General features: G+C 65.8%; 45 protein-coding genes and 2 tRNA genes (1 of these 47 running past the window's edge). 9 read left to right on the top strand and 38 right to left on the bottom strand.

The features are described from left to right. Positions 1-48, top strand: partial view of a hypothetical protein gene (locus Q0K12_RS01070; RefSeq protein WP_297259613.1) — the 3' portion only. It extends 210 nt beyond the left edge of the window; only the last 48 of its 258 coding nucleotides appear in the window; its start codon lies off the left edge, out of view; its stop codon occupies positions 46-48. Positions 49-304: 256 nt separating this feature from the next. Here the strand turns inward: Q0K12_RS01070 and nspC are convergent, their stop codons facing one another. The 5 genes from nspC to Q0K12_RS01045 all read right to left on the bottom strand — a co-directional run bounded on the left by nspC (position 305) and on the right by Q0K12_RS01045 (position 4,667). Beyond that, positions 305-1,516, bottom strand: a complete 1,212-nt coding sequence (gene nspC / locus Q0K12_RS01065) for a carboxynorspermidine decarboxylase (protein WP_297259611.1) — start codon at positions 1,514-1,516, stop codon at positions 305-307. Positions 1,517-1,893: 377 nt separating this feature from the next. Next, positions 1,894-3,096, bottom strand: coding sequence for a saccharopine dehydrogenase family protein (locus Q0K12_RS01060; protein WP_297226772.1), 1,203 nt, complete (start codon positions 3,094-3,096; stop codon positions 1,894-1,896). Between the two features lie 226 nt (positions 3,097-3,322). After that, on the bottom strand, positions 3,323-3,625 hold the full coding sequence (locus tag Q0K12_RS01055; RefSeq protein WP_297259609.1) for a DUF4911 domain-containing protein: 303 nt from the start codon (positions 3,623-3,625) through the stop codon (positions 3,323-3,325). Further along, entirely contained in the window at positions 3,625-3,966 is a 342-nt protein-coding gene (locus Q0K12_RS01050) for an AzlD domain-containing protein (RefSeq protein ID WP_297259607.1), read from the bottom strand. The genes Q0K12_RS01055 and Q0K12_RS01050 overlap by 1 nt, the downstream gene beginning before the upstream one ends. Further along, a complete protein-coding gene (locus Q0K12_RS01045) occupies positions 3,963-4,667 on the bottom strand; it encodes an AzlC family ABC transporter permease (RefSeq protein ID WP_297259605.1) in 705 nt (234 codons plus the stop codon). Before Q0K12_RS01045 ends, Q0K12_RS01050 begins: the two co-directional genes overlap by 4 nt. Positions 4,668-4,777: 110 nt before the next feature. Here Q0K12_RS01045 and Q0K12_RS01040 point away from each other — a divergent pair, with 110 nt between their 5' ends. Continuing rightward, on the top strand, positions 4,778-6,043 hold the full coding sequence (locus tag Q0K12_RS01040; protein ID WP_297259604.1) for an MFS transporter: 1,266 nt from the start codon (positions 4,778-4,780) through the stop codon (positions 6,041-6,043). A 204-nt stretch (positions 6,044-6,247) separates the two neighbouring features. Further along, a complete protein-coding gene (locus Q0K12_RS01035; protein ID WP_297259602.1) occupies positions 6,248-7,264 on the top strand; it encodes a putative metalloprotease CJM1_0395 family protein in 1,017 nt (338 codons plus the stop codon). 378 nt (positions 7,265-7,642) lie between these two features. Here Q0K12_RS01035 and Q0K12_RS01030 read toward each other — a convergent pair whose 3' ends face one another. The 4 genes from Q0K12_RS01030 to Q0K12_RS01015 form a co-directional block, all read right to left on the bottom strand. After that, positions 7,643-8,353, bottom strand: a complete 711-nt coding sequence (locus Q0K12_RS01030; RefSeq protein ID WP_297259601.1) for a flagellar motor protein MotB — start codon at positions 8,351-8,353, stop codon at positions 7,643-7,645. 37 nt (positions 8,354-8,390) lie between these two features. Beyond that, positions 8,391-9,239: a flagellar motor stator protein MotA gene (motA, locus tag Q0K12_RS01025; protein WP_297259599.1), complete on the bottom strand. Its 849-nt coding sequence runs from the start codon at positions 9,237-9,239 to the stop codon at positions 8,391-8,393. A gap of 122 nt (positions 9,240-9,361) precedes the next feature. Then, entirely contained in the window at positions 9,362-11,374 is a 2,013-nt protein-coding gene (locus tag Q0K12_RS01020; RefSeq protein WP_297259598.1) for an AsmA family protein, read from the bottom strand. 117 nt (positions 11,375-11,491) lie between these two features. After that, the gene (locus Q0K12_RS01015) at positions 11,492-12,514 is read right to left on the bottom strand and encodes an SDR family oxidoreductase (RefSeq protein ID WP_297259596.1); all 1,023 of its coding nucleotides are present in this window, start codon (positions 12,512-12,514) and stop codon (positions 11,492-11,494) included. A gap of 181 nt (positions 12,515-12,695) precedes the next feature. On the opposite strand from Q0K12_RS01015, the gene Q0K12_RS01010 reads away from it, so the two are divergent. The 5 genes from Q0K12_RS01010 (at position 12,696) to Q0K12_RS00990 (ending at position 17,358) form a co-directional block, all read left to right on the top strand. Further along, complete coding sequence (locus tag Q0K12_RS01010; RefSeq protein WP_297259594.1) at positions 12,696-13,913, top strand: glycosyltransferase family 4 protein; 1,218 nt, start codon at positions 12,696-12,698, stop codon at positions 13,911-13,913. Between the two features lie 12 nt (positions 13,914-13,925). Then, positions 13,926-15,275 (top strand): sugar transferase, encoded by a 1,350-nt coding sequence (locus Q0K12_RS01005; RefSeq protein WP_297259592.1) that lies wholly within the window; start codon positions 13,926-13,928, stop codon positions 15,273-15,275. A 279-nt stretch (positions 15,276-15,554) separates the two neighbouring features. Further along, positions 15,555-16,418 carry a glutamate racemase gene (gene murI / locus Q0K12_RS01000; protein ID WP_297259590.1) on the top strand — a complete coding sequence of 288 codons (864 nt, stop codon included), beginning with the start codon at positions 15,555-15,557 and terminating at the stop codon, positions 16,416-16,418. 510 nt (positions 16,419-16,928) lie between these two features. Then, positions 16,929-17,204 carry an HU family DNA-binding protein gene (locus Q0K12_RS00995; RefSeq protein ID WP_296304358.1) on the top strand — a complete coding sequence of 92 codons (276 nt, stop codon included), beginning with the start codon at positions 16,929-16,931 and terminating at the stop codon, positions 17,202-17,204. 64 nt (positions 17,205-17,268) lie between these two features. Beyond that, positions 17,269-17,358 (top strand) — tRNA-Ser (locus Q0K12_RS00990). 623 nt (positions 17,359-17,981) lie between these two features. Here Q0K12_RS00990 and Q0K12_RS00985 read toward each other — a convergent pair. The 23 genes from Q0K12_RS00985 to Q0K12_RS00875 form a co-directional block, all read right to left on the bottom strand. Further along, complete coding sequence (locus Q0K12_RS00985; protein WP_297259588.1) at positions 17,982-20,072, bottom strand: methyl-accepting chemotaxis protein; 2,091 nt, start codon at positions 20,070-20,072, stop codon at positions 17,982-17,984. Between the two features lie 500 nt (positions 20,073-20,572). After that, the gene (locus tag Q0K12_RS00980) at positions 20,573-21,052 is read right to left on the bottom strand and encodes an Hcp family type VI secretion system effector (RefSeq protein ID WP_297226792.1); all 480 of its coding nucleotides are present in this window, start codon (positions 21,050-21,052) and stop codon (positions 20,573-20,575) included. A 236-nt stretch (positions 21,053-21,288) separates the two neighbouring features. Further along, entirely contained in the window at positions 21,289-22,764 is a 1,476-nt protein-coding gene (gene tssC, locus Q0K12_RS00975) for a type VI secretion system contractile sheath large subunit (protein ID WP_297259586.1), read from the bottom strand. Positions 22,765-22,772: 8 nt separating this feature from the next. After that, the gene (gene tssB / locus Q0K12_RS00970) at positions 22,773-23,264 is read right to left on the bottom strand and encodes a type VI secretion system contractile sheath small subunit (RefSeq protein ID WP_297259585.1); all 492 of its coding nucleotides are present in this window, start codon (positions 23,262-23,264) and stop codon (positions 22,773-22,775) included. A 69-nt stretch (positions 23,265-23,333) separates the two neighbouring features. Next, on the bottom strand, positions 23,334-24,920 hold the full coding sequence (gene tssA, locus Q0K12_RS00965; protein WP_297259583.1) for a type VI secretion system protein TssA: 1,587 nt from the start codon (positions 24,918-24,920) through the stop codon (positions 23,334-23,336). Between the two features lie 165 nt (positions 24,921-25,085). Further along, entirely contained in the window at positions 25,086-25,502 is a 417-nt protein-coding gene (gene tssE / locus Q0K12_RS00960) for a type VI secretion system baseplate subunit TssE (protein ID WP_297259581.1), read from the bottom strand. Between the two features lie 162 nt (positions 25,503-25,664). Then, the gene (locus Q0K12_RS00955; protein WP_297259579.1) at positions 25,665-26,309 is read right to left on the bottom strand and encodes a hypothetical protein; all 645 of its coding nucleotides are present in this window, start codon (positions 26,307-26,309) and stop codon (positions 25,665-25,667) included. Next, complete coding sequence (locus tag Q0K12_RS00950; protein WP_297259577.1) at positions 26,303-29,596, bottom strand: type VI secretion protein IcmF/TssM N-terminal domain-containing protein; 3,294 nt, start codon at positions 29,594-29,596, stop codon at positions 26,303-26,305. Before Q0K12_RS00950 ends, Q0K12_RS00955 begins: the two co-directional genes overlap by 7 nt. Before the next feature lie 150 nt (positions 29,597-29,746). Beyond that, entirely contained in the window at positions 29,747-30,541 is a 795-nt protein-coding gene (locus tag Q0K12_RS00945) for a DotU family type IV/VI secretion system protein (RefSeq protein WP_297259575.1), read from the bottom strand. 24 nt (positions 30,542-30,565) lie between these two features. Then, positions 30,566-31,951 carry a type VI secretion system baseplate subunit TssK gene (gene tssK / locus Q0K12_RS00940; protein WP_297259574.1) on the bottom strand — a complete coding sequence of 462 codons (1,386 nt, stop codon included), beginning with the start codon at positions 31,949-31,951 and terminating at the stop codon, positions 30,566-30,568. After that, positions 31,941-32,405 (bottom strand): type VI secretion lipoprotein TssJ, encoded by a 465-nt coding sequence (locus Q0K12_RS00935; RefSeq protein WP_297259572.1) that lies wholly within the window; start codon positions 32,403-32,405, stop codon positions 31,941-31,943. Before Q0K12_RS00935 ends, tssK begins: the two co-directional genes overlap by 11 nt. Before the next feature lie 378 nt (positions 32,406-32,783). Beyond that, on the bottom strand, positions 32,784-33,182 hold the full coding sequence (locus tag Q0K12_RS00930; RefSeq protein ID WP_297259570.1) for a DUF4150 domain-containing protein: 399 nt from the start codon (positions 33,180-33,182) through the stop codon (positions 32,784-32,786). Between the two features lie 4 nt (positions 33,183-33,186). Further along, positions 33,187-33,783 carry a DUF3540 domain-containing protein gene (locus Q0K12_RS00925; RefSeq protein ID WP_297259568.1) on the bottom strand — a complete coding sequence of 199 codons (597 nt, stop codon included), beginning with the start codon at positions 33,781-33,783 and terminating at the stop codon, positions 33,187-33,189. Positions 33,784-33,794: 11 nt separating this feature from the next. Beyond that, a complete protein-coding gene (locus tag Q0K12_RS00920; protein WP_297259566.1) occupies positions 33,795-34,697 on the bottom strand; it encodes a pentapeptide repeat-containing protein in 903 nt (300 codons plus the stop codon). Between the two features lie 397 nt (positions 34,698-35,094). Further along, the gene (locus Q0K12_RS00915) at positions 35,095-37,938 is read right to left on the bottom strand and encodes a pentapeptide repeat-containing protein (protein ID WP_297259565.1); all 2,844 of its coding nucleotides are present in this window, start codon (positions 37,936-37,938) and stop codon (positions 35,095-35,097) included. After that, complete coding sequence (tssG, locus tag Q0K12_RS00910) at positions 37,929-38,927, bottom strand: type VI secretion system baseplate subunit TssG (protein ID WP_297259564.1); 999 nt, start codon at positions 38,925-38,927, stop codon at positions 37,929-37,931. Before tssG ends, Q0K12_RS00915 begins: the two co-directional genes overlap by 10 nt. Beyond that, positions 38,891-40,606, bottom strand: a complete 1,716-nt coding sequence (gene tssF / locus Q0K12_RS00905) for a type VI secretion system baseplate subunit TssF (RefSeq protein ID WP_297259562.1) — start codon at positions 40,604-40,606, stop codon at positions 38,891-38,893. Before tssF ends, tssG begins: the two co-directional genes overlap by 37 nt. Before the next feature lie 6 nt (positions 40,607-40,612). Then, a complete protein-coding gene (locus Q0K12_RS00900) occupies positions 40,613-41,206 on the bottom strand; it encodes a hypothetical protein (RefSeq protein WP_297259561.1) in 594 nt (197 codons plus the stop codon). Between the two features lie 2 nt (positions 41,207-41,208). Then, the gene (tssI, locus tag Q0K12_RS00895; protein ID WP_297259559.1) at positions 41,209-44,868 is read right to left on the bottom strand and encodes a type VI secretion system tip protein TssI/VgrG; all 3,660 of its coding nucleotides are present in this window, start codon (positions 44,866-44,868) and stop codon (positions 41,209-41,211) included. 288 nt (positions 44,869-45,156) lie between these two features. Beyond that, positions 45,157-45,936: a hypothetical protein gene (locus tag Q0K12_RS00890; protein ID WP_297259557.1), complete on the bottom strand. Its 780-nt coding sequence runs from the start codon at positions 45,934-45,936 to the stop codon at positions 45,157-45,159. Continuing rightward, positions 45,933-48,632 (bottom strand): type VI secretion system ATPase TssH, encoded by a 2,700-nt coding sequence (gene tssH / locus Q0K12_RS00885; RefSeq protein ID WP_297259555.1) that lies wholly within the window; start codon positions 48,630-48,632, stop codon positions 45,933-45,935. Before tssH ends, Q0K12_RS00890 begins: the two co-directional genes overlap by 4 nt. Before the next feature lie 362 nt (positions 48,633-48,994). Further along, a tRNA-Leu gene (locus Q0K12_RS00880) sits at positions 48,995-49,080 on the bottom strand. A 21-nt stretch (positions 49,081-49,101) separates the two neighbouring features. Further along, positions 49,102-49,605, bottom strand: a complete 504-nt coding sequence (locus Q0K12_RS00875) for a hypothetical protein (RefSeq protein WP_297259553.1) — start codon at positions 49,603-49,605, stop codon at positions 49,102-49,104. Positions 49,606-49,784: 179 nt separating this feature from the next. Between Q0K12_RS00875 and Q0K12_RS00870 the strand changes: the two genes are divergently transcribed. Further along, positions 49,785-50,270 carry a phosphatidylglycerophosphatase A gene (locus tag Q0K12_RS00870; RefSeq protein WP_297259551.1) on the top strand — a complete coding sequence of 162 codons (486 nt, stop codon included), beginning with the start codon at positions 49,785-49,787 and terminating at the stop codon, positions 50,268-50,270. A 305-nt stretch (positions 50,271-50,575) separates the two neighbouring features. On the opposite strand, the gene Q0K12_RS00865 is transcribed toward Q0K12_RS00870, so the two are convergent. The 6 genes from Q0K12_RS00865 to Q0K12_RS00840 form a co-directional block, all read right to left on the bottom strand. Beyond that, positions 50,576-51,745, bottom strand: a complete 1,170-nt coding sequence (locus tag Q0K12_RS00865) for a hypothetical protein (protein ID WP_297259549.1) — start codon at positions 51,743-51,745, stop codon at positions 50,576-50,578. Between the two features lie 79 nt (positions 51,746-51,824). Next, the gene (gene pnp / locus Q0K12_RS00860; RefSeq protein ID WP_297259547.1) at positions 51,825-54,062 is read right to left on the bottom strand and encodes a polyribonucleotide nucleotidyltransferase; all 2,238 of its coding nucleotides are present in this window, start codon (positions 54,060-54,062) and stop codon (positions 51,825-51,827) included. 168 nt (positions 54,063-54,230) lie between these two features. Further along, entirely contained in the window at positions 54,231-54,494 is a 264-nt protein-coding gene (rpsO, locus tag Q0K12_RS00855; protein ID WP_296304391.1) for a 30S ribosomal protein S15, read from the bottom strand. A 32-nt stretch (positions 54,495-54,526) separates the two neighbouring features. Then, positions 54,527-55,435, bottom strand: coding sequence for a tRNA pseudouridine(55) synthase TruB (gene truB / locus Q0K12_RS00850; protein ID WP_297259545.1), 909 nt, complete (start codon positions 55,433-55,435; stop codon positions 54,527-54,529). A 103-nt stretch (positions 55,436-55,538) separates the two neighbouring features. Further along, positions 55,539-56,921, bottom strand: a complete 1,383-nt coding sequence (locus Q0K12_RS00845; RefSeq protein WP_297259543.1) for a PqqD family protein — start codon at positions 56,919-56,921, stop codon at positions 55,539-55,541. A gap of 18 nt (positions 56,922-56,939) precedes the next feature. Further along, on the bottom strand, positions 56,940-57,284 hold the full coding sequence (locus tag Q0K12_RS00840; protein WP_297259541.1) for a hypothetical protein: 345 nt from the start codon (positions 57,282-57,284) through the stop codon (positions 56,940-56,942). Positions 57,285-57,671: the final 387 nt, after the last annotated feature.

Here is a 57,671-nt window from a genome sequence, read left to right as displayed (position 1 = left end):
GCATATATCAAAAATGCGAATAATTTTAGAGCTGTTCTCTTCATTTAATTTCCCAAAAGAATATGTTCAGGTTTTGCCGGATTAAAAAATGCTCTAACGGCAAAACACTCTATCCAGACGGTATTGAAAGAGTGGGCATACGCATAAACGTATACCCACTCAGGGAAAAGGGCAGCCTGCTTGTCGAAATGGACGCGATATTACGACGTACTTTTGGCCGGACGGCGTTGTACCGCCGCCTCACATTTTGCCTTTTTCAAAGGCAAAATGCCCTAACCTGCGCTGGATGTCGTCCTGACAGGGATCAGGACAGGCGGTTGCGGAAGTCCTCGTAGCCGAAGGCGTGCAGCAGACGGAACTCACCGTCAGGCCGGAGCAGGCCGATGCCGGGCAGGCGCAGGCCGTTGAAGGTGGTGGTCTTGACCATGCTGTAAATGGCCATGTCGCAGAAGATGAGGCGTTGGCCCACGGCAAGCGGCGCGGCAAAGCTGTATTCGCCGATGACGTCGCCCGCCAGACAGGACTTGCCCGCCAGACGGCAGGTCCAGCTCTTTTCCCCGGCTTCGCCCGCCTGCGCGAGCCCGTCCGCTTCCCGCGCCAGCACGCGGGGCCGGTAGGGCATCTCCAGCACGTCGGGCATGTGGCAGGCGGCGGAGGTGTCCAGGATGGCGATGGGCATGTCCGCCTCCACCACATCCAGCACCGTGGCCGTCATCCAGCCCGCATTCAGGGCCACGGCTTCGCCGGGTTCCAGATAGATCCGCGCGTCGTAGGTACGCTCCATATGCTCGATGCAGCGGCAGAGCAGGTCCACGTCATAATCCGCACGGGTGATGTGGTGGCCGCCGCCGAAGTTGATCCAGCGGCACTGGGCAAGCAGCGGGCCGAAGTGGCGTTCCACGGCCTGCAGCGTGCGCTCCAGCGCGTCCGCGCCCTGCTCGCAGAGGGTGTGGAAATGCAGGCCGGAGATGCCGTCCGGCAGGCGGTCGGGCATGTGGCGCGGCCGGATGCCGAGGCGCGAGCCCGGCGAACAGGGATTGTAGATGGCCACCGCCCCCTCGGAATGTTCGGGATTGACGCGCAGGCCGCACTCGATGGCGCGGCCGCTTTGCCGGCGGTAGGCCGCGATGCGCGGCCGGAAATGTTCCCACTGGGCCAGCGAGTTGAAGACGATGTGATCGGCCAGCGGCAGGAGCTCGTCCATGTCCGCATCCGACCAGCCGGCGGCAAAGGCGTGGACCTCGCCGCCGAATTCCTCCCGGCCGAGGCGGGCCTCGTCCACGGAGCTTGCGCAGGTGCCGTACAGCGGCCCGTGCCCGCCCCTGGCGGCGTCACGGCTGAGCAGCGGGAAGGTGGCCCAGGCGGCATAGCCCTTGAGGGCCAGCAGGATGCGGGCATGCGTGCGTTCCTGCACGCTGTTCAGGATGGCGGCATTGGCCAGCAGGCGGGCCTCGTCCAGCACGAAGCAGGGGGAGGGGACACGGGCCGGGTCAAGCAGGGGAAGCAGATGGTTCATGTGCTGTGCTCGAAAGGAAAAAAGGTCGGAAAAAGGGAGAGGCGCAACGCCCCTCCCTCAGTTGACGATACCGGCGGCAGGCCCTCGGGCATGTCTGTGCAAAATTTCAGCCATGGTAAGGGGTAAAGAAAACGAGCCGACATGCCCGCCTGCCTTTTGATGAATGCTTACACCGAACTTCGCCTTTCCCCTGCCAAAAGCGCGCTGGGGAAAGGATGGGGGGCTTGGGGGAGGGGAAACCCCCTCCCGCGCCGGCGGCGACCGAAAGGCGGCCCGCAGGGCCGTGCCTGTTAGGCGACGCAGGAGCCTTACAGGCATCGACAGCAGAGCGAGGGGTTTCCCTTCCCCCCAAAATCAGCAACGGACAGCGTTAAGGTCTAGTCCACGTCCACGCACTGCCAGGGCAGGCCGTAGACGTTGAGGTCGGCCATGAAAGGATCGGGGTCGAACTGTTCCATGTTCCAGACGCCGGGCTTGCGCCACTGACCGGTGACGATCATCTTGGCGCCGATCATGGCGGGCACGCCGGTGGTGTAGGAAATGGCCTGCGAGCCCACTTCCCGGTAGCATTCCTCATGATCGCAGATGTTGTAGATGTAGACGGCCTTTTCCTTGCCGTCCTTGACGCCGCGCATGACGTCGCCGATGCAGGTCTTGCCCTTGGTCAGCGGGCCGAGGGAGGCCGGGTCGGGCAAAAGCTTGCTCAGGAACTGGATGGGCACGATGTCCATGCCGTTGTAGTTCACGGGGTCGATGCGGGTCATGCCCACATTGCCCAGCACCTTGAGGTGGTTCAGGTAGTTCTCGGAGAAGGTCATCCAGAAGCGGGCGCGCTTGATGCCCTTGAGGTTCTGCACGAGGGATTCCAGCTCCTCATGATACATGAGGAAGCACTTTTTCGGCCCGATGTTGTCCGGGAAATCGTAGGTCATGCTCCAGGCCAGCGGGTCGGTCTCCACCCATTCGCCGCGTTCCCAGTAGCGGCCGCGCGCGGTCACTTCGCGGATGTTGATCTCCGGGTTGAAGTTGGTGGCGAAGGGCTGGCCGTGGTCGCCCGCGTTGCAGTCGATGATGTCCAGCACATGCACTTCGTCCAGCTTGTGCTTCATGACCCAGGCCGCGAAGACGTTGGTCACGCCGGGGTCGAAGCCGGAACCGAGCAGAGCCGTCAGCCCCGCCTCACGGAAACGGTCCTGATAGGCCCACTGCCATTTGTATTCGAACTTCGCCGTATCCAGCGGCTCGTAATTGGCCGTGTCCATGTAGTGGACGCCGCATTCGAGGCAGGCATCCATGACATGCAGATCCTGATAGGGCAGGGCGATGTTGCAGACCACTTCCGGCTTGACTTCACGGATGAGGCTGCACAGCTCGGGCACGTTGTCGGCATCCACCTTCGCCGTGGCGATGTCCACGCCGAAACGGTTCTTCACCGATGCGGCGATGTCGTCGCACCGCGACTTGGTACGGCTGGCAAGGGTGATCTTGCCGAAAACGCCTTCAGCCTTGGCTGCCTGCGCCACCTTGTGCGCCACAACGCTGCCGACGCCCCCGGCGCCGATGATCAGAATGTCCGCCATGATGTCTCCTTTTGGGGTAAAGGGCCCGTCGGGCCTGTCCAGAACGGGATGCGCCCAATCAGTTGCGCGTGCCGTTCACATAGCCTGAAGCGGGCGCAAGGTAAAGGGCGACGCGGGCCGTGGGCCTGCGTTTTTTCTGTGAAGTCCTGCGGGCCGTCCGGCGGGAAGAGGCAGCGGCAAACCTGCGAGGAAAGGAAAAAGGACAAAAATGGACGCCCCGACAGGTTCAGGCGTTTTCGCCCGTCTGGAAGGGCGGATGTTCAAGCTGCACGCTGCGGGCGATATCGGCAAGGGCGGCTTCCGCCTGTTCCCGCATGTGCGGCGAGAAGACGACCTTGATCAAGGCTTCCCTGCGGTCGAGGACGGTGAAATAGGCCACGTTCTCATAGGCTTCCAGCAAAAAACGGAACAGTGCCGTTTGTTCGGCCGGCAGGCGCAGATAGAGCGCCGCGTTCTCACGGGCCGGGGGGTGGACGGCGGAGCGGTCGCGGCGACGCCGCAGGGAGGGCGGAGACGGGATGTCGGCCATCAGTACAGCCCGAAAAAGCGCGCTCCGGCCACCAGCAGCATGGCGAAGATGATGGTGCCGAAAAAGCTTTTGGTTTTCCAGGCCACCAGCAGCGAAGGCAGGGCGGCCACAAGGTAGAGGTTCCCCGGGGTGGGGTCGAACTTGTCGTTATAATAGAAGATCTGCGAAGCGAGCAGGGCCGCCATCACGGAAACGGGCACGAAGGAAAGCCAGTGCCGGAGCAGGGGCGGCAGTTTCTCCGCCCGAAGATACATGACCGGCAGGACGCGCGGGATGGCGGTCACCAGCATGCAGCCGATGATGCACCAGACGAGTTCCGCATGCTGAGCAAGGAAATTCATGCGCGTTCCCCCTGTGGACGCCGGTTTTGCCGGGCAAGCAGGCAGGTTCCGGCGCAGGCGGCCAGGACGGTGGCCATGACCACGTTCCACTGGCCCATGCCGGCGATCTTGAAGCCAAGGGAAAGCACGCCGGCCAGCAGGGCGACCGCCACATGCAGGCGGCTCACGCACTGCGGCACCAGCAGGGCGAGGAACATGGCGGTGAGGGCATAGTCAAGACCCAGCGGGCGGACATCCGTCACCAGTTCGCCGCAAAAGACGCCCAGTACCGTGCCGCCGACCCAGGCGGCATGCGCCGTGATGTTGCAGGAATACAGGGTCGCCGCCGCGAGCTGCCAGCCTTTCTGGAATGCGCCGATATGCACGCCGAAGGTCTCATCCGTGAGCTCGCAGCCGAAAAGGAAGCGCTGCCAGCGTTTGAGCGGGGCGAGATATTCCGCCAGCGCCGCGGACATGAGCAGATGCCGCAGGTTGACCACAAAGACCGCCACCACCACCGAGGCCGCACCGACGCCCGCCCCCCAGAGACCGGCGACCACGAACTGTCCCGAGCCGGCAAAGAGCAGCACGGACATGAGCACCGCCAGCGAGGGCGGTATCTGGCTCTTGACGGCGAGCACGCCAAAGGCGAAACCTACGGGCACGTAGCCAAGAACAATGGGCAGGGCGCGGCGCACGCCGGCGCTGACGGGGGATGGCATATGACCTCCTGCGGGCAGCGGCCCGCACGTTGAGAGTCCCCTTGATAGCGCTTTCAATCGGTACTGGCAAGAATGCCCCTCGAGAGCCCCCTGCCCCAGGGAGTCACACCATGAACGATGCCTCGCGGTCGCAGTCGCTGGCCGCCCTTTCCCTCCTCTGTTTTGCGCTGGCCGATGTCCGGGACGGGCTCGGCCCCTTTTTCGGCGTATACCTGCAAAGTCACGGCTGGACGCCCGACGCCATCGGCTATGTGATGACGCTGGGCGGCCTCATGGGCGTGGCGGCAGCCTCGCCGATGGGGGCGCTTGTGGACGCCACGCGCAACAAGCGGCCTCTGCTGGCCGTGGTGGTCCTGGGCATCGTACTGGCCGCCGTGGCCGTCTTCCTGTCTCCTCTGCCGCTGGTGGCCGGAGCCAGCCAGATCACGCAGGGCCTGCTGGCGGCGGCCGTGGCGCCGCTCATCAGCGCGCTGAGTCTGGGGCTCGTGGGACAGGCGGGACTGCCTGCCCGGCTGGGCCGCAACGAGGCGTGGAATCACGTGGGCAATGCCGCCAGCGGGATGCTGGGCGGTGCGGTAGGCTGGCTTTTCGGCATTGACGGCGTGCTGCTGGTCATGGCGGGCATGGGCATGCTTTCGCTGCTGGCCGTGCGGAGGATTCGCCCCCAGCACATCGACTACGCCGCGGCACGCGGGCTGGAAAGGAATATCCTCGCCAAGGGCGGGGAGCTCGGCGCGGGCCCGGCCCCCTCGCGTCTGAGTTTGCTGTTTGGCGACAAGGCGCTGCTCTGCACCGGCGGGATCATGTTGTTCTTCCATCTGGGCAATGCCGCCATGCTGCCGCTGCTCGGACAGTCCGCCGTGGCCCATTTTGGCGTGAATGCCGCCGTGTATACGGCATGTACCGTGCTGGTGGCCCAGTGCATCATGATCCTGACCGCGCTCTGGGCCGCCTGGCTCGCCCCGCGCCGGGGCTACGGCCCGGCCCTGCTCTGTGCCCTGATCGCCCTGCCCATACGCGGCCTCATTGCCGGATTCTGGCACAGCCCGTGGAATATCGTGCCCGTGCAGATCCTGGATGGCGTGGGGGCCGGCATCATGGGCGTGGTGACGCCGGGGCTGGTCGCCCTGCTGCTGCGCGGCAGCGGGCACATCAACCTCGGTCTGGGCATGGTGATGACGATGCAGGGCATCGGCGCGGCCTTCAGCGCCACCTGGGGGGGGCTCGTGGCGGCAACATACGGTTACAACATGGCCTTTCTGGCGTTGACAGGAGCGCCGTGCGTGGCTCTCTTGCTGCTGCTGGTCGGCACGCGCTTCCTGCCGCGTCTTCGCGCCGCCCTGGCGCGGCAGGAAGTCCGCGAAAGACTTGCGTAAAGGCGGCAGGTCGAGTATAGTTATGAGGAATGATTCCCTTTAGGGCGTCTTGCCAGTATAAAATGCGAAACGCGAGACGGCGGCACAGGCCACCTGGCCCAAAGTGAGCGGAAAAACGCGTTTTTTCCTCGAAACGCCTGGCCGTATGGCCTGGAGCGCAACGCGCTTGAAAGGGAAAATGCGCTAACGAAAAGGCAGGAGCGTATGTCACAGAATGCTGAACCTGTTGGTGGCGTCGGTGGGATCGGCGGGATGAACCCGGCGGCCAGCGTTGACTTTTTCCGGCAGGCATCCCAGACGTCAGTCCGAGGGCAGGCTGCCTACGGTCAGTCCGGGGCGGCAAAAGAAAAGGACGCCGCACAGCAGGGCGGGAGTTTTGCCGAGCAGTTTGGCGACAGCGTCCAGCTTTCCCCTGAGGCCGAACAGCAGCTTAAGGAACTGAAGCAGCGGGATGCGGAAGTGCGCGCGCACGAGCGGGCGCATATGGCCGCAGCCGGGCAGCATGCCGTCGGCGGCGCGCAGTATACCTATCAGACCGGACCGGACGGGCGTCGTTACGCCATCGGTGGACACGTCAACATCGACACGTCCTCCGTGCCCGACGACCCGGAAGCGTCCGAAGAAAAGGCGCAGCAGGTACGGCGGGCCGCGCTTGCCCCCGGTGATCCTTCGGCTCAGGATATGCAGGTGGCCGCTCAGGCCGCCCAGATGGAAGCCGAAGCCCGCGTGGATGCCCGCGAGGAAAAGAAGGACGGCGAGGAGACCGGTGCGGCTGACGGCAGCCTGCAGACCAATGTGGATCCGCTTACCAGCAGTCTGGCGGCGGGGCCCAATGTGGGGCTGGCCGCGCAGTCCGGCATGGCCGCTGCCTCGGGCAACCGGGCCAATGCTGCCCCTGAGGGCATAGAGACGGAACGCACTTCCCGGCGGCAGGCCGCTCAGGCCTACGAAAGCGCCAGTCTGGGCTTCCCCTCTGCCGGTGAGATGTCCCGTGCGGCCTCTCCTTCCGGGGACGGCAGCTCGTGGCGGATGACGTCTGACGGCCTCTTTGCCGCCTACAGCAGCAGCGGCAGTCAGTCGCAGCGTGCCGGCGGCGCGGAGAGCCTTTGGTCCGGCGTCAGCCCGCAGCGTGCCACCCGGGCGTACTCCGGCATGGCCGGTGGCGCGGGGTACGGCGTTTCGGCCGGCGTGTCCGGTTCCATGTTCTCCTTTGCCGTTTAGAGCGTTTCAAACAAATGTCCTGAGCGCGCAACGTATCGACTTTTTCGAGCCCGTTCTCGTCAGAGAGCGGGCTTTTTTTGTGCCCGGCGTCGTCCTGCCGGAGGGATCAGCGGTGCCGGCGCAAACCGGCCGTTGCGGCAACAGTGACGAACGAGAGGATGGTAGGGCAGGGGCTGTCAGAGCTGAATACTGACGGCACGTCGTGTCCCGGCAAAGGTCGATAAGCGGCAAGGAGCAAGGGGCTGGACGACGGAAAGAAGAGAGGCAAGGCCGATGATATCGGCCTTGCCTCTTCTTCCCGCGGAGCGGGATATCCGCGGGCATGATGCCCTCCATGCCCAACGGAATCATCTTACGCCGGATCGTGCGCCGGCGCAACTAGTAGACGACGCTGTAGCTCATGACCTCGGGACGGTGGAAAACGAACTCCACGCGCCGGTTGGCAGCCCTGCTGGCCTCGTCGATGCCGGGCTTGTACGGACGAGTATCCCCGTAACAGACCCCGCGCAGGATGGTCGGCTTGATTTTGCCTTCGCCGGTGAGGTAATGCAGGGCGGATGCGGCACGAGCTCCGGAAAGTTCCCAGCCCGAAGGATAATTGGGCTGAGCTTCGGCGGAGTCCGCATGGCCGCGTACCACAAGATAAAGATTATACTCGCGCAGGATCTTTATCACGCTGCCGAGCACCTTCATCCCCTGCGGAGAAAGCGCCGCCGAACCGGGCTGGAACATGGCGTCCGAATTGACGCGCAGCTGTACGCCCACATCATCGGCGCTGATGCCCGACGCGCTTTGCGGGATGGCGTCGGCCATGAGCATCTGCTGCAGTTTTTGCGCAATAGCGATATGGGATTTTTCATTCTCCGAGATGCGGAGCGAATCCGTGCTGATACGCGCCGTATTCTGCAGGAAGGGGTTGTTGGAGACCGGCGACGTGGCGCTGGAATCGTACTGCAACTCCCCCTTGAAGTAGGCGGCAAGGCCGGCCTTGGTTTCCGGCGAAACCGTGCTCAGCACCCACAGGAGCAGAAAAAAGGCCATCATGGCGGTCACAAAGTCCGCGTAGGCAACTTTCCATGCACCAGCCATACATCCTCCTTAAAAGACTCGCCTTCCGTGCGCGGGCTTAAGCGCTGCGCAGACGTTCTTCCATTTCCGCGAAGCGGGGACGGAAGGGATAGGGAACGGCGCGGCGGCCATATTCCACGGCAATGAGCGGCGTAGCGCCACGGATGGCGGCGGAGACGGCTTCCTTGACGGCATTGAAATAGAAATGCTCTTCGGAAACGTAGTTCTCCAGCTTGGAACCCATGGGGCCGAACAGACCGTAGCAGGAAAGAATACCGATGAAGGTACCCACGAGGGCCGCGGCGATGTAGTGGCCGAGCACTTCCGGCGGTTCGTTGATGTTGCCCATGGCGAGCACGACGCCGAGCACGCAGGCCACAATACCCATACCAGGCATGGATTCGGCCATATGCGTGATGGCGTGGGCCGGCAGCAGACCTTCACCCTGCATGGTGCGCATGTCCACATCCATGAGGCTGTTGATGTCGGCCGGGTCGCCGGTGGTCAGGTAAACGCGCAGCGTATCCCCGATGAAGTTGACAAGGGTCGTATTTTTGGAAATGCCGGGATACTTGCTGAAAATGGGGCTCGATTCCGGCTTTTCCACGTCGCTTTCCACGCTGATCACGCCTTCACGATGCATCTTGGTGAAGAGCGTGTAAAGGAGCGCCAGGGTATCCAGATAGCGATCCTTGCTGGAACCGGGGTCGGAAAAGAGATTCTTCAGACTCTTGGTGATGAGTTTGAAGGTGTACTTTGTCTGCGAGCCAAAGAAGGCGCCCAAGCCGCAGCCAAGGATGATGATGAGTTCGGCGGGCTGAAAGAGGACGGACCATTCCCCGTGCGCAATAGTATAGCCCACAATCACGGAGGAGAAAACGACGATGAGGCCTATCAGAAGATACATACAGTCCCACCAGCGCCGGCGGCAAGCCGGGTTTACCTGCCCGGAAGGATTTCCGGAAAAATGCCATACCTATTTATAACGCCCGGAGAAGAAAAATCTTTAGCCTTCTTCGAGCATATTGTCTATCTGCCCAGGAGGCCCCGCACCAGCCCGCCCGCGCCACGGACGGTCTTGTCGATGGCGCTGCCGGCGTCCCTGGCCGTCTGGCCGGCGGTCTTGCCGGCCTGCGCGCCGCCTTCCAGCAGCGCGCCGGGCAGGCCCGTGGCCATGCGGGCGAGGAAGCGGGGATCGACCGTATACGAAAGCTTGTCGAACGGGCCGTCGATGATGACCGGGATGGTCAGCCCCAGGGTACGGACGTCGGCCGTGGCGTGCAGATGCTTGCGCGGCAGGCTGGCCGTGGCCTGTCCATTGGCGTTGAGGCCGTCTGCGCTGGCCACGATGGGCTTTGACGTCACTTCCCCCTGTCGGGCGGTGAAGGGGACCTGCACGCGGGCGATCCGGTTGGGGATGGCGCCGCTCACGCCCGGTATGTCGCGCGGCAGGGCGGAAAGCGCCTGCAGGTGCAGGTCGCGCACTTCCAGCGCTCCCTTGCCGTCCAGCGAGGCCAGCAGCTTTTCGCTGGTCTCGCCCGCGGCGCTCAGGTCCGCGGTGAGCGAGGCCTTGCCCTCGGCCGGGCGTCCCTTGCCCAGCATATGCGTAAGGCCGCCGATGTCCACGTTGTCCGCCTTGAGGTTCAGGCCGTACCGCTTTTGCGGCAGATCGGCGCTCCCCTGCCCGGCGATGTCGCCGCCGGCAAGGCGGCAGCGGAGATCCTGCAGGCGGTAGCGCCCCTTTTCTCCCCGCAGGCGCAGATGCAGGCCCTGCGCGCCCATTTCCTTATACCGCAGGCTGTCGACGCTCAGGCTGAGATCCAACGTCGGAAAGACGGGGGCCGGCTGCGAGGTCACGCGCTCCGTCTTTTTGCCGGCGGCGGGCGGCGTGGCCGGGGCCGCCGCGGAGGCGGCCTTTTCCGGCAGGTAATGCTCGACGATCACATCGCCAAGGTGCAGGGAGCCCCGTATGTCGGGCTCGGGGCGCAGGAGGACGTTCAGGGTCCCTTCAAGACGCGTCTTGCCCTGAGCGGCCTTCAGCTGGCGCAGCGCCAGACGGTCAGGCGAGCATTCCAGGCCCGTGGAGAGCTCCAGCCTGTCTTCTCCCTGCTGCGGCAGCCGGATGCTCCAGAGGGCGGCCAGGCTGCGCGGGGCCGTGGCCAGCGACAACGCGCCGGCAAAGCTCAGGGAGGTAAGGTCGGCCTCGCCCGAAAGCTCGGCATGGCTGGACGCGCAGGCCAGGGCCATATTCTGGAGCCGGAGTTTCCGGGTGGCGAAATTCAGCGCGGCCTCGCCCTGCAGGGCCAGCGGGCCGAGCGCGGCCGGCAGAGGGCCGGTTTGCGGGGTCAGGCCAAGCTGCAGGTCGCGGATGGTGAGATTGGGCGCATAGTAGCGCACCGTCGTCTTGAGGGCGAAGCTGCCGGAGATGTTCCGTCCGCCCAGCGAGAGGGCGTAGGAAAAGCCGGTGTCCAGCAGCATGTCCGCATGACGGCGGACATTGTGCAGGCTGAGATGCAGATCGTCGATGGCGAGGCGGTCGCCCGCGGCATTGGTCAGGCTGATGCGGGCCTTTTCCACCCGCACCTGTCCCAGTTCAAGCGGCAGCGCATCCGAAGGGACGGCGGCTTCCGCGGCGGCGGGCGCAGGCGCGGCGGGGGCGGCGTCCGTCGCCGGCGGCATCCCGGCCGGGGGCTCGTGCAGCGCGATGGACAGCGCGGGCTCCCGGAGCGTGAGCTCCTCCACAACGACATCGCCGGACAGCAGCGGAGAAAAGGCTACGCGCGCATGCCCGCCGGCGGCGCTGACGGAAAGGCTCTTGTCGGGCTGCTCCCGCTGCCAGGCCAGCCTGCCGAAGTCCACGCCCAGCGGGAAAAGCGAGAGGCGCGGCGGGTCGGTGAAGGTCACCGGCGCGCCCGTGGCCGTCTTGACCGCATCGGAGATGGTCGAGGCCACGAAGCCGGTATCGACCCGGGTCAGCACAAAGGCTCCCGCCGCTGCCAGCAGCAGGACGATGAGGACAAACCAGAACAGAAGACGTTTCACGGCATTCTCCCAATGAGCGGCTGCGGCGGGGGCAGGCAAAGCGTGCCCTCCCGGCGGCGGGGCCGGGAGGGGGGCATCCAGACGGCGCCGGGATGTCCGGCGGGCGGAAGGCGGCGTCTACAGATTGGCGGCGTACCAGTCCCCGGCCAGACGCAGGCCCTGGCGGACGTCCACCTGCGGAGCATAGCCCAGCAGGGTGCCGGCGCGGCTGATGTCGGCAAGGGAGTGGCGCACGTCCCCGGCCCGGAAATCCCGGTGCACCGCCTGAGCGCTCACGGCTTCCGGCTTGTGGCGGGCGACCTCCTCCCGGATAAGGACAAAGAGCTCATTGAGCGTCGTACGCTGGCCAAAGGCCACATTGTAGATCTTGTTGCGGGCCTCGTCCCCGGCGAAGCTCGCCAGCAGATTGGCCTGCACCACGTTGTCGATGTAGCAGAAGTCGCGGCTGGTCTCGCCGTCGCCGTTGACGTAGACGGTCTCTCCCTTGATCAGACTGGCGAACCACTGCGGGATGACCGCGGCGTACGCGCCGTAAGGGTCCTGCCGCTGGCCGAAGACGTTGAAGTAGCGCAGGCCGATGGTGGTGAAGCCGTAGCAGCGGGCGAAGACGTCGGCATAGAGCTCGTTGACGTACTTGGTGACGGCATAGGGCGAGAGCGGGCTGCCGATCTTGTCTTCCACCTTGGGCAGTTCGGGCGAATCGCCATAGGTCGAGGAGGAAGCGGCGTAGACGAAGCTTTTCACGCCCGCGTCACGGGCCGCGATCAGCATGTTGAGCTGTCCGTCGATGTTGCAGCTGTTGGAGAGCAGCGGGTCGTCGATGGAGCGGGGCACCGAACCGAGCGCCGCCTCGTGGAGCACATGCTCCACGCCTTCGCAGACCTTCCGGCAGGTGTCGAGATCGCGGATGTCGCCTTCCACGAAATGGAAGCGGCTCCACAGTTCCGGCCCGACGGCCTCGCGTACCATATCCAGATTTTTCTGATAGCCGGTGAGGAAGTTGTCCAGACCGACCACGGTCTGGCCCAGTTTCAGGAGATGCTCCAGCAGGTTGGAGCCGATGAAGCCCGCCACGCCGGTCACGAGCCAGCGGGAGGGGCGCGCCTTCATATCATTACAGAGAGCGTTCCACGTCAGCATATCGTACTTCCTTGTTATTGCCGGGATACGAAAGGGGCTCCCGGCGAGGCGACAGTTTACGATGGAGCGTAACGGCTGTCAAAACTTCCGGGAGGAATGGGCCGGTTTTCTCTTTTCAGCCGGGGGCCTTGCTGGTATACCCTGAAAAAAAGCGCCTGAATACAGGCCCAGGGGATTGCTCATGAAAATTGTTGTGCTTGGTAATCAGGCCCGTTCCGTAGCCAATTTCTGGAGCGTGCTCATGCGCCGCATGCGGGGAGCTGGGCATGAAGTGATCTGCATGGTGCCGGCGGGGGACGTGGCCACGGAAGGCCGCCTTGCCGCGCTGGGGGCCTGTCCGCCGGATGCGCCCGGCTTTCCGAAGGCCCCGGCCCTGAGGGTCGTCAACTATCCGCTGGACCGCAAGGGCCTCAATCCCCTGTGGGACGCCGCCACCTTCGCTTCCCTGTACAAGACTTTCCTGCTGGAAAAGCCGGACATGCTCTTCGCCACGACCATCAAGCCGGTCATCTACGGCTGTATGGCCGCCAAGCTCGCCGGGGTGGAGCACATCTACGCCACCATCACCGGACTGGGTTACGCCTTTGAGGCCGACAGCCGCTTCAAGCGCTGCGTGAACAAGCTGAGCGTCTCCCTCTACCGCAACGCCCTGAAAAACGTGGAAGGCGTCTTTTTCCAGAACAGGGACGATCTGGCCATCTTCCGCGAGTCGGGCATCCTCGGGCCGCGCGCTCGCGTGCTCATGGCCCGCGGCACCGGCGTGGACACGCGCCACTTTGCCGAAGCGCCCCTGCCGCCCCTGCCCGCCGAGGACACGCCGCCCGAGGAGCGCCGTATCGTCTTCCTGCTGGTGGCGCGCCTGCTTGAGGCCAAGGGCCTGCGGGAATACGCCGCGGCGGCCCGCCTGCTCAAGAGCAAATATCCCGCGGCGGAGTTCCGTCTGCTGGGCCCGGCCGAGCAGGGCGTGGGCAGCGTGAGCGAACGCCTCGTCCGCCAGTGGGAAGACCGCTGCGGCATCACCTATCTGGGGCAGGCCACCGACGTGCGTCCGCATCTGGCCGACGCTCATGTGCTCGTGCTGCCGTCCTGGCGCGAGGGCACGCCCACGGCCATCATGGAAGGCATGAGCATGGGGCGTCCCGCCGTGGTGACGGACGTCCCCGGCTGCCGCGAAGTGGTGACCGACGGGGTCAACGGGCGGCTGTGCCGTCTGCGCGATGCGGCCTCCCTGGCCGAGAGCATGGAGCATTTCCTCCTGCATCCGCAGGATATCGCCGTCATGGGACAGAAGGGGCGGCAGCTGGCCTGCGACGAGTTCGACGCCACCGTGGTCGCCCGCCGCATCCTGGACGACATGCGCATACCGCAGCCGTCCGCGCGTCTGGACGAGATCCGTTAACAAGGAGTCATCATGGTCAGTCGTTACCGCATGGCCTTGCTGCAATGCATGGACCTGCTCTGCATCCTCGTGGCGCTGGGCGTGGTCGGCGTGCTTGCCATCGACCCGGAGCTGAGCGTTTTTGACGACTATACCGGCGCATCCCTGTTCACCATCTTCTTCTACATGCTGTTCTTCTATATCCTGGATGCCTACAGCGTGGGCAACGAGGATTTCCGGGACAGCGTGGTGCGGGTGCTTCTGGCGGGGGTGCTGGCCATCATCTCTTCCGCGACATCGTCCTACGTCTTCGATCACTGGCGCTTCGACCGGCCGAGCACCGGACTGCTCTTCCTGCTGTCCATGCTGCTCTGTCTGGGCTGGCGTCTGTTCTACTACCGCAATACGGACAAGCTCACCTTTCAGATGCGGGTGCTGCTCGTGGGGGTGGACCGCGCGGGCAAGGTGCGGCAGCTTTTGTCCGAAGGCCTGCCCACGGCGCGCATCATCGGTTATGTGGGCGAGCCGGACATGGACCCGGACGCCGGCCCCTGCCTCGGGCCGCCGTATGAGGTGCTGAACATCGCCCGCGAGCGCCGGGCAACGACCATCCTGCTGCTGCCGGACGCCCCCATCGACGACGACATCGCGCACGATCTGCTGGAAGCCAAGCTGCGCGGCCGCATGGTGGTGGATATCCGCTCGTTTTACGAGCATGTGGTGCAGCGTCTGCCCATCTCGCAGATCAACGACGAGTGGCTGCTGCAGACCGAGGGCTTCTCGCTGAATACCCGCGGCTCCCTGCGGCGGCTCAAGCGGGCCTTCGACGTGCTGATCTCTCTGGTGCTGCTGGTGCCCGCCGCGCCGGTGATGGCCCTGACGGCCCTGCTCATCCGGCTGGAGTCGCCCGGGCCGGTCATCTACCGGCAGGACCGGGTGGGGCTGCATGAGCGGGAGTTCACCGTCTACAAGTTCCGCTCCATGCGGACGGATGCGGAGAAGGACGGCGCGGTCTGGGCCAGCGCCAACGACAGCCGCGTCACCCGTGTAGGCAAGTTCATCCGCAAGGTGCGCATCGACGAGCTGCCGCAGATCTGGAACATCCTCAAGGGCGACATGAGCTTCATCGGGCCGCGTCCGGAACGCATGGCCTTCGTGACGCAGCTCAAGGAGCACATCCCCTATTACAGCCTGCGGCATACGGTAAAGCCGGGCCTCACGGGCTGGGCGCAGGTCTGCTATCCCTACGGCGCTTCGGAAGAGGATTCGCGCCGCAAGCTGGAATACGATCTCTATTATGTCAAGAACATGTCCATCCTGCTGGACATCCACATCATCTTCAAGACCGTGGGGGTGGTGCTCTTCCCCAAGGGAGCGCGCTGACCCCGCCGAGTGCCCGCCTCCGCAAGGGAGGCGGGCGCTTTTTCTCCCATGCCCTCCGCCGCGGCCCCACGTCGGGCAGGCTGAGGGCTTTTGATGCGGCAGCCGGCTGCCGCGCACATGACGCAAGGGCGTTTTGCCGTTGAAAAGGGCGAAACGCGAGGCGGCGGCAGAGCGCCGTCCGGCCCGGCGTGAGCGGACAGACCGCGTTTTTCCGCGCAACGGCAGGCCGTCGATTTGAAACGCAAGGCGTTTCAGCCTGAAAATGCTCAAGGACAGGACATGGCATCGCATCTTACCGCGGCAACGGCCCCTTCAACAACTTCCCTGCCCATCGGGCTTTTTGATTCCGGCATCGGCGGCCTGACCGTCCTGCGGGCCATCAGCACGCGCCTGCCGCAGGAGAACCTGCTCTATCTTGGCGATACGGCCCGCCTGCCTTACGGCACCAAGAGCCGGGAGACCATCATCCGTTACACGCTCAAGGCCGCGCAGAAGCTCGTGGACTGCGGCGTCAAGATGCTTGTCGTCGCCTGCAATACCGCCACCAGCGCCGCCCTGACGACGCTGCGCGAACATTTCGCCCCGCTGCCGGTGCTGGGCGTGGTCGAGCCGGGAGCGCGGGCCGCCGTGGCCGCGACGCGTAACCGCCACATCGCCGTCATCGGGACGGAAGCCACCATCGCCGACGGCGCGTACCAGAAGGCCATCACCCGCCTGCTGCCTGATGCGTCGGTGCTGGGGCGGCCGTGCACGCTCTTCGTCTCCCTGGCCGAGGAGGGCTGGCTGACCGGCCCGGTGGCCGAAGGCACGGCACACCGCTATCTGGACGATCTTTTCCAGCCGCTGGTGACCGCGCCCAGGCCGGATACGCTCGTGCTGGGCTGCACGCATTTCCCGCTGTTTGCCGACGTGCTGCAGCAGGTGGTCGGCGAGACGGTGCACATCGTGGATTCGGCGGCCACCACGGCCGAGGCGGTCGATAGCGAGCTGCGCCGGCTGGGACTGGCCCGACAGGCGGAGCCCGGCGTCGTGGGGGAACGGCGCTTCATGACCACGGACAACTGCAACCGCTTCGTGCGTACGGCCAGCATCTTTCTGGGGCAGCCGCTGCATCATGCGGAGGTGGAGCTCGTCAATCTGTAGAGACGACGCACCGGCCTGTTTGCCATCAGACCGCCTTTCCGCAGGAGACGCTGCCGGATAAGGCCTGCGGTTCGCCGTCTCGGTTCCTTTCCCTGCCATCCGGCGAAAGATCCCGCCATTGAGGCCTGTCAGGCTACGCCTTCAGGCCGTTCCGGAGCGCTTCTGTCCGTGCCGCCCGTCCGGCGGGCGGAGCCGTGCCGGGAGGCACGAACGTGGCGCATTTTTTGATAAAAACATGCCCCAGGCATGGAACGTCAGCGGGCGGCGGCTTGCGCGGGAGCGCGTGGGCCGGTGCGGGAAGAACCGGCGGCGGCAGGCGGGCAAAAGCCGCTGCCCCGCATTTTTATATCCCATGCAAAAAAATCGCCGCTGTTACGCCTCCCTTTTCTGCGGCAAGTGCCGAATGATGCGGCGTTTTTGGGTTGACAGGCAGGGGAGGGCTTACTTACAACAACACAGTTCGACATCAAGGGGCCGTTGTCCCTAATTCCTCGTTGGAGAGTGTGTATCATGACGAAAGCTGAGCTTGTTGAAAAAGTGTATGCCAAGGCTGGGCTGCCCACCAAGGCCAAGGCCGAAGAAGCTCTGGATGCGGTCATTGCCTCGCTGCGTGAAGCTCTGGCTGCCGGCGAATCCGTGACCTTCACCGGTTTCGGCAGCTTCAAGGTGGTGGAACGCGCCGCCCGCAAGGGTCGCAATCCGCGTTCCGGTGACGAGATCACCATCCCTGCCGGCAAGGTGGCCAAGTTCACGCCCGGCAAGGGGCTGAAGGACGCCATCAAGTAAAAGTACTCGCACGCGGGCAGAAACGGCGTCCGTCTGACCGGCAGACGCCTTTTTTGTCCTTTTTGGAGGGGTGGCAGAGCGGTTTAATGCGGCGGTCTTGAAAACCGTTGAAGGTTCGCGCCTTCCGGGGGTTCAAATCCCTCCCCCTCCGCCAGACAGCACATATCCCGCAGTGATGCGCAGATGTCCGCAGGGCCTTGGGGCCACGCGGATTTTTTTGTGCCCTGTGTCCTACGGCCTGGAGAGCGACGGCTGAGACAAGAGACCGGTAGAACGTTTTGCCTGTGGAAAGGGGACATCACGAGGCGGCAACGCAGTGCCGTTCGGCCCGAACCTGGCGGGAAAACCGCGTTTTTCCGCGATACGAAGACATAGGGTTGGAAACGCACAGCGTTTCAAACAGAAATTGCTTTAGGGCCTGTGGATATAAATTTACAAATAATTTCAATAAATAAGCAAGATAGGCTGCACGCGCTCCGCTAGTCGTTGGAGGCGGGCCTCGTTTTCCCGACGCTTCCCTCGGTAAAAGCGCGCTGGGGAAGGGATGGGGGGCTTGGGGGGAAGGGGAACCCCTCTCGCGCCGGCGGAGGGGTTCCTCTTCCCCCCAAACAAGCAGCGAATAGTGTCAACAGGCCCTAAGGGGCGGGCGCGGGTGGCGGTACCGCCGCTGTCCGGCGTGCCGCAGGGCAAAAAAATGCCCGCATCCCGAAAACGTTCTTGCAGGATACGGGCTGATTGCCGCAACGCGCTTCCTGTTGCGGCACATGTCTTCACATCTTATGCGTTCTTCATCTTTTCAATGAGCGCATTGAGCTTGCGGGCTTCCTCCGCCATCGCCTGGACGGACTGGGCGGCCTGCTCCATGGCCGCGGCGTTCTGACTGGCGACCTGGTTGATGTCCGCGATGGAGCGGTTGATCTCCTCGCTGGTGGCGGACTGCTGTTCGCTGGCCGCGGCGATGGCCCGCACCTGGTCCGCGGCGCTCTCGGCCATCTGGACGATCTCCTGCAGGGCGTCGCCGGAGCGTCCGGCAAGCTCCGTGGCGGCATTGACGCCTTCCACCGAGATCTCCACCTGCCGGATGGACTTGTCCGTACTCTTCTGGATGGCGTTGATGGCGTTGCCCACTTCCGAGGTGGAGGCCATGGTCTTTTCCGCCAGCTTGCGCACTTCGTCCGCCACCACGGCGAAACCGCGCCCGGCTTCCCCGGCGCGCGCGGCCTCGATGGCGGCATTGAGCGCCAGCAGATTGGTCTGGTCGGCGATATCGGAGATGACGCTCATGATCTGGGTGATGGCCGCCGCATTCTGGCCGAGGGTGGACATGTCCTCCTTGAGGGTCAGGGACATGTCGCGCAGCGACGCGATGCTGCGGACGACATCACTGACGATGTGAGCGCCTTCTTCCGCCTTGTGGCGCATGTTTTCCGACGCCTCGGCGGCACTGCCCGCATTGCGGGCCACTTCCAGCACCGTGGCGTTCATCTCGTTCATGGCCGTGGCCGTTTCCGAGGCCCGATCCGCCTGATGGTGAGCGCCGGACGCGGACTGGGCCACCTGCTGCGAAAGCTCATTTGCCGCCGTATTGATGACGCTGGTGGAGGCTTCCAGATGCTGGGCGGCCTCGGTCATGCCTTCCCGTCGGGCATTCTCGGCCTTGATGCGCGCTTCTTCCGCCTTCCGGGTAGCTTCTTCAGCCAGAGCGGTATGGCGCTGGGCCTCCTCCGTCTTCTGCTTGGCTTCGCCGATAAAGCTGCTCAGGGAGCGGATCATGCTGTCGATGCTGTCATGCAGATGCGAGAGTTCGCCGAAAAAGTGGCAGCCTTCCGCGCGGGCTTCCAGATTCCCTCCGGCCACTTCCCCGGCAGTGCGCACCAGCGCATTGAGCGGGCGCACGATGGAACGGACGATGAGCAGGGCCGCCCCCAGCACGAAAAGGGCGATGACGGCGGCGATGATGGCCACATGCCGCATGGCCGTATTGCTGCGTTCGTTGATCTCCTGCACCGATTGCAGGGCGACGGCCTTCCAGCCGGACTTGGTGGTGAGGATGTTGGCCATGTAGGATTGACCCCCGGCTTCCAGATCCACGACGCCGCTTGGGGTCCGCATGATGGCCTCAAGGGCCGGCGTGCTGATGTCCTTGCCGATGACCTTGCCGACCAGCTCTTCTTCCAGAGGATTGCAGATGATGCGGCCGGAGTCCTCGATGATGAGGAAAAATCCCGTCTTGCCGAAGTTCATTTCCGCCACCCGGCGCGAGAGCTCCGCAAGGGCGATGTCGATGCCGACCACGCCGGTGAGGCGGCCTTGCGCATCCAGCAGCTTGTGGGTGACGGCGACCACCATTTCGCCGGTGACGGAAAAATACGCCGGGGCAAGGCCGGAGGTTTCCGGCGACGCCGCGCGGCGGCGATACCATTCCTTGGTGCTGAGATCATGGTGGGCGGGGATCTTCATGTCGTCGCAGCTGCTGGCGTAGCTGCCGTCGGCGTAGCCCACATAGATCTCAAGATAATCGGGGTTGGCGCGACCCACGCGCAGCAGCGTTTCGGTAAGGGCCTTCGCTTCGGGGGAAAGCTCGCTCTGGCGGTAGCGGCTTTCCCGGGGATTGTCCACAAAGCGCGGGAAGATGTCCTGCGCTTCGGCCAGGCCCGGCAGTTCGGCCACCATCTGGGCATTGTGGCGCGCCGCATTGACGAAGCTCATGATGTTCTCATCCATGAGGCGCAGCTGCTGGCCGGATGCGGTGATGAAATAGCCGCGCGCATCCGCGCGCATCTGCCAGCCGGCATAGCCGATGAGGCAGGCGGCAACGATGGCGATACTGCACAGAAAACCAAGCGTGATACGAAGTTTGATGGTCATGCTGCTCCATTCCCTAAAGATATATGGGTTTTTCGCTGAATTTTATGGCAGGATCAGCTTTTCGGCAGGGCTGATGCAGGGGCGTTATCGGCTTTCGGAAAATAATCTTTAGGTAAAAGAGGCGGGCGAAACTGCCGCCGAAGGACGGCAGGACGGGAAGCGGGGCCTTTGGGCGGGAAAAGGTGGCCCGTGGCGGTAAAAAAGGTGGTCGTGCGGGAGGCCTGGCGCGTTTCAGGCAAGGGACGGCGGCGTACGCGATGCGGCCCGGCGAGCGCTGGGCATCGCCGGGCCGCAAGGTTTGGCGCGTCTGGGGACGTTGGGAGCGTCAGGGGCGGTTGTGCCGGCCTGCGCCCGTCAGGCTAGAGCATTTTCAGTTTGAAACGCTTCGCATTTCAATACGGCCTGTCGTTTCGCGGAAAAAACGCGGTTTTCCCGCTCACGCCGGGCCGGGCGGCGGTGTGACGCCGCCTCGCGTTTTACTTTTTCAAAGCTAAAACGCTCTATTTCTTCCAGTCGTCCACGTATTCGATGTTGCCGTCGTTGTAGGTCCAGGTGATCTTGGAATAGGTGAAGGAGACGCTCTCCATGTCGTGATAGGGCTTGTTTTCCGCCAGGAAGGTCAGGGGAGTTTCCTTCTTCATGCTCACCACGATGGCTTCTTCCATCTTGATGGTAAAGTACTTCTCTTCCGTACCGTCGGCGGCGATGCGGTAATGGTCGATGGTGACCGTGCACTGCTCGCCCGTGCAGCAGGCCTTGTACAGTTTGGGGCTTGCCTGATCCAGATGCTTGGTGATGGTCAGCGGATGATGGATGCGCTGGCCCGTCGGCAGGCCGGTATGCGTATCCTTGGGGATCTCCACCAGATGCTCGACAGCATAGACCAGGATCTTGTCCTTCTTGTCGCCGCCCTGCTGGCAGTCGCCCTTGATCTCGCCCTGAGACTTGCCTTCCACCTTCATGTATGCCGTCAGTGCCATATGCCTTACCTCGTTGTTTGGAAGCGCGAGAAGCGCCTCGGTGCATGTTGCCGCATGCGTTCGTCAGGCGGGCCTGAGCGTCGCCGCATGCGCGGGTATCCATTCTGAAGCATTTCAGTTTGAAACGCTTTGCGGGCCTGTCGTTTCGCGGAAAAAACGTGGTCTTCCCGCTCACGCCGGGCCGGGCGGTCTGTGCCGCCGCCTCGCGCTTTGCCTTTTTTCAAGGGCGAAGCGCTCTAGTTTTTATCCAGCTTGCCCACCAGCGAGAGGGTGAAGCTCGCGCCCATGTACTTGAAGTGCGGGCGGGCCATGATCCCCACGGTGTACCAGCCGGGTTCGCCCTCCACGTCGTTGACCGTGATCTGCGCCATGCGGAGCGGGCGCTTGCTGCGGGTGACGGGATCGGGGTCGTCCATCTCCGTCACATATTGGCTGATCCAGGTGTTCAGCTCCCGTTCAAGGTCGTTGCGCTCCTTCCAGGTGCCGATGTTCTCACGCTGTATGACCTTGATGTAGTGGGCCAGACGATTCATGATCATCATATACGGCAGCTGGGTGGACAGCCGGTAATTGAGCTCGGCCGCCTTGCCCTCGGCCGTATTGGCGAAGACCTTGCTCTTCTGGCAGGAATTGGCGGAGAAGAACGCGGCGTTGTCCGCTCCCTTGCGCATGCTCAGGGCAATGAAGCCTTCCTCCGCCAGCTCGAATTCCCGGCGTTCGGAAATGAGCACCTCGGTGGGGATCTTGGTCTGCACCTGTCCCATGGACTCGAAGGTGTAGACGGGCAGGTTTTCCACCGCGCCGCCGCCCTGCGGGCCGATGATGTTGGCGCACCAGCGGTATTGCGCGAAGCTGTCGCTCAGGCGGCCGGCAAAGGCGAAGGCCGTGTTGCCCCAGCAGAAATCTTCGTTGCTTGAGGCCTCTTCCTCGAAGACGAAGCTCTTGGCCGGGACCGTATTGGAGCCGTAGGGTACCCGCAGCAGGAAGCGAGGCAGGGTGAGCCCGATATAGCGGGCATTTTCGGATTCCCGGAAGGAGCGCCACTTGGTGTACTGGGGCATTTCAAAGATGGATTTGAGATCCTTGAGGTTGGGCAGCTCGTCCCAGGAGTCGATGCCGAAGAATTCCTGCCCCGCCGCTCCCACAAAGGGCGCATGCGACATGGCGGCGACCGAGGCAAGATGCTGGAGCAGTTCCATGTCCTGCGGCCCGGGGCCGAATTCGTAATTGCCGATGACGGCCCCTACGGGCTGGCCGCCGAACTGGCCGTATTCCGCCGTATAGATATGTTTGTAGAGGCCGGAGCTCATGATTTCCGGCGCATCCTGGAAGTCCGTCAGCAGATCATCCTTGCTGACGCTGATGAATTCTATCTTGATGTTCTGGCGGAAATCCGTGTTGTCCACCAGATACTTGAGGCCGCGCCATGCCCGTTCCAGCTTCTGGAACTGTTCGTTGTGCATGATGGCGTTGACCTGCGCGCTCAGGCGCTGGTCCAGGCTGGCCAGCAGGCTGTCGACCAGCGCGGGGGAGACCTTGGTCTCTCCGGCGGGTTGCGCCACAAGTTCCTTGAGAAAGGCTTGCAGCCCGTCCCGAGTGGCGGCAAAGCCGTCGTCGCCGGGCTTCAGGCGCGTCGCCTCGACGATCTCGTCAAGCAGGCTGGCGGCGGGCGTAGCGGTCGAGGCGGCAGGGGCGTTTTCGGTCTGGCTCATGGAGATTCCTATTTTTCGTCGAGGTTGAGTTCGCTGAGCAGGGCTGCGCGGGCCTTTTCATCGGAGACCATCTCCTGCACCTTGCGCCGGAATTCGGGGACGTTGGCCAGCGGCCCCTTGAGCGCCTTGAGGGATTCGCGCAGCTCCAGCAGCCGGGCAAGCTCCGGCACCTGCCGGACGATGGCGTCCGGGGTGAAGTCGTTGATATTCTCGAAACGCAGCGTGACGGCCAGTTGCGCTTCAGGATCATCCTCGACCAGCTTGTTGGGCACGGAGACGGTCATGCCGAGCCCCTGTCCCTTCATGACGTCATTGAAGTTGTTTTTATCCACGGAGATGGGGTCGCGGTCTTCCACCGACCTGTCGTCTTCCCGCTGGGTGAAGTCGCCGAGCACCATCAGCTTGAGCGGCAGTTCCACCTCTTCCCTGGCGTCGCCGGTGGCAGGGCGGTAGACGATATTGACGCGCTCCTTGGGAGCGACGGAGCCTTCCTTACTCATAGAACCTCCTTATGTTACGGACGGCCGCCCGGAGTGCGCTGCTCAGGAGGCCGGAAAATCGTCTGCCGGTCACAGATAGGGAGAGCAGGAGGGGCGCAGGCGGCAGATGGCCGCCGCCGTCGCCGTGGCCCGTTGCCGGGCTTCCGGCGTTTCCAGCTGCGCCCAGACGGCGTGACAGACGCGCAGGGCATCCAGGCAGGCGTCACGCTGCCAGTCGTCCAGCCTGTGCCGGGTGATGCTTTCTTCCAGTTCTTCGGCCAGCGGCGCGGCAGCCTGCGCATGCCCGCCGGCAAGCAGCAGGCGCGCCTGCTCGATGCGCGGGAAAAAGGCCTGGGCCGAGGCGGCGCCGTGCCGGCGGCGAAGCTCTTCGAGCATGTCCAGCGCCGCGGGCAGGTCGCCATTGGCGGCGGCGGCGCGGGCCTGCCGCAGGGTCTCTTCCGCCGCATCCGTTGCCGGCGACGGCGCAGCCCCTTCTGCCGCGGCTTCCGTTTCGTTCAGCCACTGCCGGGTCTCCGCGTCGGCAAACGGGCGGCCGTCGGTAAAGGCCAGCTGCGCCACTCCCGGGAGGCGGCGCGTCAGCTCCCGGCATTCACTCCGCACGCGGGCGGCGTCGAGAGGGCGTCCGCAGGCCGTCAGAGCCTGGAAAAGCAGGCGTTGGGCGTCAAGGCAGAAGGGACAGGCCGGCAGCAGCCGGGCAAGAGCGGCGGCGGATTCGGCGGCACGCCCGGAGGACAGCAGCCTGCGGCAGGAATCCAGATCCTCTTCCGGCGGGGCGGGCAGGGCCGTTATGCCGTCGCTGGCGGGCGGGAGCCTGTCGATGCGTCCCCAGAGCGCGGCATACAGGGCGCTCCAGGCAACGAACGATTCCGGCAGGCCGCCGGCAAAGGCCAGGGCCGCGTAGGCCCGCGCCGCGGCGAGCATACTGGCCAGCGCTTCCTGGGCATCGGCCGGCGGCGCCGGTGCGGCGGCCGGCGGCTGCGGCTCCGTGGCGAGCATCGGTTTTTCCGCCGTCTTCACGGGGGCGGCTGGCGGCGCGGCGGCCTCTTCCGGGGTGGGGGCCTCTGGTGTGGCGGCTTCAGCAGCTTCCCGTGCGGTCGCTTCCCGCGCGGGGGGCTGGGCCGGCGCTTCCGCTTCAAGAGCCTGGACGCGTTCCTTCAGATCGCGCAGGGGCGGCAGATCCGGCAGGCAGACGCCCAGCCGGCCGTCAAGCTCGTCCAGCGAAGCCAGCAGCTCGTCCCGCAGAGCGGCGGGGATGGGCGAAGGCGCGGCGGACAGCCATTGCGCCATGCGCTCGTGCCACCAGGTGAACATATTGGCGCGCGCCCGCAGGCGCTTGAGGGGCGGGAAGCAGGTATCCCACCAGCAGGCGAGCAGGTCCGCCAGGATGCGGACGCCGTCGGCCAGACCTTCCATGCCTCGGGTGTGGGCGAGCCCCATGCAGAGATAGACGGCGGCCGGGATGTCCTTGGCCTGCTTTTCCAGAACCGCGGCCGCGCTGGTGACGACCGTCTCCCAGTCCACGGCGGCGGCTCCCTGCAGGGAACTCAGCTTGCCGGTCTCTTCCAGCAGGCGTTCGTATTCCGGGCTTTGACGCGCCTCGGCTCCGGCGGGGAGGGCGTCGCTGACGGGCGTTTTCCCGAGTTCTCGAAATTGCATAGACATCCTGCATGGTTCTCAGCATGACAGACGCATCAGGTTGTACGTCGTGTCTGCAGCGTAAAGGATATTTCAGATTTCTACAAAAGAGTATCCATAACTGAGGGCCTTGGCAACCGCATTGTGGGCCCTCCGGCCTGCGGCAGGGAAGGCGCGCTCCCCTCTTCAGGTGGAGATGACCACATGGCCCGAGGGTTCCACAAAGGTCGTCCAGTGGATATGCAACGTTTTATTGTCCAGCACCAGTTCGGCGTCCAGCAGAAAGGTCAGCTGCAGGGGCTGCTCGGGATCCGGCGCATACCGCAGGTGGACCTGCCTGAGCCGCGGCTCGCAGTGGGCGATGAAGGCCGAGAGCTCTTTCTCGATGCGCGGCAGCTCCGCTGTGGTGAAGGTCGCGCCGAGGGCGCTGAAATCCGGCATGCCGAAGTTCTGGTCAAGCACGGTATTGCCCTGCCGCGTGTTGAGGATGCGCGACAGATGATTGGTGACGGACTGGACGATGTCTTCCGTCTCCACGGCATTGCGCTCCTCGCCCTGCGTATGGGCATGCCGCAGGCGCTCCAGAAAGCGCAGCCGGCTCATGCCCGCCCGCTCCCCCCGCAGGTTCGCGGGGCGTTGCCGCATGATGATGGATAAGCGGAGCCTCGTAACATGTTCTCTGCCTCCTGCCGCGTCCGTTCGAAAGCGGCAATGCGCCGGGCTGCGGCCTTCCTCCCGGCAGGCCGCCTGCGGTTTCGCCCCTCCCTAGTGGGTAAGGGGATGGAAAATGATGCGCACATCCTTGTCGGAATAGCTCACGTCGGCGGCAAGGGGCGTCGCATCGCGGCCGACGGCGCTTATGCGCAGCCAGCCCGGATGGGAGGCGATCTGCAGGCGCTTGACGCATCCGCTTTGCGGGCGGGAATCCACCGTGATCTGCGAGGCCCACTGTCCGTGCAGGTCGACGCTGCGCGACGGCACATTGGCCGGAGTGATGGTCGTATGTTCGCCGAGCGTGCCCTCATAGCCAAAGAGCAGCAGCAGGGAGCCGTCCTTGCGCACTTCGATGCGCGGAGGGAGCAGTCTCCCTTTGCCCGGCCGCTTGCCGCGGGGCAGATCGCGCCAGGCGGAAGGCTCGGCGGCCACGGCCGGCAGGACAGCCGGTTCCGGGACGGGGTCGGGTTCCGGCGTGGGCGCGGGCGCAGGTTCTGGTGCGGGCGCGGGTGCGGCAGGGGCCGAGGGCGGCATGACCGGCATCCCGCCGCTGTTCCCGGTGAACAGGAGAGCCAGCAGATTGCCTGTGGAAGCGCCGCCCCCCAGGGCGGCCACCGCCATGACGCCGACGGCGATCAGCCAGGCGGCGAGCATGATGCGGCAAAGGAGGCGCTGGGCATTGGCGGACGTTACCATGTATAGACGATCCTTTCCGGCAGCGTGGACGGAGCGTTTTCCCGGGCTTCGAGCAAGGCCGCGGCATTGTCCGGCAGCAGGCGCACCGTCATGCTCCTTGCGGAGATGGCGTTCAGCTTTTCCGCGGCATCGGGGAAGTCCTCAGGGGTGAAGGTGCGCTCGCCGTACTGGAAATCCCGCAGGAAGGCGATGAAGTCGGGATATTCGTACCGCAGTTCCAGAGCGGGGAAACGCAGGGTGATGCCGGCCGTGGAGCACGCCCCTTCCACATAGTGAATGCGCCCCGAGCGCGGGTAGTTGTTGTTGATCAGCCGCTGCGTCCCCTCGTTGCACCGGAGGGAGAACTCCGTACTGTCGGGGCGCTGGGTCGCGTCCCGGTTGAGTATGGTCGGCTGCGAGCGCAGCAGCACGTCGTACGACTCGCGCGGAGGCGTGACCGCCACGGCTTCGGCGCGCGACATGGCCCCGAGGAAGTCCGAGGTGAAGGGGAAGGGCGTCCCGTCCCAGAAGGCGGCCGCCGGCGCGGCGTCCTGCCGCCGGATCAGCGGGGTGAGGACGCTGCCCAGGAACTTCGTGACCACCCCGTCCTTGCCGTACAGGGCCTCAAGGTCGTGGCCTTCATACAGGGCGACCGGACTGCTCAGCACCTCGTTCTCCCACTTGTGCTGCACGGCGGCCGCCGCCTGGACGGTGATCCCCTGCCGCAGGCAGTCCAGCATGTCCGTCAGCAGCAGGCGGCCTGCGCCATGCGGGGCGGACAGCGGCTGCACCACCCCCTTCATGGCTTTTTGCGCCGCCGTGTAGGGACTGTCCGCCGGGATGTCCCGGGGATTGGCAAAGTGCTTCTGCGCCAGGCCCAGGGCGCGGCTCTGGCTGCCCATGATGCGCAGCAGTTCGCCGCACTGGGCAAGGTAGCCCCGCAGGGCGATGGCGGCCTGCAGCGACTGCCGCAGATGCTCCAGATCCCGCGTGATCTCGCGCAGGGAGGCCAGCAGTTCCGGCGATTCGAGGGAGAGGGAGAGGATGCTCCGCCAGACCGGCATCTTGCCGCTCTGGGGATCCGTCAGGGCGATATCGCACAAGACCTGCAGAAGCAGCGCATCCTGTATCCAGGGCGAGAGGGCCGTGCCGTTCTCCTTCGCGTAGCGGGCGGGCGGCAGGAGCTCGCTGCCCATGCGGCGGAGCAGACGCACATGCGGCAGGGCGGCGATGTCGCCGCCGGCCCCCAGAGCGGCAAAGACTTCGCTTTGCTGCAGGTTGCTCCAGCCCTGGGCAAAGGCCTCGGCGAATTCCCGCCAGGCGCGTTCATAGCGGCGCAGGTACTCATGCCGGAAGGCGTTGAGGTTCTGACGCATGGAGTCATTGCCGCCGCTGATGGTCAGGATGTCGGACAGCGCGTCGTCCATCACCTCATAGCCCCGGGCCGTGTAAGCCGGAGGCACGCACACGTCCTTTTCATTGCCCGGCGCGACCTCCTCCCAGAACTGGGAGAGGCAGATGCGGGCGGCGGGCAGATTGGCATTGAGGCTTTGTTCCACATCGTCCAGCAGGGAGACCTCATTGCGCGCGACGGCCAGTTCCAGCAGGGAGCGCAGCCCCGCGGCCAGCGCCCGCTGCATCTCATTGTCCGGCATCCAGTCCAGCGCGAAAAGATAGAGCTGCGCGGAGATCATGTTCCAGTCTTCCTGCTCCCCGACCAGCGGGAAGACCTCCATGCTTGCGGATTCCTTGATGCTGCCCGTGCGCATCTTTTCGGAAACGACGTCGCACAGCCAGCTTATCTGCAGGATCGTATCGTGATACCGGGCCCTGTTCTGCGGGGTGACAGGCTGTACGAGGCCGGCATGCAGCCGGTTGCGCAGGGGCGCCATGATCCCCGCATACGTTTGCTCCACGAAATGCTTCTTGCTCCGGCGCTCGGCGTGTTCCAGCATGTCCAGTCCGAACGTCGGCAGCAGCCAGCTCTTGCGGGCGTTCTCCAGCTGCAGCGCGTAGAGCATCTCCGCGTAGAGCGTCCGTATCTTGGGATCGCTGGAGATGCTTTCGGTGGACGGCGGAGGCAGGGTGAGCACATTTCGCTGATAGATGGTATTGGCCATGAGCAGGGCGCAGGCGAAAAGCGTGACCAGCAGCCAGGCGCCGAACAGCCACAGGCGCGTGGAGGCAAAGAAGGGGAGGCCCCCGCTGAGCGGGCGGGAAAAGCCCTGCGCGGGCAGGAGACCGGCAAAGTATTCCGAGACGAAGGGCGGCGTCCCGCCGCGTTCGGGCAGGGGCGCGCCAAAGCAGAAGTGCAGGCCGCGCAGCGGGCTGAAGGCCTGATGGGCGACGGGCGCGCACAGCGGGGCCAGCAGGCGGGAGAGCCGGGGGCCGAGTTCCCGGAGGCCGTGCAGGGCGTACAGGGCGTCGCCCTGCGGAGCCATGCCGTCCCTGGCCTGCCGCTGGAGGCCGCCTTCCAGCAGGCGGGCCGCGCGTTCGGCCGCCCGGGGCAGCTCCTCTTCGGGCTGTTCCAGCACAAGCCCGAGGGGCTGCTCCGGCACGCCGTCCGGCAGCAGGCGCACCAGGGCATCCATGCCCGGCAGGGCGTCCAGATCGCGCACCAGCACGAAAACAGGGCAGGACCGCCGCCGGCAGAGCAGGAACTGCTGCACGGCATTGGCCATGGCCATGCCGCGTGCGGGCAGGCCATCCTCATCCGCCGCCTGCAGGCGGCGGGCCGAGACCGTCAGGACGATACCCTGGAAGGGATAGCCCCCGCGTTGTCCGGCGGCCAGTTCGAGCAGGGAGGCCCAGTCCTGGCTGTCGCCTTCCGGGGCGGCGCATTCCAGCACGACGGAAGAACGCAAAAAGTGCCAGCGCAGCGGGGCGTTCTCTTCGGCGGGAACGGTCTTGCCCGTTCCCTGGAGCAGGGACGGCCCGCCATCGCAGGAAAGGGTCAGGAACCACGGCTGGCTGTAGCGCAGGGTCTGCCGGAAACGTGCGGGCGAGGTCACCATGATGTTCATGCCTTGCCGCCAGGCGTCGGCCAGGCCGCCCGCCGCCGGCAGGGTGAGGTTCGTGCTCGCCTGCTCGCTCAGCACCTTGCGGATGAAGAGCTTTTTGTTGTTCCAGCGCAGGAGGAAGCGCACCGCCACCAGCAGGGCGATCCCGGCCAGCAGGCCGAGCAGGATGACGGCGCCGGTGGCCAGCGGCCAGCGCATCCACCATGCCAGCACCGTCAGCACGCCCAGCACCAGGACCAGCAGCACGGTCCAGAGCAATATTTTCAGTATCTTGCCCAATGTTCGCATTCGTATCTGTCCTTGCGCGTCAGCCGCTCCCGACCAGACGGCCCGCCGTCTCCCGTCTCCGGGCTGCCGGGGGCGTCTCCGCGACGGGCCGCGCACGCTGTATCCGTATGACGGCGGGGATCGCTCCGGCCGCCTTCGACTGTGGGAGGCTCAGAAGCGCGGCAGCGGGATATTGGCCAGCTCCGCGGCGCATAAGGCCCCGAAAAGCAGGACGACCAGAGGCGGGACGAGCACAAAGGCGGCCTTTTCCAGCACCTCGGCCACACGGGACTCCCCGGCGCGGGCCGGGCCGGACGGCTGGGCCGTGGCCTCGCCGCCGTGCCGCAGCAGCAGATAGGCCGCCTTGCGGTAGCGGGTCAGCGCCTCCGGGAAATCATGCAGCATTCCCTTGAAGCCGTAAAGCAGGCAGAGCGCATACACCCGTATGGTCGCCAGCGTGAGTTCATCCCCGCCGTGCAGCAGGACGGCCTCCAGGTTCTGCGGGCCGTTGTCCGCCGGCCCATCCGCCGCCTCGGGGGCGGCATCGTCCACGAACGGGACCGCGCTACCGGCAAGGGTCCTGAGCCGGGCAAAAAAATCCCGTCCGGCATCCGTGGTGTCGAAGTAATGATACTGCAGGCTGTAGCCGAGCCAGTCCGTGGCGTCGAGGCGGGAGCTTTGCAGTATCTGTTCGTCGACCCAGGCGTAGACGGCAAAGCGGGCATTCTCGCAGGCGAGCCGCAGGCGCTGGGCGGCATCGCCGGGGGAGGAGGTCTCCTCCGTCAGCGGCAGTCCGGCAATGGCGGCGGAAACGTCCGGTTCCGGCAGGGGCAGGGCGCGTTCCTCATCGGCCAGCAGCTTCAGGCGTTCGTGCACTTCGGCAAGGGGCAGCTCCAGCCCGGCGGGCGTGCTGCCGCAGTGCAGGGCTTCGGCCATGAGACGGGAAAAACGGGGAATGAGATCCATGTGGTCCATCCGGGGCACGCGGCCTTAACGCTGGATGACGGCCAGCACTACGGCGAGATCGTCAGGAGGGGAGGGGAACGTCAGCGCAAGATTGCCCTGCTGCATGATCTTGCGCCACAGCGGGTCATTCTGATCGATGGTGAAATAGAGGGTGTCGGTGCGCTGGGGAAGGCCGGCGGGAGGCTGGGCGGAGGCACGCAGACGGACGCCGGGCAGGGCCTGGGCGACGATGCCGTCGATGCTTTCCGTGGGCGCCAGTTTGGCGAGGCGTTCCAGGCGTTCGGCAAGCCCTTCGGGCCGTGCGCTGCGCACCAGCAGCCAGTAGCTGTAGGTCCCTGTGCGGGCCGTCTGCGGCAGGACGACCCCCAGCCGGTCGGGGCGTCCCTGCGCTTCCAGAGGGAAGGTGAAGGCCGGGCCGATGACGAAGGTATCCACGAGGCGGGCGATGATGCCGCAGGCGGCACGGAAGCAGGCCTGCAGATCCTCGTGATCGTAGGGCGGCAGGGCGCGGATCCCCTGCGGCGTCTCCCCCAGGGCCGACAGCGTGGCGGAAAAGACGGATAGCTCTCCCACCAGGCGGCAGAGCGCCCGGTAGACGGGCCACGGATGGATGGAGGGCGCGTCCAGGAACTGTTCCAGCTCGGGGACGTTGCGGCTGAGGATGCCCAGCACGCTGAAGAGCGTGATGCCGTGCAGGGACGATACGCCGGAAACGCCCGCGTCCCCGGCGATGATCTTGTATTCTTCCAGCTGGCGGCTGCGGGAGAGCAGGGTGTCCCGCACGTCATGCAGCAGATGGCGCAATTCGGCGGCGGCGTTGATGTCCACGCAGGGCGGGGTGAAGGACGTGTCCAGGCGGATGCGGTCGCCGTCCCGCAGCAGCCGCGCCAGCGGGAAGCGCGGCAGGTCGGGGCAGTCGTCCGGGCCGAAGCAGAGCCGCAGGTTGAAGCGGACGGCGGCAACGTCGGCCTCCGGGCCGTCGCCCATGAGGTCGGGGATGATCTGCGGCGTCAGCGGCGCGGTGTAGCGGTAGCTCTCCGGCGCTTCGGACGGATCGTCCGTGCGCAGAACGTTGTTGCCCTGCTCGCGGAATTCGGCCAGGGCCAGCGAGACGGTCAGCGGCTCTTCCGGCGTCGTCCAGGAGGACAGGAAGGCGCGCGGCGGCAGGCTGGCGTTGTCCGGCAGCATGGCCCATTCCCCGGAGCGCAGCAGCAGCTCCATGTGGGTGACCTCGAAAATGCCGTTGTTGAGCGCGTCCTCGTTGAGGCGCAAGCGCCGTACGCCCCAGAGATGGGGATTCAGCAGGGAGGCCATGCGCGTGAGCGCCGCCAACTGCTGCCGGTGGGCCAGCTGGAAGTGCTGCGGCTGGAGGAAAAGTCCGTGTTCCCAGAAAAGCGGGCTATCGTACACGTTCGGCTCCTGTGATGCTGAGGGAGGATTCTCCCAGACGGATCAGCACCTGCACGGGGGCGGCGGTGTAGACGGGAGAACGAAAGATGAGGCCCTTGCTCTCCGTATGCACGGGAAAGGGCAGGACGGCGGCGCACTGATCCGGGCGAAGGTGGGTATAGCCTGCCACCACGCCGAGATAGCGGGCATGCTCGGCCCGGTCCATGACCACGTCCTGCGTCGCGCCGGGCTGGAGCTGGAAGAGACGGGCGCTCTGGGCCTGTGCCGCATCGGGCCGGCACTGCAGCAGCTCGTCCAGGCCCTCGGCGCTGGCGGCCTTGTTCGAGAACTGGTCATATTCCTTGAGCTGATAGAGACAGAGGGTCAGCCCGAGGGCGGTGTCGTTGTCGCGGTTGAGCTCGGGGGAGGCTTCCAGACGGCAACGCAGGCCGCCGGGTTCCAGTCCCCAGACCACACCGCTGGGGGTTTCCGCCGGTGCGGGCGCGGGGGGCTGGGGAGACGGCGACTCGCCGCCGCAGGCCCCAAGCGGGAGCAGACAAAGGAGAAGCAGCAGGCAAAGGCAGAGCGGGGGACGGCAGGGCCGTTGTCCGCGAAAGGCTCGAGCAGGGGCCGGGGACACTGTTTGCTGTTTGTTTGGGGGAAAGGGGACCCCCTCCGCCGGCGCGGGAGCGGGAGCTCCTTTTCCCCAAGCTCCCCATCCCCTCCCCAGCGCGTTTTTACCGGGGGAAGAGTCGGGAGCATGCGGCAAGCCCTCACCAAAAGGCAAGAGAGGTATGTGCAGATTGCTTTGTTTAGCCATTGAAATTATTTGTAAAATTTGTGCCGACAGCCCCTAGGCGATTTGCACCTTCATTTGCGCGGCCATGCTGCACATGCCCGTGGTGTTTCCCTGATTATGCTTGGTGCTCGCCCCCTGCGAGACGGCGGCCTTGCCTTCCAGCGTCACTTTTTGCGAGCCCTTGGTGAATTCGCCCTTGCCGATGAACTTGCCCGAGGCCACGCCGCCGCCGGTGCCCGGTTCGTCGCCGTTGGAAAGGGCGGTGGCGGATTTGAGGTGCAGCGCGGGCGCGCCGTCGATGAACACCTTGGAACAGGCCGTATTGGGCGTGACCAGCGAGCACTGGAAAATGTTGACGTAGGGCACGGGCACGGCGCCGGTGGGAGAAGGGGTATTGCAGACATCCGGCGGCGTGCTCATGCAGGTACCGCCACTGAGCGTCAGCGCAAACATGCTGTTATCCTACCTTGATGTGCCGTCCGTCGATATCCACCTGTTCGGCGGCGCGGATGTCGGCGTGTTCCGCACGCAGGCGATAGGAGGTGCGCGCTTCGCTGCGGACGCGGCCCGCCGAGCGGTGGGCAAGGTCGCGCACATCCTCTTCCAGAGCGGCATAGCGGCCGCTGCGCCGCAGGGCGCGCTCCCGCAGATGGCGGCAGATGGTCTGCACCACGGCAAAGCCCTGCAGGAGGACGCGTCCGCCAAGGGAGAGCAGCCCGGCCCGGATGTCCACGCTGCGCCCGTTCAGCCGCAGTTCTTCGGCCTCCAGGGTCAGCCGCCGTCCGTGCAGGCGCGTCTTTTCCGGCAGGCATAGCTCGCTTTCCGTCTGCGCTGCGCCGGCGGCTTGCCGCAGCACGCTGATCACCCAGGCTTCGCCATTGTCCAGCAGGGCCAACAGCACCGTATCCCGGACGTTCGGGGCCAGCAGGCAGCCGTCGGCCCGCAGGGCGCGCACCAGACCGAATGGCCCGGCCACCAGCAGCGCGTCCCCCTGCCGGGAATGCACCGTTCCCGTGGCGAGGCCGTTTTCATAGGTCAGTACAGGGGCTTCCATCGTCCGTCACCTCAAACTGGCATGGCGGAAAAGCGTTCGGCCTTGAGGCGTGCCGGATCCGTCGGGCGGGCAGCTTCAAGACGAGCGCCGTCAAGAGCGCAGCCATCCATCCGGGCGGCGTGAAGGTCGGCCGCGCGCAGGTCGGCTCCCCGCAGATCGGCGCGACAGGCGTTGACGTGCGAAAGGTCCGCCATTTCCAGACGGATACGGGACAGGCAGGCTCCTTCCATGTCCGCATGGGAACAGATCGCCTGCCGGGCATCGACATCCTGCCAGACGGCAGCCCGAAGATCCGCGCCGGCAAGATGCGCCTGCACAAGGCTGCACGCCGCAAAACGGCTCCCGGAAAGGTCGCTGCCCATGAGCCCGGCCCTGTCCAGACGGCAACGGCTGAAACGCGCGCCAGACAGATCGGTATGCATGGCAATAAGTTGCTCCAGCTCGCAGTCTTCGGCTTCGAGGGCCCGGCAGGAGCACCCTTGCAGGGTGACGAGTTTAGCAGCGACACGGCGGAAACGCAAGGCGTCAAGCCTGCAGTCGAGGCAGTGCAGCTTGTGGGCCACGGCGTTTTCCAGCGGCGGCAGGCCGGCAAGACCGCGCAGGGTCGCCCGTGAAAGCGTCACGCCGGGCCACTGGACGTCTTCAAGCCGGCAGTCCAGCAAAAAGGCGCGTTCAAGGAGGGCATCGTCCAGCCGCACGCCGCGCAGTGCGGCACGGGTAAAGCTTGCGCCGGTCAGCCGGGCGGTGCGAAAGGTACAGTCCTCAAGCTCGGCCTCATCAAAGACGGCATCGCTGAGGTCCGCGCCGTCAAAGCGGCAGCCGCGCAGACGCGCACGCGTGAAATCCGCATCGCGCAGATCCGCCCCGCTCCAGTCGCGATGCTCCAGCACGGCATCGGCAAAGTTTTTTTGCATACCGATCCTCTCTTGAGAGCATTTTCCGTTTGAAATGCTTCGCGTCCAAACCTTACAGCCTGTCGTTTCGCGGAAAACGCGGTTTTTCCGCGCACTCTGGGTCTGTTTTGCCTTTTCCCACGGTGGAACGCTCCTGAATCTGATGGATGCCCTCCGTGCGAAGCGCTGTCCACAAAAGGGAGGCACTCCCCCACAAGATGATGTGGCAAGGCACCCTCGCTCCTGCCTTTCCCGCCTCCGGGGGACCAGCAGCACGGGAAAGCTGTTGCCTGTCCCGGTCCATTCCATCCTCCAGGGTAAGGCGCGTTGGGGGAAGGATGGGGCCGGGGGAAGGGAACCCCCTTGCGCGCAAGCCAAGGGGGTTCCCTTCCCCCGGAAAAAGAGCATGCCGCCAGACCTACGCGTGCTTTTTGCGAGCCGCCAGGATGGTTCCCGTGATGTCGGCGTCATCGAGGCGGCTGCTCCCGTCAAGGCCGAGCCGGTAGAGGTCGGCTCCGTAAAGGTTGGCCCCTCGGGCATCCGCGCCGTGCAGGCGGGTCTCGCGCAGGGAGGCCTCGAAAAGGTCGGCGCGCTGCAGGCTGGCCCCGTGCAGGGAGCTGCGGGTGAAGTCGGCCTGACGGGCGCGGACGGCATCCCAGTCGGCGGCGGCAAAGTCGCAGTCCAGGAAACCGGCGTTGTCGGCGGTTGCCCGGCGAAAGACGGCACGCGGCGCGGGAACGGCCGTCCACATGCTGCCGGCAAGAACGGCTCCCGTAAAGTCGGCCTGGGACGCCCGGGTGCCATGCCCAAGGGCGGCGGCGGCAAGGTCGGCTCCGTTCAGGCGGGCATGATCCAGAAGCAGGCCGTGCATGTCGGCGGCGCGCAGGTTCGTGCCGGAAAGGTCGGCCCCGGAAAGATCGGTGTGGCGCAGGCGGGCCTGCTCCAGTCGGGCCTGCGGGGCACGCAGGCCGGAGGCGCGGCTTTCGTGGAAGAGGGCGGAGGAAAAATCGGCCCCGGACGCGTCGGCCTCGGTCAGATCCGCCGCGCTGAAATCCGCATCCACCGCGCGGAACTGGCGGAGGTCGGCCTGTTGCAGGCGGGCGCGGAGGAAACAGGCCTCGGACGCGTCGGCCCCGGTCAGTTTTGCGCCGCGCAGATCGGCATCCACCAGAGAGGCCCCGCGCAGGTCGGCCCCGGAAAGGTCGGCCCCGGCAAGCTGCTGGCCGTCGAGCCGCAGCCCGGAAAGATCGGCCCCGACCAGGGAAAGCCCGGCCAGCGATCCCCCGGCGGCCAGCACGGCGACAAGTGCCGCGCGGGAGGGCGGCGCATCGGCGGATGTCGCGCCACCGGCTGCGGCTGCTTCGGGCGGCGCTCCGCCGTCTCGTTCCTGCGCCGTCTGGGCGGGGGCGGCCTGCGTTTCGGGGGACGGCGTTTCCGGCGTGTCCGCCTGAGCGGAGGCGGCAGCGGCCTGGGCCGGGCTGTCGGCGGCGGGCGCGGGCGGGGCCTGCTTCCCGGCCTGGCCCTCAAGCTCCCTGAGCGCCGCCCGGTAGCGTTCGATATGTTCGGAGACCGAGCCTGGCGGGAAGCCCGCGCCCGCTTCCAGCAGAGGCGCATAGGCCGTAAGCTCGTCGAGATCGTCCGGCGCATCGTCCAGCAGTTCCAGCAGTCGGTCGGCCGCGGCGGGGCTCATGCCGGCCTTCTGCAGGGCGGCGCTGGGCGTATTGGGCAGATTGCCGCTCATGGCCTTGAGGCTCGCCTCTCCTTCCGGCCCCATGAGGTGCAGCATCTGCGACATGGAGTCGGTGAGGCCGGCCGGAGGCTGCATCAGCGCGGAAAAGCGGGCAAGAAAGGCCGCGCTCGCGGCCTGCCAGGCTGCGGCATCGGTATGTTCCGTGGGATCGGGCAGCTCCAGCTCCAGCGCCGCATTGACGGCGGCGATGCGCTCCTCGGAAAGGCCCGCCCGCTGCAGTTGTTCGTCCAGCGACGGCGGCGGAGGGCTTGCCTGCAGGGTGGCGGTCTCGGCGCTCAGGCGGTCGAGATGCTGCCGGGTCTCGGCGATCTGCTCCGGCGTGAGGGGCGGCAGGCCGGCCTGAGCCAGTGCGGCATTGAATTCGGGCAGGCTCTCCTCCAGATCGGCGTGGAGCGCCGCGGCCATCTCCGCCTGAGTGAGCGGAGCCGGGGACGGGGCGGGCGCTGGCCGGGGGGCGCTTTCAGGCGCGGCGGCATCCTCTCCCGAGCTTGCGGCGGACGAGGCGGCGGCAGCGGCGACGCCGGCAACGGCCGTCCCGGCGACCGCGGCGGCCGTCATGCCGGCGGCGCTCATTCCTTGCGCAGGCGATTCGGCAGCTGCCGTTTGTTCCGCCGGGGGGACGGACGTCCCCGCCGGGGGCGCGGCGGGCGGGGGCGCGCTTGCCGCCTGCTCGGGCGAAAGGAGGAAGCGGGCCGCGGCGATGTCGGAGGGTTTCTCATCCGCGCAGGGAACGAGGGCGTGCCAGCAGATGACGGCCGTCCGTTCCACGGGGAACAGCCAGAGCGTATCCGCGGCGATGGCCTGCCCTTTCCATGCGTTCTCTCCCGTGCGCAGCACCTCCAGCCGCAGGCGCACGCCGGGCAGGCGGACATGCTGTTCGGGCGTTTCCGGACCGAAGGCGGAAAGAAAGATCTCCTCATCCCCGCGCAGCCCGCCGGGCAGGCGCTGCTGGGGTTGCGCCTCGTTGAAGAAATGCCAGTCCGCGTCATCCGGCAGACCGGGCCAGCGCGTTTGCAGCCAGCGGGCGTCATAGGTCCCCAGATCTTTCATGCGGCAGGGCCACGCGCCCAGCGGCAGCGGACAGGCGGGCGCGCCGTGCGGCAGGGCGGGATCGGAAAGCAGGGGCGCGTCCTTGCTGCCCAGGGGATTGCCTGCCGGATCGAAGGCCGTCACTTCCCAGGTCAGGGGAACGGGCCTGCCGTCCGGGGCGGCCTTGATCAGGAATCGGCGGCGGCTCCTCCCCACCCGTATCTCGATGACGCCGCCCTCGCGGGCCTGCGGCGTGACCGTGCCGGCCAGCAGCCATTCCGCATCCTGTTTGGGGATGCCCGCGTCCAGACGGCAGCCCGGCGGCAGGGCGGTCATGGCGGCGGCCAGCGCCGCCTCGGCGGCCAGGACTCCCCCTGTGCGCAGGTCGATGCCCAGCAGGGCGCTGAACGCGTGGTGCGGGGCTCCCCGCCAGTCCAGCGGCTGGGACGAGCAGAACAGCGTATCCGGCTTGATCATTTCCATATGGCGGCCTCTTGCGGGTTGCCGGTCTCTTTTTTCCGTACGATCACCACGGCGCGGCGGGACGTATCCCCGAGGAAAAAGCCCAGGCGGCTGTTCCTGCCCAGCTCCGTCCGGCGCGGGGGGCAGGGCGCGGGATGCAGCACGAGCTCGAATTCCAGCGAGTGCCGCACATATTCCCGCACATGTTCTTCGATGCGGCGGCAGCTTTGACCGCCATGCAAAAAGTCGGGCATCTCCTCGGGGAGTACGGCATCCAGATGGATGCGGAAAAGCCCCGTACTGTCCCGCAGCTCACTGCCGAGTACGGCGCTCTCGCCCAGTACGGCATTGGCCGCGCCCGGGCGGCAGCGCTGTTCCGTCGCGATGGGGACGCGCCGTTCCACGCATTCCTCCACGCGCACATCGGCGCGCCGCAGCAACGCGGCCAGGGATCGTTGCAGCCGCAGGGCCGAACGATGACGGCAGACGAGCAGCTCCGTCGTGGCGATGGACGGCATGGCCTCGCCGTGCTCCGGGCGGCTCATGAGGCAGTGGAGCAAGTGCGCCGCCCGCTGATCGCCATGCTCGGTCAGCCGCCGCGCCAGCCGGTTCTGCCGCTCGGCGGCGTACAGAAGGTGGTAGAGGCGGTTATTGAGGATATCAAGGAAGTCCCGGCTCAGGCTTTCGTCAGCGCGCGCCTCGTCCAGCAGCTCTTCGGTGTAGAAGGTCGGCAGAGGCCCCATGGTGCCGTAGAGGCCCAGCAGGGTCGTGGTCAGCTGCCAGGCCGGCGGGCCGGCCGGCGGCGTCCGTATCTCCGTGATGTCGGCCGCGGGGAAGGCCAGCGAAAGATGCGGCCGGATGGCGATGTCCTTCTCAAAGGACGGCAGATCCGGAGACTCGGCGTGAGCCCAATCCAGCAGGCGGAGGGCCTGTCCGAGCGTCAGTTCCCGGAGATGCCCGCGCAGCAGCCCGCTCAGATCAGCGGGCGCGTGCCCAGATGCGGCGTCCATGACCATGTCGCGTTTTCGTTTGCCAGCGTGACGTGCAGCTGGGTGTAGTTGTTGAGCAGGGAGAACTCGGAAAGCAGGTCGTCCAGCGCGTTGCAGAACAGATAGGCGTCTCCCGCTGACGTGAAGCCTTCCCGGTTCAGGGCAAGGTGCAGCTCATGCCCGCGCAGCAGGCGGCCACGGAAAAGCCGCTCCCGGGGCACGGAGGAGAAGCCGCGCACGGCGTCGCAGCGGCGGCGGTTGGCCGTGAACAGTTCCGGGGCGGACTCCGGCGGCGGCAGATAGAGCGCGAGCAGGCCGCGCAGGGCCTGCGGGGAGGCCAGCGAGAGCAGATTGGCATTGATGTGCCCCACGAAGCGCCAGAGCAGCGACTCGTCCCGCGGGCGCGGCAGCGTGGGGGTGGGGGCCAGGATGTTGCGGAAACTGGCCAGACTGGGCGAAGTGTCCGTCGCCTCGCAGATGTCCCCTACCTGCAGCCGGGCGGGCTGCGCCGTATTGCAGCAGCGCAAGCGGAGCGCCAGGGTGAAGGGCTGGGTGTTCATGGCGGCATCGCGCCGGTAGAGCGGCATGATGAGATGCTCCGGTTCGCCGCTGACCGGCGACAGGCGGCAGCGCAGCTGGTACAGGCCGCCTTCCCGCTGCGGATCGGCGGCCTCGAAGCTCGTGAAGATCTCCGTGCGTCCGCCGGGGAAAAGGGCCGTCGCCTGCTCCACGGAAAGGATGTCCAGGGTACGGCGCACGCCGTCCTGCGGGCGCAGGACGTACTCCTCCTGCGTATGGGTGACGTTGACCGGCTCGGAGGACACCCGGCAGATGTTGCTGGCGGGGAAGACGTTGAGCTGGAAGGCGTCTTCCCGGAACTGCACGTTGCGCACGGCCTCGCCCTGCAGATGGAAGCGCAGCTCGCAGGCGGCGGCGTCGGACGGCAGCGTCAGCCGTTCCAGGCCCCGCAGACGGAAAAACAGGAGCTGCTGCGGCTGGAGGAAATAGCGGTGCAGGGCCATATAAGCACGGGCCAGCCCGCGTCCGGCGGCAAGGCGGCCGTCATCGGGCGTGACGGACAGCGGCTGCAGGGCGTCCGTGGGCAGGGGCAGGACGGTCTGCCCCATGACGACCTCCACGCGGCGCAGCCCCTGGCGCAGGGCATGGTACTGCTGTACGGCCTCGGCATAGGGGGCGGCAAGATAGAGGCGCGGGGGCGTGCCGCGCAGGGCCGTCAGGGGGACGCCGCACTGAAGATGCAGGCCAAGGACGAGGGAGGTCTCGTTGCGGCGCTCGCAGACTGTCCCGCGGATATGCAGGGGCAGGACGTCCGCTTCGGCATCCAGCGTGTAGATGCAGGGGACGCCGTCCACGGGCCGGGAGGCAAGCTCCGTGCCGCGCGGCAGATGCAGCGGCTCGCGCAGATCCTGGCGCGGCGTGAAGGCCATGAGGGTCGTGGAGGGCGTGGGCAGGACGGCGTGGGGGAAGGTCAGGCGCAGCAGCGTCTGGAGCAGTTCCGGGGCCGTCTGGTCCAGCCGTTGCCGGATGCGGCCGCAGAGATAGGCCACGCCTTCGAGGATGCGCTCCACATCGGGGTCCGTGCCGGGCTGCATCATGGGGGCCAGCGCCGGATAGCGCCGTCCGAAGGCCTGCGCGTCCTCACGCAGGACGGAAAGTTCTCGCTGATAATAGCTGTCCATAGCTTCTCAGAAGTGGGCTTCCTGTTGCTTGCGCCGTGCCTGTTCCTGCGCGGCGGCGGTCTCGTCGAGGCGCCGCTCATCCTGTTCCTGCGCGGCGGCGCTTTTCCGCAGGGCCTCGGGATCTTCCAGCCGCAGACGGGCCGTGCCGCGCGTATTGGTCATGGTCAGGCGCACGCCGTCGGCGAACCGGCGCGCGTAGTCGCCGAAGCCCGCTCCCACGGCGTCCCCCTGCCGCTGCAGGGCCCCCAGGCCGAAACGTTCCCTGGCGGCGGCATAAAAGGCATCCCCGGCCTTGCCCTCGATCTCCCAGGCGGCGACGCGGCGTTCCGGCCCGCACAGCCAGATGTCCGCCCGGCGCATGGCCGCATCCGGCGCGGCATGCTCGAAGCGTTCCACCACGCAGCCCGCGTCAAGACGCATCTCCCGCGAGCGATAGCCTGCCTCGCGCATGCGGGCATGGACGGTCGCGGTCTGATCGCCCAGCCGGATGCCGAAGGCGGCGGGCGCGGGCGGCGGCGCATCCGCCGCCGGGACGGGCAGGGCGGCCAGCACGCTGGCCAGCAAGAGAAAAGACGATGCGCCGCAGTGCCGCGTGTTCATGCCTAAGCCCCCTGCGGGCCGGCTGTTCCGGCCGCACCTTGTACGTGAGCCTGTGCGGTCTGTTCGGCGTCTTTCCGGCTTTTCTCAAGTTTGCTCTTCATGTCGTTCAGTGTGTTTTCAATATCCGTGAATTTCCTGCTGACATCCGTGATGGTTGCTTTTGCCCCCGTTATTTTGATCGCGCCATTGCCGATCTCAAGGATACCGTTATCAGTCCCCTTGATGGCGCTGCCGCTGATCTGCACCTTGTCGATGTTGACGGCTCCCCCTCCGCCGGGGGTGATCCCGATGTTGGCATCGTTGCAACTGACTGTCGCCTTTCCTTCTCCCGCTGAGATCTTTACCCCTTGATCATTGCTGACGACTACGCTTGCCGGTGACGCATTTATCTGTATCCCGTTCGCGGCACCCTGCAGAAAAACCTCGTTATCGTTTTGGGCGGTGCCAAGTATCCAGCTGTGATCGTCCAAGGAAAGCATCGTGTTATTTGAAACGAGCACACCAAAAAGGGCATTGTCCCCTGTCGCAAAGGCGGTTATCTGCGAAGCGGTGCCGGACATGTTGAATGCCGTGTTGCCGCTTTTCAACAGGATGTTCTTGTCGGCCTGGATGTGGGCATTCTCCTCGCTATGCTGATAGGACCAGCGGTTGCGTCTGAACTCCAGTTCCGTAGCATCGGCAAGGAAGGTTGCCCGTTGGCGGATGTAGTCGCCGCGCCGCGTCGTCGTGTCGTCCTTGATGTGCCAGATCAGATCGTCTATTTCCCGCATGAAGTCCGTGGCGTGTCCTTGCTGGATCTCCAGGCCCCAGGCGTTCGCATATGTCATTTCGCCCATGTAGAGCAGGGGGGGAGGAGGAGTAAACGGCGTCAGGACGCCGACGTAGTCGGCTTCCTCCCCCGGAGCGTAGTCCTCCAGCTTGCCCAGGGCGTCGGTCGTCGTTTTGGTGTACTTCTTGTGGTGGGGAGCCATCGCCGGGGAATCCGGCCGCGGCAGATCGCGGGTGTTGCGCAGGATGCCGCGCTGGGAATGCATGGCGATGGAATCCCGCGCCGTCATGGTGATGTTGGCGTCGTCGGTGCGCAGCAGGATGCCGCCCAGCGTGTTGGTTTTTTCGTAACCCTGTACGAAAAGCACCAGAGAGACCAGTTCCGGGATAAGCGCGAGCACGTCGTCCGTAACAAAGGTCCGTACGGCGTCGATCTTGTTTTTGTAGAAGTAGGCGGCGTCGCTCATGGAGTTTTTGCCGCAGCAGTCCTGCCAGGCTTTTTCCAGCGCGGTCAGGCAGGCGCTCAATTTCGCCTTACTCTGTTCCTGCTCGGCGATCTTGGATACGCAGCCCGCGACCGCGGCGTCCATCGTCGTTTTGTCGCTTGCCGCCTTGGTGGAGGCCTCGTACGTTTTCATGGCCTCACTGGCCGTATTTTTTTGGGTAGCAATGGCTGAGTCGCAGGTGGCTATGGCTTTGACAAGATCCGTGGCGACCTCCTCATAAGCGGCGCAACCAGATGTGATCCTCGCTGCCCGGCCGCTTTCATCGTAGGCTGTATATACCTTGTTATCCTTTTCGTACAGCGTCTTCATGGCCGTTTCCAGCGCATCGAGATAGACGGTCTTCGGGACGGCCGATCCGGCTTCCAGCCCAAGATTCGTTACGTCGGCGGCGCTCTTGAGCGCCAGCGACGTAAGGTAGGTGACCATGACGGACAGCAGTTCCGCCTTGTTGGGGAATATCTGCAGCAGCGATCTGGCCTCATCCGACTTGGCAAGAAGGGAGACGCCGTATTTCAACGGCGTCATCCCCTTGGATGACTGTATCGAGGCGGAAGCGTTGAGAGCGGTCGCCAGAGCCTTCAGGCCGGTGCTGCTCCATGCGGCGATCTCTTTCCCGACAGAGCTCCCGGCGACCGAGCTGCCCAGCGAGTCCGCGGCCGTGCTGCCCATTTTGGCGAGTGCTTCAAAAAACGTCGTGAAGAAATAGGCGTGTCCGTAACCGTAGACGCCGTTGTTGAGCTTGTAGCCGCTGATCTGGGAAAGGCCGAAACTTGCGAGCTGCGTCATGCCGATGCCCGCGGTCTGCATGACGTTGGCCGAGGTGAGGATGGCGCTCTCCGTGGAGCCTGCCGCCAGGGTCAGCCCGCTGCCCGCGGGCGTGGAGAGGGAGATGCCCTGTTTCTTGTCCGTGTCGTTGATGGTGATCTGGTTGCCGCCGGGGCTGCGCAGGCCCTGGAAGTTGGCATTGCCCGCGCCGGAGATGCTGCCTGTCTCGCCGTTGGCCAGCGCGCCGCCGATGACCGGCAGGTCGGGATTGCCGTCAACGAAGGAGACAAGCACTTCCGTTCCCGGCAGCAGGGGCAGGCCGAGGCCGCTGTCCTTGCCCACTTGCGGCTGGGCGCGGCGTATCCAGCAACTGGCGTTGCCGCCCGTCCTGCCGGAGATGTCAAAGGGGAAGGTCAGCTTGTAGCGGCCGTATTCGTCCATCTCCGCCCGCGCCCCGGTGCTGTCCCCGGCCACGAAGGCCCGCAGCACGCCGGAGATGCGGCTGCGCGGGGCCGTCCGCGCCGGACGGTAGGGCACGTCCGCCTCCATGCAGGTAAAAGTATTGCGGTAATAGAGGCGTTCGCCGGGCTCACGCAGGGGGATGCCCAGCCCCAGGGAAAGGAAGGCATCCTGCCGGCCTTCGTGGGCGATCTCCGTAACGAGGTAGTCCCGGTTGAAAGGATCGCTGTAATGCCTGTCCAGCCGGAAGATCCGGCCCGGCCGCAGCACGGGAGCGGAGCTTGCGCCGTGGAAGAGGCGGCCCCGGCAGCGCAGTTCCTCGGCGCGGATGGCGGCCAGCCGACTGGCCGCGTTGTCGTTGTCCACATATTCGTTGCTCAGGTAGACGTCGCCGAGGCCGTTGCCGTCCACATCCGCCATGCCCACCACGGGCTTGTTGGGATTGCGCCAGTCATAGCTGCGCAGCACCACCCGGCGCGGGAGCGGCGTCTGGGTCAGGGCGAAGGAAACGACGACCTCTTCCCGCAGGTCGCCTTCCAGCCCCGATGCGGGGGAATAGGACAGAAGAGGAATACCGTCCGTGCTGTGCGACTGCGGCGCATCGGCAAAGATGACCGTGTCCGCGCCGTCCTTCTCCTCAAAATAAAAGTACGCGCCCTGCTCCTCCATGCGCCAGCACATGTAGTCGTAGAGCGTCTCCTGATACTGCATGGCGAATTCGGGAGCGGGGTAGTCCTGCGCCGTCAGGCGAAATTCGTGCGGGAAGCTGAAGAACGGTTGTGAGGACATAAGCTCGCGCAGCACGTCCTCCAGTTTTTTGCCCAGAAAGATGGCGCTTTGCCGTATCTGGCTCAGTTTCCAGAACGTCGGGCGCAGCCGTACGGCGTAATAGGCATAGCCGTTGAAAAAGCCCCGCTGTTCCACCGCCGCGGGATAGCCGGAAAAGACGGCGGGATCGGCGTCGCCGTCCCGCGTCACCTCGAAGCGGCAGGGAGCGGCCAGCAGGGCCGCGGTATCCACGGCGGCGTCGGCGCATACCAGGTCTATCTGGAAGTCGAAGAGCCGGTGCAGTCCCTCCACGCCGCGAAAGCCCACGACATGGAAAGGCTCGCTGCTCTGATGCGATGAGAAAAAGCGGAAACGTTCGGTCAGCGTGGTCGGCATGGCATGTCCTTGGTGGAAGAAGGGAAGTGCGGCGATCTTGCCTCGTCCCCCGTATCCTTACTTGATAAAAACGCGCCGGGGAAGGGATGAGGGGCGTGAGGGGGAAGGTTCACGGGAACGCCTTTTCTCGCTCCGCGCCGAAAAGGCTGGGCCCTCCCGCGCCGGCGGCGACCGAAAGGCGGCCCGCAGGGCCGTGCCTGTCAGGCGACGCAGGAGCCTTACAGGCATCGACAGCAGGGCGAGGGTTTCCCCTTCCCCCCAACAAATAGCGAATAGCGTCAACAGGCCCTAGCAAAGCGGCAGCACGAAGAGGTCCGCCGCGTCGCCGTCGGGGAGCGGGCCGAAGACCAGCGCATCGGGCAGACCGTCCAGACGGACGAAATAGCTGTCGGCCGGCGTCAGACGGTTGCCCGTCCCCCAGGCGGTGAATTCCTGTCCATTCGCCGTGAGCCGCAGTCCGCGCAGGGGGTGATGCAGGGTGCAACGCTGGGGGATGGTCCCGGCCTGTCCCACGCCATGCGCGTCGGGCGCGCAGCCGCAGGTCCCCAGCAGCACGCCCTCCCACGGGTCATGTGCCGGGCCGCATTCCAGCCAGAGGCCGAGGCCGGGGCGGGCATGGACGGCAAGGCGGTAGGGCGGCGCGGCAAGTGTGCCCGGCGTATGCAGACGGGCGATGGCCCTGGCCCCGATATTTTTGCTGACCACGTCCGCATCGGCCAGCGGAAGCGGCAACGGCGGCAGCTCGCCGCCGGAAGGGGCCAGCAGGATGGGGAGCGCCCGCCCCGCCTCCTGCCGTCGCGCATGCTGCACGGCCAGCGCCGTGAGCGCCAGCCCCCGCAGGATGTCCTTGCGGGCGAAGGACTGCGCGTTGCCGGCGATGAGCCATGCCCCGCAGTCGGGGCGGCAGACCTCCGCCACCAGCGGGGCCAGTGCCTGCGCGTCGGCCATGCCCGTCAGGAAATGCGCCTGACAGTCGGCGCCGAGGCGGGATATCTCCCCGCCCAGCGCGCGGGCAAGGGCTTCGTTCTCTTCAAGCAGGGTCAGGAGAAGGGAGGGACGTCTGCTCATGCCGTGCGCTCCGGAGCTGCGCCGTCAAAATCCATGACGAGCGCATTGTCCCTGATGTCCAGATGGACGCCCTGCGGCGGGCAATCCCCGGCCATGTGGGAAAGGATGCGGCGGGCCAGGTCGGGCAGGACTGTCCCCGCAAGGACGTAGTCGATGTTGCGCGCGCCGGTCTCGGTCTCCGTACAGCGTGAGGCCAGCCACTGGGGCACGCCGTCGCTCCAGGTGCAGCGCATGCCGTTGTTGGCCGCCAGCCTGCGGGCCAGCGCATCCAGCTTGAGCCCGGCGATGGAGGCCAGCATCTCTTCTCCCAGATTCAGATAGGGCACCACATGCATGCGGGCCAGCAGCGCGGGCTGGAAGTGCGAGGAGAGCAGCGGCCGCAGGGCGGCGGCCACGGTCTCGGCGGAGGGCGTATCGTTTCCTTCGCAGAGCGCCTGGGTGATCTCCGAGCCGAGGTTGGAGGTCAACATGATGACCGTATTGCGGAAGCTGACTTCCGTCCCTTCGCCGTCGGTGAGCGTGCCCTTGTCGAATACCTGATAAAAGAGCTGCATGACGTCGGGATGCGCCTTTTCCACCTCGTCCAGCAGCACCACGGCATAGGGACGGCGGCGCACGGCCTCGGTCAGGAGGCCGCCTTCACCGTAGCCCACATAGCCGGGCGGCGAGCCGATGAGCCGGGAAACGGTGTGCTTTTCCTGAAATTCGCTCATATTGATGGTGATGACCGAACGCTCGTCCCCGAAGAGGGCGTCGGCCAGCGCAAGACCGGTCTCCGTCTTGCCCACGCCGGAAGGCCCCACCAGCAGGAAGACGCCCAACGGCTGCTCCGGCGCGCGCAGGCCGGCCTTGCCGGCCTGTATGCCCTCCACCACGGCGCGCAGGGCCATGTCCTGTCCCCGGATGCGGGCGGCCAGCGTCTGTGCGAGTCCGGCGATCTGCCCGGCCTGATCCCGGGCCACCTTGCCCACGGGGATGCCCGTCCAGTCGGAAACCACCTGCGCCACCACATCGGCCGTCACTTCCACGCTGACCAGCGGCGTCCCGGCCTGACGGGCGGCCAGCGCCTCGCGGGCTGCTCGCAGGGCCTCCCCGGCGGACGATACGGCGGCGTCAGGCTCCGTCGTCTCTTCGGCGTCCTGAGCGACGGTCTGGGCGGCGGTTCGGGCGGCGGCCAGCGCCGCGCGGGCATCCAGCACCGCCTGGGCCAGCGCCTTTTCCTCTTCCCAGCGGGCTTTCAGGGTCTCGGCTTCGGCATGGGCCGCCGTCATGGCCTCGCGCAGCGCGGCGCAGCGGCCTTCATCCACATCCGCCCCCTCGGCGGCGTCGCGTTCCAGCGCGTCGAGCTGGCGGCGGCAGGCCTGCGCGCGGCGCTCCGCATCTTCCAGCGCGCCGGGCTTGGCCACCTGAGAGACCTTGACGCGGGCGCAGGCCGTGTCCAGCAGGTCGACGGCCTTGTCGGGCAGGAAGCGGCCGCTGATGTAGCGTCCGGCGTAGTCGGCCGCCGCCTGCAGGGCCTCGTCCCGCACGAGTACCTTGTGCGCGGCCTCATAGCCGGCGCGCAGGCCGCGCAGGATGAGCCCCGTGGTCTCCACCGACGGCTCGTCCAGGCGGACGAGCTGGAAGCGGCGGGCCAGGGCGGCATCCTTTTCAAAATATTTCTTGTATTCCTTCCAGGTGGTGGCGGCGCAGGTGCGGATCTCGCCACGGGCCAGGGCGGGTTTCATGAGATTGGCCGCATCCGAACCGCCGGCGCCGTTGCCCGCGCCCACCAGCAGATGGGCTTCGTCGATGAAGAGGATGATGGACTTTTCCGAGGCCTTGATCTCGTCCAGGACGCCCTTGAGACGGCGTTCGAATTCGCCCTTGACCGAGGCTCCGGCCTCAAGCAGGCCCATGTCCAGACTGAGCAGAGTGGTCCCCCGCAGGGTCTCCGGCACGTCGCCCTCGCTGATGCGCAGGGCAAGGCCCTCCATGACCGCCGTCTTGCCTACGCCGGGTTCCCCCACGAGGATGGGATTGTTCTTGCGGCGGCGGGCCAGGATGTCCACCATCTGCCGGATCTCCTGATCCCGTCCGAAAACCGGATCGAGCTTGCCGGCGCGGGCCTTCTCGGTAAAGTCCTCGCAGAAACGGGCAAGGAAGCTCTCGCCGCCCTGTCCGGCGTGTCCGGCCTGCCCGGCGGCGATGTCCGCGGCTTCGGCCGACGGCAGGACGTCCGTCTCGCAGGTGCCTTCGGTCAGGCGGGCGAAATCGCGCAGCAGCGTTTCGCTGTCGAGGGAACGCAGCAGGGCGGGATAGTCCCCCTGCGCATAGAAGCCCGGGCGGCGCAGGAAGGCCAGCAGCACGCCGCCGGAGCGCAGGCCCGCGGCCCCCAGATCCACGGACGAGACCAGCCAGCCGGCTTCCAGCACGTCCTGCAGAGTGGGCGAAAAGACCGGACGCCCCGTATTGCCGCTGCGCAGCAGGGAAAGGCTGCGCTGCAGCTCGCGCCGCAACGGCGCGATGTCGCAGCCGGAGCGGCTCAGCAGCAGGGGGGCGTCGCCGTGTTCCTCTTCGAGGCAGGCCAGCAGGAAGTGCTCGAAGGTGACCTCATAATGTTCGTGGTTGACGGCGTACCCCGCAGCGGTGTGCAAGGCCTGCGTGCAAAAGCCGTTGCACTTTTCGATGAGTCCCTTCATATCTACGCCGATCATGAGCTCTCCTTGCTGCGCGCCAGTCTTGGCGGTAAGCGCCTCTCCCGGCCCCGCAGGGGCATCCCCGGAGGATGCGTCCGCTTCAGGCAGGGAGACGGCCAGTCTCTTTTTTTGTATTTGAGCATTCGGAGGGCTGTCAAGGGGCGCTGCCGTCCTCCTGCGGCGGCAGGAACACAGGTCGGAAGCGGAATGGAAGGGCACGGCGTGGGGCGGGAAGGGCGAAAGCAGGCGACAGCATCCACAAGCGACTGTTGCCGCAGACGTTTTTTCGCAGAGGGAGGGAGCGTATCAGGAACGCAACAGCAATGCGTCATGCACGCATGAGTGCCGTATGGGAAAACGCCGGAGACGCATCAGGAGAGTGGTACCCGGAGCCGGGCTTGAACCGGCACAGCCTGAGGCCGAGGGATTTTAAGTCCCTTGTGTCTACCAATTCCACCATCCGGGCATGTTTCAGTAAAATATGGGCTTATTCGGCGGCGTCCGTCGCTTTCCCCGCCTCGGGCCGCGCTTCCGTCGCGGTCGCGTCATCCTCCGCTTCCTGAACGTTCTCTTCCGGCTCGGGGAGCGGCCACAGCGGCGCGGACGTCACCTGCCGGACAGGCAGATCCGCCGGGACGCTTTCCGGCAGCAGCCGCTCTTCTTCGCGCCAGCAGCCTGCTTCCAGCCAGTAGAGATGCTGTGCGGACAGATCTTTCTTGAGGAAGAGAAGATTGCCGCGCACGGCCTGCGGCAGCAAGGCCGCCAGTTCCTGCGCCAGCTTGCGGAAAATGTAGGATTTTTGCGCCTCAAAGACGCACTGCACCAGAAGGATGTCGCCCGTGGGCGTGAAGTCCACATGCGCGGCGCCCGCCTGCTGCAGCAGCTCATCCAGACGGGGGACGAACAGCGCTTCCACGTCCTGAAGTTCCTCGTAGGTCAGGATATCCCCGTAGATGAACCGCCCGAACATTTCACATTGATATCTGCCCATGTCGCACCCTCGGCCAGTTTTATACGGGAAAATGCGGCGGCTGGCAATGGCCGCCGGGGCGGCGGCCGTGCCGCGCTCGACGCGCTGCGGTTTTTTCCGTAAGATGCCCCCTCTGCCCGACGGGAGAGGCCGCACCGTCCGTCCTTCCCCTTCTCGAATCCGCACAGGAGGAAAAACGTATGCCGCAATGGCTCATTCTGGGATTTTGCCGTCTGTGGAAAGCCGGGCTTTCGCCCATCATGCCGGGGACCTGCGGTACGGCGGTCGCCTGCCTGCTGGCGCCGTGGCTCTTTTTGCCCCTCTCGCCGTGGGGGCGCATCTTGCTGCTGCTCATCCTGTTCGTGCTGGGGAGCCTTGCCGCGTCCCGCGCGGAAGTGTTGCTGGGGCGCAGCGATCCCGGCGAGGTGGTCATCGACGAGCTGGTGGGGGTATGGCTGGTGCTCCTGCCCTTTGCCTACGATGCGGAGCGGATTCCGTGGCCGCTGCTCATTCTGGCTTTCCTCCTCTTCCGCATCTTCGACATGCTCAAGCCCGGCCCTGTCCGCGCTTCGGAACACTGGCTGCCCCGCGGCTGGGGGGTGATGCTGGATGACGTGGTGGCCGGCGTCCTGGCCATGCTCTGCCTGTGCGTGCTGCACAGCTTTTTGGGCGACAGGCTGCTTTGAGATTGACGCGTTGACGGCAACCGTAGTCAGTTCAAGCAAGTAAAACTTCCACCGCAGCGCCCGAAAGGGGCTTTCCCTCAGCCTGCATCGCGAGCGTGTCCACAGAGCTGAAACAAAACGGGCCATCATCACTGATGGCCCGTTTTCATTTGTGATCTGGAGCATTTCCCGTATGAAACGCGTTGCGTTTCACACCATACGGCCTGGCGTTTCACGGAAAAAAACGCGCTTTTCCCGCTCACGTTCGGCCGGGCGGCGCTGTGCCGCCGCCTTGCGTTTCATCTTTTTCAAAGGTGAAACGCGCTCTATTGCCGGGGCGCGTCCTGCGCCTCGTCTTCCGCCGCATCGGGGGCTTGCGGATCAAAGTCGATGACACGTCCCTGCAGCCAGATATAGGCGTCGATCTCGTCTCCGGCCTTGGGCTCGTACTCCTTCAGCACCATTTTGGAGGCATAGACCGGCAGGAGCATGGCTTCCCGCTCATCGAAGGGGAAGCGGAGGTACATGAGCGTGATGGGCATCTGTTCCAGCGTCCCCTGTCGTACCTCTTCCACTTCCGCACGGATCTGGTACTCGCAGAAGCGGCGGCCCGGCATGATCATGCGGCGGCCCTTCATGCTGACCTTGAGCGGCGGCACGTCCATCCGTCCCTTGTCGGGATGGGCGGCCAGCCAGTCGGCGGCATAGGCCTCGTACTGGGGGCCCTGGGTGATGGTCACGTCGTCCAGCAGGGCCTTGCGCACGGCAAAGCACAGACCGGCCAGCGTGAAGGTGTGCGTGATGCCGGGGGTGAGGTCGTCCTTGTCCCGGATATAGAGGGGATCATAAAACCACATGGGGTTTTTCCCCTCGATCATGGAAACGGCCACATCCGCGCCGGAGCCGCTTTCCCAGGGATGCACGCTTTCCACCGTCAGGTCGTTGGGCTGGCCCTCCAGCAGCGGGACGGCGTCGCAGGGACGGAGTTGTCCGCCTTCCTCATCGGCCCGCATGAGCACCGAAGCCCGCAGGGATTCCTCCCGGGGCCAGGCCATGAGGACGTATTCCTTGCCGCCGCGTTTCCACTGCCAGGCGGGACGGGTCCCCCCCTCGTGCAGGACGGTGCTCACCACCTGCGGCATGAGCGCCGCGGGATTGCGGCCCAGCACGACGGCCCAGGCGTCGCCCAGTCCTTCGGCATGGGTGCGGTTGGCCCCGCTGACGATGGCCTGCACCTGCTCCGGCGTGAGTTCGGGATGCTCGGCATCCACGGGCTCCAGGCTGTCCGCCGCCTGAGCGCGAGGGGCCTGCGCCGCGCTCGCGGAGTCCGCTTCAGGCGACAGGACGGCCTCGGCCTTTTTGGCCTTCTTGCCCTTGTCGGCCTTGTCGTTCTTGTCCTTATCGGCCTTTTTTTCCTTGTCGGCCTTTTCGGCCTTGGGAGCCTTCTTTTTCTTTTCTTCCACGGGCTGTTCTGTTTTTTCGCTTTTCTTGGGCATAGATTTCCCCGTTCTTTCCGCCTCAGCGAAAGGGGCGCGGGACAGGCCTGCCATCCCGCGCCGTTATCTGCTCATGGGCTTACTGGCCGCGCCGATCCCCACGGTCGCCCCGGTCGCCGCGACCACCCCGGCCGTGCCGGTCTCCGCGGTCGCCCCGATCCCCGCGGCTGCGCTGCGGACGGGCGGTCTCCTCGGGGTTCCAGGGGTGGCCCTGCTCTTCCAGCAGGACGGCCTTGCGGCTCGCGCGGATGCGGTCGCCGTTGATCTCGATGACCTTGACCACCATGTCTTCACCGATACGGGCGACGTCGCCGGGCTGTTCCACGCGGTTCACGTCCAGCTGGGAAACGTGCACGAGGGCTTCCACATTGGGCAGCACTTCCACGATGGCGCCGATCTCCATGATCTTCTTGACCTTGGCGGTGTAGTTCTTGCCCAGTTCCGGCCGCTGATCATAATAGCTGATCATTTCGCGCGCCTTGTCCAGCGCGTCGGCCGTGGGGGCGAAGATGGACACGCGGCCGGAATCCTCGATGTCCACGGACGCGCCGGTGGCGGTGGTGATGGCCTTGATGTTCTTGCCGCCGGGACCGATGATCAGACGAATGATGTCGGGATTGACGTAGAGTTCCGCATGCTGGGGCGCATAGCGGGAAAGCTCCTTGCGCGGCTCGGCGATGACCTTGGCCATTTCGCCGAGGATGTGCAGGCGGCCTTCGTGGGCCTGCTGCATGGCCTGGCGCATGATCTCCGTGGTCAGGCCGGTGATCTTGATGTCCATCTGCACGCCGGTGACGCCTTCGGCGGTGCCGGCGATCTTGAAGTCCATGTCGCCGAGGGCGTCCTCGTCACCGAGGATGTCGGTCAGCACGATGAACTTGTCGCCTTCCTTGATGAGGCCCATGGCCACGCCGGCCACAGGGGCGCTCACCGGCACGCCCGCGTCCATGAGCGAGAGCGAGCCGCCGCAGACAGCCGCCATGGAGGAGGAGCCGTTGGATTCCACGGTCTCGGCCACCACGCGCAGGGTGAAGGGGAAATCCTCGTCGGCGGGCAGGACGGGCCGCAGGGATTTTTCGGCCAGCGCGCCGTGGCCGATCTCACGCCGGGACACGCGCACGGGCTTGACTTCGCCCACGCTGAAGGGCGGGAAGTTGTAATGCAGCATGAAACGCTTGGTCACGTCGCCGTTGAGGCCGTCCATGCGCTGTTCGTCCGTGGACGAACCCAGGGTCGTCACCACCAGGGACTTGGTCTCGCCGCGCCGGAAGAGGGCCGAACCGTGCGCCCGGGGCAGCAGGCCGGTCTGGATCTGGATGGGGCGCACCGTCTTGGTGTCGCGGCCGTCGATGCGGATGCCCTCATTGACGATGCGCGCACGCACGATGGTTTTTTCCAGCGCGCCGAGAATGTCGCCCACTTCGCGCAGTTCTTCGCTCTCGGCCCAGGCCGGATCGGCCTTGAGGGCTTCCATGACCTTGTCCTTCACTTCCTTGCGGGCGTCCTTGCGGGCCATCTTGTCCGGCACGCGCAGGGCGGCCTCGATGCCGGCCTCACGGGCGAGCTCTTCCACGCGGGCCACCAGCACGGGATTGTCCTCGTGGGGGGTGAAGGGCATCTTTTCCTTGCCCGCCAGTTCGCGCAGCTTGAGCTGGGCGGCGATGAGGGGCTGGATCTCCTTGCGGCCCCATTCGAGCGCGTCGATGATGACGTCTTCAGGCACGAAGCGGGCTTCGCCTTCCACCATGGTCAGCGCGTCGGCCGAGGCGGCAAAGACGATGTCCAGATCGCTCTTTTCCTGCTCTTCATAGGTGGGGTTGAGCACGAACTGCCCGTCGATGCGGCCGATGCGTCCCCCGGCCACCGGGCCCTCGAAGGGCAGGGGCGAGAGCAGCACGGCGGCCGAGGCGCCGGTGAGCGCCAGCACGTCGGGCTCGTTTTCCGGGTCGGCGGAAATGACGCTGGCCAGCACCTGCACATCCTCGTTGAGGCCCTTGGGGAAGAGCGGACGGATGGGGCGGTCGATGAGGCGGGAGACGAGCGTTTCCCGCTCCGAGGGACGGCCGATCTCGCGGCGGAAGAAGCTGCCGGGGATGCGCCCGGCGGCGTACATCTTTTCGGAATACTCCACGGTCAGCGGGAAAAAGCCCTTGTCGTTCTCCAGCGGCTGGGAGCAGACGGTGACCAGCACCACCGTGCCGCCGCACTGCACCCAGACGGCGCCATGAGCCTGATTGGCCAGACGGCCCGTTTCAAAAATGATTTCCTTGCCGCCGACCACGGCGGTGACGCGGGTCGGATTGAACATGTCGGACATGGTATTTCCTTGATGAAGGGGATTCCGCCAAAAACCGGCCTTATGCGTATATGCCGGCTTTTCCCGGACCCCCCTTCCTGCGTTGTGCCCCGTCGGCGGGGCGTTTTTTCCTGCCGCAAAAGGCGGCAGGGGGAGCCGCGGCGCGGCTCCCCCCTCCGAAACAATGGATTACTTGCGCAGCCCCAGCTTCTCGATGAGGGCACGGTAGCGCTGGATATCCTTCTTCTTGAGGTAGTTCAGGATCTTGCGGCGCTGACCCACCAGCTTGAGCAGGCCGGTGCGGGAGTGGAAGTCCTTCTTGTGCACCTTGAAGTGGCCCGTCAGGCCTTCGATGCGGGCGGTCAGCAGGGCCACCTGCACCTCGGGGGAGCCGGTGTCCCCTTCGTGTTTGGCGTGAGCGTCGATAACGGCCTTTTTCTGATTGGCATCCATCACCACAGCAGTTCTCCTTATACGGAAGAGGTTTAGTTCCAGAGCCCCCGCAATACGGCCCAGCAGACGCCTTGCGGCCCTTCCTTGCGTTCGGCGAGCGCCAGCTCGCAGCCCGCTTCCATGAGCAGGGCGCGGCTGTCGCCGCCGCGGCAGGGGACCGTTTGCCCGTTGCGGATGCGCCGCGCCTCGTCCGGCGTGAGTTCCACGCGCGGCCAGTGGGGCAGGGCTTCCGCCAGGGGGCGCAGGCCACGAACCATGCACGCCGGGTCCGCCGTGATGGCGTCCAGCGACACGGCCGCATCCAGGCCGAAGGGGTGGCTGTACTCCCGGGTCAGTTCCGTGAGCACGGCTCCGCACCCAAGTCGTTTCCCCAAGCTGTGGGCCAGGGAACGTATATAGGTGCCGGAACTGCAAGTGACCCGAAAGCGTACAAGCGGGAGGGCCATTTCCAGCACTTCCGCCTGCGAAATCTCCATGCGTTTGATCTTGACCGGCGTCTCGAGGCCTTTGCGCGCCAGCTTGTAGAGGGGCTGTCCTTCATGCTTGGCGGCGGAGTATGCGGGCACTTCCTGCTCCGTCAGTTCCCGCCAGGCGCCGACTTCAGCGCGGACAGCCGCTTCGCTCACCTGCTGCCACGGCAGTTCGCGCAGGATCCGCCCCTGACTGTCCCAGGTGTCGCTTTCCTGTCCGAGGCGCAGCACGCCGCTGTAGATCTTGCCGCCGTCCGCCAGCAGATGCGAGGCGATCTTCGTCCCCTGCCCGAGCAGCACCAGCAGGACGCCGGAGGCCAGCGGGTCAAGGGTGCCGGCATGGCCGATCTTTTTCTGTCCCAGACGTTTGAGCAGCGAAAGGCAACGGGCGGAAGTGGGGCCGGACGGTTTGTCGAGCACCAGCACGCCGTGCAGCTGGGGCAGGGCAGGTGAGTTTGACGTGGTCATCATACGCAATGCGGCAACATACCTGCTCCAGAGCCACAAGTCAAAGCTTTTCCGGCACGGGAGAGGCGGCGGCCCGCGGGGCGGCAGGGTGTCGGGACAGCGGCCGTCAGGCTCTGTCCGCTTCTTCCAGGAAGCCGGCCGCGCACAGGCGCTGCCGTAGCGCCGTCACGTCCCGGCGAATGCGTTCAGGGGGGACCTGCGGGAAGACCTCGGCCAGCAGGCCGGCCAGCTCGGCATCGTTGCCCGGCTCTTCCCAGAGCTGCCAGAGCGCGCAGCCCATGCCGTTGAGCCGGAAGACCCGTCCGTCCCGACCGGCGGTCTCCTCATCCCGCGCCAGGAAACCCCCGTCCTCGTCCTGACGGAAGATGACGCCGGGGCGTTGCCGCCAGCTCCTGGCGGGGGCGGAGGGGGGCCTGTATCCGCCGTGCGGGCGGCGGCGCAGGGGGCGCGGCGGCCTGGGACTCGTCCTCGCGGGGCCGGCGGCCTTACGGGGAGTGGGCCCGGCAGCCGGGCCGGGATCGGGGAGCGGAGGCGAAGCCGGGCTTGCGGAAAGGGGAGAGGCCAGCCAGCCGTCCAGCAGGGCGGCGGCCTCGTCCAGCGTGCGGTAACGCAGCAGGCGGCAGGGCACGCGTTCCAGCAGGTCGCAGGCGGTGCTCAGGGCAAGGCCGGCCCGGCCGTCCCGCAGGAGGAAGCGCAGCAGCACCTCGCGCATATCGTCCTGCCGGGCTTGCGGCAGGAGGCCGCAACCGCCGGCGGAGGGATCTTCCAGCCTGTCCAGGATGACCACGGCGTCCACCGGCAGCAGGCTCCCCCACGGCAGCATGGGCAGGCTGGCGGGATCGCAGCAGAGATAGTGCGCATCCCCGCAGGCGACATACGGCGAGTCCGGCTCCGTCAGCGGAGCCAGATGCCCGCAGGGGGGCAGCGGGAGCCGCAGCCGGGGGGCAAAGCCGTAGGAGAAGACTTCCCCGGTCGGACTCAGGGCCAGCATGTCGTCGCCAAGGCCCTGCCAGCCGTCCAGCAGCAGGCGGGCCAGGAGCGCGCTCTTGCCCGCCCTGTGCGTGCCGCAAAACAGGAGCGTATGCCCGTTGCGGACGGCCGCCGCGGCATGGATGCCCATCCGGTCGCCGACATGGGCCTCATACACGGCGACCAGCTCCACCGCCAGCGTGCTGGCCAGGCAGGTCAGGCTGGGTTCAAAGCTGTAGCCCGGGCGCAGCCGGGCCACGGCATCCTGTGCGCGGTAGGGCGTGAAGTCCGTGGCTTCCGGGCTTGCCCCGTGCAGGCGAAAGGCGCCGTCCGTCAGCGGTTCCACAAGAAAGACTGGGGATGTCTCTTGCGTGGCCGTGCGGCAGGCATGGGGCCAGCAGCCCAGCGCACGGCGGAGCCGGCGTTCCAGGGCCGGCGTCCCGCCGGCCGCGCCGGGCAGCAGGCGCACAGGCCCCGGTATGCCCTGGAAATGGATGTCCCTGCAGGTCGCCGGCGACATGGACCATCCTTCCGTGGTCTAGTTGGTGCGGAAACCGCCGCCGTGCGCCGGCGCGGTGCCTCCCTGGTAGCCGCCGGTCCCACGCGTGGGACCCTGATAGCCGCCCGGAGCAGGCGCGCCGTGGTAGCCGCCGTAGGAGGGGTGACCGTAATAGCTATGCCGTGAGCGGGGGCTGTGGTAGGTATGGCGCGAGCGGGGACTGCGGTAGGTATGGTAGGTATAGGCGCGTGCCTCGTCCAGCCCCAGCAGGGTGGGGGCGGTGTAGGCCATGCCGGCGGCGACGAGGCCCAGCAGGAAGCGGCGGCGGCTGTTGCTGGGGGCTTGCCGACTTGCGGTGTTGTCGTGTTGTTGCTGTTCGGACATGAGCTGACTCCCTGTGCGGCAGCGGAAGGGCGTATCCCGTCCGCTCGTTCCGCTGGTATGATGTTGAGGACAGGGCTGGTATACTTCGGGCGGCGTCAGAAAAGCGTTAGCCTGCCAACACATGTGCGGGCGGCAGGTAAGGCCTGCCGCCCGCCGTCATGTCAACGAGAGCATTTTCCGTTTGAAACGCTTGGCGTTTCAAACCATACGGCCTGGCGTTTCGCGGAAAAAGCGCGGTTTTTCCGCTCACTTTGGGCCGGGCGGGCTGTGCCGCCGCCTCGCGTTTTATCTTTTTCAAAGATAAAGCGCTCTAGATGTTGTGTTCCGATAGGTTGTTCACCCTTTCCTCATTCGGTAAATTGGAAGTTACCAGACAAACCAACAAAC

The sequence above is a fragment of the uncultured Desulfovibrio sp. genome, assembly GCF_944324525.1.
Lineage (GTDB): Bacteria > Desulfobacterota > Desulfovibrionia > Desulfovibrionales > Desulfovibrionaceae > Desulfovibrio.
Note: the sequence above shows the minus strand (reverse complement) of the source record. Positions and strands in the feature narration are given on the sequence as shown.

Bases quoted from the DNA above. Each gene is read 5' to 3' on its own strand.
- nspC (WP_297259611.1), bottom strand. From the start codon at position 1,516: ATGAACCATCTGCTTCCCCTGCTTGACCCGGCCCGTGTCCCCTCCCCC.
- Q0K12_RS01060 (WP_297226772.1), bottom strand. From the start codon at position 3,096: ATGGCGGACATTCTGATCATCGGCGCCGGGGGCGTCGGCAGCGTTGTG.
- Q0K12_RS01055 (WP_297259609.1), bottom strand. From the start codon at position 3,625: ATGGCCGACATCCCGTCTCCGCCCTCCCTGCGGCGTCGCCGCGACCGC.
- Q0K12_RS01050 (WP_297259607.1), bottom strand. From the start codon at position 3,966: ATGAATTTCCTTGCTCAGCATGCGGAACTCGTCTGGTGCATCATCGGC.
- Q0K12_RS01045 (WP_297259605.1), bottom strand. From the start codon at position 4,667: ATGCCATCCCCCGTCAGCGCCGGCGTGCGCCGCGCCCTGCCCATTGTT.
- Q0K12_RS01040 (WP_297259604.1), top strand. From the start codon at position 4,778: ATGAACGATGCCTCGCGGTCGCAGTCGCTGGCCGCCCTTTCCCTCCTC.
- Q0K12_RS01035 (WP_297259602.1), top strand. From the start codon at position 6,248: ATGTCACAGAATGCTGAACCTGTTGGTGGCGTCGGTGGGATCGGCGGG.
- Q0K12_RS01030 (WP_297259601.1), bottom strand. From the start codon at position 8,353: ATGGCTGGTGCATGGAAAGTTGCCTACGCGGACTTTGTGACCGCCATG.
- motA (WP_297259599.1), bottom strand. From the start codon at position 9,239: ATGTATCTTCTGATAGGCCTCATCGTCGTTTTCTCCTCCGTGATTGTG.
- Q0K12_RS01015 (WP_297259596.1), bottom strand. From the start codon at position 12,514: ATGCTGACGTGGAACGCTCTCTGTAATGATATGAAGGCGCGCCCCTCC.
- Q0K12_RS01010 (WP_297259594.1), top strand. From the start codon at position 12,696: ATGAAAATTGTTGTGCTTGGTAATCAGGCCCGTTCCGTAGCCAATTTC.
- Q0K12_RS01005 (WP_297259592.1), top strand. From the start codon at position 13,926: ATGGTCAGTCGTTACCGCATGGCCTTGCTGCAATGCATGGACCTGCTC.
- murI (WP_297259590.1), top strand. From the start codon at position 15,555: ATGGCATCGCATCTTACCGCGGCAACGGCCCCTTCAACAACTTCCCTG.
- Q0K12_RS00995 (WP_296304358.1), top strand. From the start codon at position 16,929: ATGACGAAAGCTGAGCTTGTTGAAAAAGTGTATGCCAAGGCTGGGCTG.
- Q0K12_RS00985 (WP_297259588.1), bottom strand. From the start codon at position 20,072: ATGACCATCAAACTTCGTATCACGCTTGGTTTTCTGTGCAGTATCGCC.
- Q0K12_RS00980 (WP_297226792.1), bottom strand. From the start codon at position 21,052: ATGGCACTGACGGCATACATGAAGGTGGAAGGCAAGTCTCAGGGCGAG.
- tssC (WP_297259586.1), bottom strand. From the start codon at position 22,764: ATGAGCCAGACCGAAAACGCCCCTGCCGCCTCGACCGCTACGCCCGCC.
- tssB (WP_297259585.1), bottom strand. From the start codon at position 23,264: ATGAGTAAGGAAGGCTCCGTCGCTCCCAAGGAGCGCGTCAATATCGTC.
- tssA (WP_297259583.1), bottom strand. From the start codon at position 24,920: ATGCAATTTCGAGAACTCGGGAAAACGCCCGTCAGCGACGCCCTCCCC.
- tssE (WP_297259581.1), bottom strand. From the start codon at position 25,502: ATGAGCCGGCTGCGCTTTCTGGAGCGCCTGCGGCATGCCCATACGCAG.
- Q0K12_RS00955 (WP_297259579.1), bottom strand. From the start codon at position 26,309: ATGGTAACGTCCGCCAATGCCCAGCGCCTCCTTTGCCGCATCATGCTC.
- Q0K12_RS00950 (WP_297259577.1), bottom strand. From the start codon at position 29,596: ATGCGAACATTGGGCAAGATACTGAAAATATTGCTCTGGACCGTGCTG.
- Q0K12_RS00945 (WP_297259575.1), bottom strand. From the start codon at position 30,541: ATGGATCTCATTCCCCGTTTTTCCCGTCTCATGGCCGAAGCCCTGCAC.
- Q0K12_RS00930 (WP_297259570.1), bottom strand. From the start codon at position 33,182: ATGTTTGCGCTGACGCTCAGTGGCGGTACCTGCATGAGCACGCCGCCG.
- Q0K12_RS00925 (WP_297259568.1), bottom strand. From the start codon at position 33,783: ATGGAAGCCCCTGTACTGACCTATGAAAACGGCCTCGCCACGGGAACG.
- Q0K12_RS00920 (WP_297259566.1), bottom strand. From the start codon at position 34,697: ATGCAAAAAAACTTTGCCGATGCCGTGCTGGAGCATCGCGACTGGAGC.
- Q0K12_RS00915 (WP_297259565.1), bottom strand. From the start codon at position 37,938: ATGGAAATGATCAAGCCGGATACGCTGTTCTGCTCGTCCCAGCCGCTG.
- tssG (WP_297259564.1), bottom strand. From the start codon at position 38,927: ATGGACGCCGCATCTGGGCACGCGCCCGCTGATCTGAGCGGGCTGCTG.
- tssF (WP_297259562.1), bottom strand. From the start codon at position 40,606: ATGGACAGCTATTATCAGCGAGAACTTTCCGTCCTGCGTGAGGACGCG.
- Q0K12_RS00900 (WP_297259561.1), bottom strand. From the start codon at position 41,206: ATGAACACGCGGCACTGCGGCGCATCGTCTTTTCTCTTGCTGGCCAGC.
- tssI (WP_297259559.1), bottom strand. From the start codon at position 44,868: ATGCCGACCACGCTGACCGAACGTTTCCGCTTTTTCTCATCGCATCAG.
- Q0K12_RS00890 (WP_297259557.1), bottom strand. From the start codon at position 45,936: ATGAGCAGACGTCCCTCCCTTCTCCTGACCCTGCTTGAAGAGAACGAA.
- tssH (WP_297259555.1), bottom strand. From the start codon at position 48,632: ATGATCGGCGTAGATATGAAGGGACTCATCGAAAAGTGCAACGGCTTT.
- Q0K12_RS00875 (WP_297259553.1), bottom strand. From the start codon at position 49,605: ATGGGCAGATATCAATGTGAAATGTTCGGGCGGTTCATCTACGGGGAT.
- Q0K12_RS00870 (WP_297259551.1), top strand. From the start codon at position 49,785: ATGCCGCAATGGCTCATTCTGGGATTTTGCCGTCTGTGGAAAGCCGGG.
- Q0K12_RS00865 (WP_297259549.1), bottom strand. From the start codon at position 51,745: ATGCCCAAGAAAAGCGAAAAAACAGAACAGCCCGTGGAAGAAAAGAAA.
- pnp (WP_297259547.1), bottom strand. From the start codon at position 54,062: ATGTCCGACATGTTCAATCCGACCCGCGTCACCGCCGTGGTCGGCGGC.
- rpsO (WP_296304391.1), bottom strand. From the start codon at position 54,494: ATGGATGCCAATCAGAAAAAGGCCGTTATCGACGCTCACGCCAAACAC.
- truB (WP_297259545.1), bottom strand. From the start codon at position 55,435: ATGATGACCACGTCAAACTCACCTGCCCTGCCCCAGCTGCACGGCGTG.
- Q0K12_RS00845 (WP_297259543.1), bottom strand. From the start codon at position 56,921: ATGTCGCCGGCGACCTGCAGGGACATCCATTTCCAGGGCATACCGGGG.
- Q0K12_RS00840 (WP_297259541.1), bottom strand. From the start codon at position 57,284: ATGTCCGAACAGCAACAACACGACAACACCGCAAGTCGGCAAGCCCCC.